Origin of the sequence: Aromatoleum toluolicum (assembly GCF_012911005.2) — a bacterium.
Taxonomy (GTDB): domain Bacteria; phylum Pseudomonadota; class Gammaproteobacteria; order Burkholderiales; family Rhodocyclaceae; genus Aromatoleum; species Aromatoleum toluolicum.
The window spans coordinates 55,886-113,556 of record NZ_WTVS01000004.1; the positions used below are offsets into that span (position 1 = coordinate 55,886).

The window sequence follows — 57,671 nt, forward strand, 5'->3', positions numbered from 1 at the left end:
CTCCTGCCCGGTCAGATGGCAGCTTGCGCAATTGTCGCGCAGCACGGGCACGATATCGCGTTCGAAGCTCACCGCGTCCGCGGCGACGGCGACCGCCGGCAAGGCGACAGCCAGCAGCGCGACGACGGACTTCATGCCTTGCCCCCGCCCGCCACGGCGTGCAGCGCGGCGAGGTAGCCGAAAGTGAGCGCCGGGCCGATGGTCGCACCGGCCCCGAAGTACGCCGCCCGCGTCGGGGCGCTGATGCAGTTGCCCGCACCGTAGAGGCCGGGGATCGGCTTGCCGCGCGCATCGAGGACCTGCGCGTGCTCGTTCACCATCGGGCCGCTGCAGGTATCGAGCGCCCCCGGGCCGAGGATCACCGCGTAGTACGGTCCGGTGTCGGCGATCGGGTGCATCGTCAGGTTGGGCATCGGGTTGCGCGGTTGCGCAGTGCCGGCACGCAGCGGCGAGGACATCTCGTGCCAGTCCACGTCGTAGGCCGTCCGCCCGCGATCGAAGTCGAGGTCGCGCCCGGCGCGCGCGAAGCCGTTGAAGCGGCCCACGGTGTCCCTGAGGGTCGCGGCGAAATCCGGTGCGAGGCGCACGCCCCCGGTGTGCGCGGCGATCTTCGCGAGGCGGGTCTGGATCGCCTCGGCGAGCTCCTCGAAGCCCGCCCCCTGGATCACGAAGCGCGAGTTGCGGCGGTCGGCGGGGATCGGGAAGGCACCGCCGAAGGCGTCCATCGAGCGCTCGTCGAAGACCATGAACTGCACGTAGGCGGGAAATTCCTTGCCCACGGCCTCCCAAATGAAGTGCGAAGGGGTGCGATCCTGGTAGTTGAGCTTCTCGTTGACGACGCGCTTGCCGAGGCGGTTCACGACCACCATCGAATCGCCCGGGATTTGGAACGCACACATCGCCAGCGCGCGGTTCGCGATCGCCTCCTCCAGCACGACCTGGGTGCGGAAGGCGTTCGAGAGCACGCCCATACGGGCACCGGCCTCTTCGGCGATGGCGATGAAGTCGCCGGTCGAGCCCAGCGTCGCACAGGAACCGTAGAGCCCGGGCTGGTAGCGCTTGATCAAGTCTACGCCGTGGGCGTAGCCGCCGGTGCCGAAGACGACGCCGCGGCGGGCGCGGATGCGGACGGTGCGATCCCCGTGCAAGGCCTCGACGCCGACGACGCGGTCGCCATCCTTGATCACACGCGTCACCGCGTGCTCGACGAGCACCGGCGCGCCCTTGCCGCGCAGCCAGTCGATCATCCCGTTGGCGAGCGTGCGGCCGCCCTGCAGCGGCAGGCCGCCCGTCGATTCGAGGGCGCGCCCGCGCGGCACCTTGTTCTCGGGGAGGTGATCGGCGTAGTCGGTCGCGATGCGGTCGATGTTCGGCAGCTTGAATTCCTGGAAGCGCACCGCGCCGACCTTCTCCAGATGCTCGACCGCCGGCGAGGCGTTGTCGTAGTAGGCCTCGAGGCGGCGGTAGTCCTCCGGCGGCAGGCCCAGGGTCGGGCTGTCGGGCACATAGTCGCGCGGAGATGAATAACGCGCCATGTAGCGCAGGCAGTCGGCCTTCTCGTCCTGGATACCACGCTGACGGAGGAAGACGTTGTTCGGGATCCACGCGACCCCACCCGATTTGCTCGTCGTGCCGCCGGTCAGCGGCAGCTTCTCGACGACGATCACGCGCGCGCCGCGGCTCACTGCGGTCACGGCGGCCGAGCAGGCCGCGGCGCCGGAACCGATGCACACGACGTCGGCCTCATGGTCCCACTTGAGCTTCGCCGGCGCGGCCTCGGCGCGGGCCGTCACGCCCAGCGTCGCGAGCCCGCCGAGCGCGGCGCCGCCGCGGATGAGGGCCTCGCGCCGCCCCATCGATTTTGGTTCGGAACTGCCCATTCTCGTCTCCTTCCATCCTTCTTATGCGCAAAGGGAAGACCGGCCCGCGGTCCGCAGGGTGCGGGAGTCGATCGACACAAGCGGGGATGCCGGCCCCGCGTTGCGGGGTCCGGCAGCGGGCACCGGCTCAGACTTCGGCCAGCGCCTCCTCCGGCAGGGTGGCCTCGTCCGGCTTGACGGTGCCGCGGCGGGTTTCACCCTGCAGCAGGAAGTGCGACAGCGCGGGGATCAGGATCAGCGCGCCGAGCATGTTCCACAGGAACATGAAGGTCAGCAGGATTCCCATGTCGGCCTGGAACTTGATCGGCGACCAGGCCCAGGTCACCACACCGGCGGCGAGCGTCACGCCGACCAGCGCAACGACCTTGCCAGTGAAGGCTACCGCGCGCTGGTACGCCTGGCCGAGCGAGAAGCCCAGCCGCTGCTGCGCGAGCTGCACAGAGAGGAGATACAGCGCGTAGTCCACCCCGATGCCGACGCCCAAGGCCACCACCGGCAGCGTCGCGACCTTCACGCCGATACCGAGCTTGACCATCAACGCCTCGGCCAGTACGGAGGTCAGGATCAGCGGCAGCACCGCCACGACCACCGCGCGCCAGCTGCGGAACGCGATCGCGCACAGTACGATGACCGATGCATAGACGTAGATCAGCATCGTGCGGTTGGCCTCCGCGACGACGATGTTGGTCGCCGCGTCGATGCCGGAGCTGCCGGCCGCAAGCAGGAACTTGCGGTCGCCGTTGTTGTGCTTCTCGGCGAATGCGCTCGCGACCTTGACCACTTCGTCCAGGGTTTCGGCCTTGTGGTCGGTCAGGTAGGCGAGCACCGGACTCAGCGAGCACATCGTGTTGAGGAACTCCGAGTTCCACGAGATCGCGTTGTTGATCTGTCCATCGACGATCGACTGGTTGTCCGGAATGGTCAGCCACTTCGGATTGCCTTCCGTCGATCCGCCGATGTAGGCGCGCATCGTGTCGGCGAGCGAACTCGCGCGCTGCACGCCCGGCACCTGTTCGAGCGTCGCGCTCAGCCGGTCGATCTCGGTGATGGTCTGCCAGTCGCGGCAACCCTCGGGCGCGGTCTTCACCATCACCGCGAACACATCGCTGGAGATCTGGTAGTTGCCGGTGATGAACGCGTTGTCGCGGTTATAGCGCGAATCCGGGCGCAGCTCGGGGGCGCCGGCATCGAGATCGCCGACCTTCAGGTCGAGCGCGACGACATAACCGCCGACCGCCATCGCGATGCTCACCACGATGGCTGCGGTCGCCCAGCGGCGCTCGGTGAAGTGGTCCAGAAGCAGCCACACCTTGCCCAGGCCGCGTCCTTTCACTTCTTCCGTCTCCTCGGCGAGGCTGCGCTTGGCTGCGGCAGGGCTGACCCCGACATACGACAACAGCACCGGCAACAGGATCAGGTTGGTAAAGATCAGCACGCCGACACCGAGGCTTGCAGTCATCGCGAGCTCGCGGATGACGGGGATGTCGATGATCATCAGCACCGCGAAACCGACCACGTCGGCGAGCAGCGCCGTCACCCCGGCGATGAACAACCGGCGGAAGGTGTAGCGGGCGGCCACCCATTTATGCGTGCCGCGGCCCACGTCCTGCATGATGCCGTTCATCTTCTGCGCGCCGTGACTCACGCCGATCGCGAAGACGAGGAAGGGCACGAGGATCGAGAACGGGTCCAGCCCTTGCCCGAGGACCACGAGGCTGCCCAATTGCCAGACCACGGCCACCAGCGAGCACGCCAGCACCAGTACCGTGCTGCGCACGCAGCGCGTGAAGAGGTAGATGATGAAGGCCGCCACTGCCGCCGCGAGCAGGAAGAAGGTCATGACCTTCTGGAGGCCGTCGATGAGGTCGCCCGCCATCTTCGCGAAGCCGATGATGTACATGCGCACCGGCGCCCCTTCGCCGGAATTCGTCGCGTACTTAGAGCGGATGTTCTCGAGTGCCGTCGACAGCTTATTGTAGTCGAGCGAATTGCCGGCGCCGTCAGTCGGCATAAGGGGCACGACGATCATGCTCGAGTGCAGGTCGTTGGAAACGAGGCTGCCGGTGACGCCGGCACGCCCGACGTTGATCCGCAGATCCTCGATGGACTTGGCGCTGCCGTTGTAGTCCGTGGGCAGCACCGGCCCGCCCTTGAAGCCTTCCTCGGTGACCTCGATCCAGCGCACCACCGGCGTGAAGATCGACTTCATCCATGCGCGGTCGACACCGGGCAGGACCAGGATCTCGTCGTTTATTTTCGCGAAGGTCGCGAGAAACGCGGGATCGAAGATGTCGCCGTTGGGGTTCTCGATGACCACGCGCACCGAATCGCCCAGGCCGCGCAACTCGCCGCGGTTCTCGATGTAGTTCTGAATGTAGGGATGGCTCTGCGGAAGCATCTTGTCGAAGCTCGCATTGACCACCAGTCCGCGCATCTGGAAGCCGAAGAATGCGGTCAGCAGCACGCACACCGCGACCAGCACCAGCCGGTTGTTGAAGATCAGGCGCTCGACGATGTTGCCCGACCGGTCGTCGAAATCCTTGGGGTCCGATATCACCTGCAGTACGTGCCGCTCGTTCATGTCTCCTCGCTCCCGGTGCTGTGCCATTGCCTGGCTCGCCTGGTTCTGATTGTCTGTGACCGGTGTCTAGCGCACCGTCTCGCTCCGCATGCCCTCGGCACCGGCCAGGATCAACTGGCCGGCAGGCCCGGGGAACACCCCGTAGTAGGACATCGGCGTCTTCGGCTTGAGCGGCGTGAAGGAACGCCCGTGGTCCCGACTGATTTCCATGCCGCCCGCCTGAGTCACGAGCACCACCGCCCCGTCGGGCAGAAGCGCACCGTTGGTGACCCCGGCAAGCGACGACATCGCTGTCCGCTGCCACGCGGCGCCCGCATCGGTACTGCGATAGACGCTGCCGCGCATGCCGTACGCAAGCACGGTCGTCGACGAGATTGGCAGGAGGCCGAAGAGCGTGCCGCTGTATCCGGTCGGCGCGCGCACGAAGCGTCCGCTCGCGGCGTCGAGCCGCCAGACCATGCCCTGCTCGCCGGCAAGATAGACGTTGCCGCCGCGACCGGCGATCGCATTGAAGTGCAGGCCGTCGGGGTTGTCGGTCCGATCCATCCATGGCACCCATGTGCTCCCGCCGTCTTCGGTGCGGAAGATGCGGTTGAAGGTGCCCACCACGTAGCCGACGCGCTCGTTCTCGAAGTACAACCCGAGGAAGGGCTGCGTTCCGCCGCCGTCGACGAACGAGCGCTCCTCGGCGAGCAGGCGCTCGATCGCCGGCCCTTCCGCGAGCCTCCGCTCGAATGTCTCGACGGCTACTTGCGCCGCCTGTCGGCCGTCGAACTGCTTCACCCACTTGGCGCCACCATCGGTGGTGTGCAACACGACCCCGCCGTGCCCCACCGCCCAGCCCAGTTTGTCCGTCGCGAACGTCACAGCGACCAGGTCGGTGCTGACCGGGACGCTTGCCTGGGTCCAGGTGCGCCCCTCGTCGTCGGAATACACCACCAGCCCGCGGTAGCCCACGGCCACCATTCGCTGACCGGCGCCGGTCACCGCGAGCAGCGTGGAGCGCGCGGCGAGGCGGTTTCGCATCGCCGGCTCGTCGAGCGGATGCACGAAGGCCTTTGCCCACCCCGGCGTCGCAGCCGCGGCTGCCGCCCCCAGGACCTGCAGGATGAAAGTGCGACGGTTACCCATGAAACGCAATCTCCAATTTCGCACAACAAGGTGATGGTGAAGCCGTGGGCAAGCCACGGCCCCACCAGTCCCACCGGATCCGGTTTACCTCACGCCAGAGCCGGCCAGCGCCTCCGGCGAGTAGAAGTGCTCGGGGTGCGGTGCCACGACCTCCCAGCCCTTCGGATCGGTCGAGTACATCTGGTTCGTGTAGTAGCCGTTCGACAGGTCATACACCACGAACGGGTCCGTGCCATGCCCTTGGCCTTCGGCCTCGTAGAACGTGACCGGAATCGAATGCACCGTCCGGTACAGTTGCCCCGCCGCGTCGTAGCTGTCCGCCAGACCGACGCCCGGCAGATCCTCGTCCCAGTAGAAGGTACGCTTCGGGTACATGTGACGCTGGCCCGGCTTGACGGTCGCCTCGACCACCCAGACGCGGTGCAACTCCCAGCGCACGCAGTCCGGATTGAGATGGAGCTTCTTGTTGATCGTTTCCGGCGGGCACTGCTTGAGGTCGCGTGCCTTGTAAGCGTTGTACGGGATGTACATCTCCTTCTTCCCGACCAGCTTGAAGTCGAAGCGATCGAGCGCACCGTAGAACACCGCCGAGTCGTCGACCACCGCTGCCGTACCGCCGGTCGGGCTGGGGGTGTCGTAGGCGACGTCGGGCGACAGTTTCACGCGCCGCTGGCCCGGCAGATACGACCACGCCTGCCGACCGATGCTCACCATGTCGACGTTGTCGTGGATGACGAGCTTCTCGCCCGCCTTGCGCGCCGGGTTCCAGTAGTCGATGCGGATCTTCTCGTACGGATCCTTCGCGGCGATGACCCCCGTCTTCTTCGGATCGAAGATCGGGTAATAGGACGTGAAGTCGTACAGACCCGCGATCGTGACGTTGCCTTGCGGATCGACCAGGAAGCTCACCAGCCCCTTCACATCCGTCACGTGGTTGTCGTACTTGAGCAGCCGGTTCCACATCACCTCGTTGCCGGTCTTCGGAATCGGGAACGGCGTGCCAGCGTAGCAACCGTCGATCTTCAGCTCGTTGTCCGTCGTCTTGCAGGCGGTGGCGTTCTTGACCGCGTTGTCCAGGAAGAACTTCGGATAGTTCGCGGTGCGGTGGGTCGGATAGACGTCGATGCGGTAGCTAGGATACTTCTTCAGCATCGCCTTGACGCCCTCGCCCAGCTTGTCCGCGTACTTGTCCACGTTCTTGCCGTCGATCGAGAGCACCGGCTTCTCGTTCGCGAACGGATCCGGCCGCGCGCCGGGGACCTTCGGATCGTAGTTCGCGGCCTTCACGGGGCCGGTCCACTCGGGAATCGTGCCTTCCTTGTTGCCAGCCTTCTCGGCGCCCCACGGCAGCAGCGTGGTACCGAGCTTCTTCGCCTCTTCGGCGGTCACGGCGGCAATAGCGCCGCCAGCGTAGGCGGCGACGATCAGGGCCGCGAGGGTAATCTTGGTGCGGTGGATCATTTCCTATATCTCCTGTCGATTCTCAGAAGGTCGTCTTGAAGGTCACGGACAACCAGCCGCGGTCATGCAGGGGCGCCATGCCGCCGCTGGCCGTACCCATCACGACCGGGCTGATGCCGGGCACGAAGGCGAGCGGGTTGGGGCCCTTGTTGTAGTCACCGAAGTAGTCAGTGTAGGCAATGTCGAGCTTGTACTTGGCCTGATAGTCGAAGCCCAGACCGATGCTCCAGCTGCCATTGCCCTCGTTGCCGCCCGCCGGTACAGGCGAGTTGCCTTTGATGCCGGTATCGAAGTGGATCGGCATCGTGAGGTCGGTTTGCGGCAGGACGGCGAACCAGGTCGGCGTGAAGGTCACGCCGAAGCCCCACGCGTCACGCGTCGAGCACCCGTCGTCCCTGCCGCCGCGACCGCCGAACGAGTCGGCACACGCGTGACCGACGCCGGCATAGAAGGCCTTTGTCTTGCTGTCGAGGCTGGCGAGCCGACTGTAGGTAACTTCCCCCAGAAGGGTCGCGGAATCGAACAGCGCGGTCTTGCCGATGTACGCGATCGCATTCGCCAGCGCATGCCAGGTGTCGCCGCGTGCGATTTCGGGCGAACCGAAGGCAGTGTTCAGCGCGGTGTCCTTGCGATGCACGATTTCCGCACCGATTGCCGTACCGCCGACCAGCGTGGACATGCTCAGACCGATCAGCTTGACGTCTTCGGCGTAGGCATTGTGCAGCTCGCCGAAGGTTCCCCCGGTGCTCAGCACCGCCGGAATCTTGTCGTCGAACCTGCGGTAATAGACGCCGAACGTCCCCAGCTCGGTTGCCAGCTTGGCATTGACGCCCCAGCTGCCGGTGTCATCCGGAATCTCGTGCGGCCCGGACTTCAGGTTGCCGTGGTACGGAATGCCGAGGAAGTTGGTGCCGCGCTGGAAGAGCGGATCGAAGGTGTTGAAGTAGGTGCTGCCTTCGGCCAGGCGATAGGGCTTCCACTCGAGGAAGTACTGACCGGCGATCGACAGCTTGTCCGTTACCTGCGCCGCGAACGAAAGCTGATTGAGCGGCAGGAATAGCTCCTTCGCCTCGGAACCCGGCGTCGCGAGGGCCTTGCGAAAATCGACCGGCCCCTGCGAATACGAAACGCCATGGATCGGCGAGAACAGCGATTCGCCCCAATACACCGTGTGCCGACCGGCCTTCATGTCGATCGGCCGCCCGCCCACTTCCAGGCGCCCGAACACGAAGGCATCGAGAATCTCGCCCGAGCTGGTGTACGGGCGCGCCACGGAGTCGGTCAGGCGATTGCGCGGAAAGGCGGTACCCAGACCTGCACGCTGATAGGCCGGATTGCCGTCGACATCGCGATCGTAGGCGGCGTCGTACCAGGCCGCACCTGAAATGCGGAAGCCATGGTTCTTGTTGTAGATGAAGTCGAATTCGGACAGCAGGTCGACACGATTGGTGACCATCTCTCCCTGATCGAACCGGTGCTCGCCCCCCTGCATGCCCCACGAGTCGCCGAGCTTGCGATCACGCTCGTCAATCCGCCAACCCGCGTTGTACTTGACGGTGTTGTCCCAGCGAACGTTGAGATTTTCGTTTCCGGTCGGAATTTCGAACGCATGTGCAGCGCCACTGCACAGGGCCGCGGCGGCTACCCCTTGCGCGATCCGCCGCGGAATAATCCGGTATTTGCGATTTCGCTTCACTTTCAACTCCTCCTTTGAGCTGCGCTTCATTCTTTATCAACCAACAACTCTTGAAGTCTCTTGCCGGCTTTGCGTCGCGAACCGAGGATGCAGGTGTCGCGCGGACCAGTCCAACCGGCCGGTCGATGCCTTGCGAAGACTTACCCGCCTTCTTGGGGATTCCGCACCACCCAGGTGGACTGACACTTATCGATACTTGAGTGACCGCGTTCGAAAGTAGAATATCGACCGACCGGTCGGGTGTCAAGAATATCTTTCGAACTATTTTCGATGTACCTGAAACCCTTGCGGGACGGGGTGTTTCAGGGAAAAAAGAAGCGTGGCGGGTGCGCACCCGAAGGCCCGCACCCGACCATATGGGGGCCAAAACGACGGCCCCAGGGCGACGTCCGATCCGCCGCGGCGAACCCGAGGCCCCTTAGTCCGGCACCTTCATGACCAGGCGGCCGTTGTTGCCACCGCTGAAGAGCTGATTGAAGACGTCCGGCGTATTTTCGAAGTCCTCGCGTACATCGAGCCGCGCGTTCAGCTTGCCTTCCTTAAGCCACGCGGCGATCTCGCGGTAGGCCGCTTCGCTCGCGGGTGTGCCGAAATAATCGCCCACCAGGAAGCCTTCGATGCGGGCCGTATTCACGACCAGGTTCCACAGATTCCTTGGCCCCGGCACGGGTTCGCTGTTGTTGTACTGCGACACCATCCCACTGACGGCGATCCGCGCCCCCTTGGCCAGGTTGTCGATCGCCGCCTCGAGGATGTCGCCGCCGACGTTGTCGAAAAACACGTCGAGCCCGTTCGGAAACTCGCGCGCGATGGCCGCGCTCAGATTGTCAGTCGCACGGTAGTCGATGCACGCGTCGCAGCCGTAATCGCGCACGACGGTGGCACACTTCTCCGCCCCGCCGGCGATGCCGACCACCTTCGCCGCCCCCTTCAGCCGCGCCATCTGCGCGACCAGCGAGCCGACGCTGCCTGCCGCACCGCTCACCAGCACCTTGTCCCCGACCTTCATCCCGGCGATGTCGAACAGGCCGCGGTGGGCCGTCCCGCCACTCGTGCCCATCGCGTGCAGGTACATGGGCAACTCGAAGCCGGTCGAGACGTCCATCGGCGCGAGCACACCGAGCGAGCCCGTGCGCACCGGGGAGATCTGCTCCGGCCCGACGATCATGTACTTCGCCCACTGCCCGACGCCCGCCACAACCGTGCCGGTTTCGATCTGCGGATTGCGCGACTCGACCACCTTGCCGATCGTGACGCCCATCACCGGCCCGTCCAGCGGCAGGGGCTCCAGGTAGCCGCCGCTCGCCGACATCCAGCCGCGTGTGGCCGGATCCATGGCCATGTACAACACCTTCACGAGACATTCCCCGGCCTCAACGGGACGAAGCTCGGACCTGCGGAACTCGAAATCGGAGCGCTTGACCCGCCCCTCCGGACGCTCTTGCAGAATCCACTGATAGTTGGTGATACCCGCCATGCTGTCGTCTCCTCTGTTATATGAATTCTGCTCGGGCACCTTGTTCCTCCCCCTTCAAGGGGAGGGAGCGACCGCGCAGCAGTCAACTTGCCATCACCTTATTGCTTGCCGCATTACTTGGCACCGGCCTGACTGCGTTCCCACCCCTGCGGGTGCTTGCTCGTAAAGGCCGAGCTCACCGCCACGCGCTTGAATCGCCACCCGTCCGGGGTCCGGACGAACTCGTCGGTGTAGATGCCGCCAAACCAGATTGGCTCCTTCTCGGCGTTCTCGCAGGGGCAGAGCATGTGCCACTGCCCGGTCGCGAAATCGCCCTCGATCTTGATCAGCGGGTTGGTGACGCCGTGAAACCCGAACGGAAACGGATTCGAGTTGAAGAATTCGCGAATCGCCTCGCGCCCGTCGAGCCGGAACGAGGGCACGGCTTCCCACGCCCCATCCGGCACGAACAGCTCAGCCATCCGATCGCCGTCCTGCGTCAAGCCATCCCACCCGCAATCGACCGCATTGCAGTAATGGGCCTTGAGTTCGTTGATTTCCCTGACATCTTCCAGCTGCTGCAACCGCTCCTCGACACTTCTCGTCACAGTGCGCTCCCGATTGGCTTCAAGTCCTGCAATGGAAGGCGTCCGATCGGCGCATCGCCCCGACCGGAGCCGATGCCGTCATGCCGCCAGGAAGGCGCCGTCGACCGTCAGCACGCAGCCCGACACGTAGGAGGCCGCATCGCTCGCGAGCCACAGCACCGCGTTCGCCAGCTCCTGCGGCGTACCGATGCGGTGCAAGGGCACGGAATTGACAATGCTCATCGTGGCGTCCGCCGCGCGCAGCATCGGCGTGTCGATCGGACCGGGCGCGACCCCGATCACGCGAATGCCGTACTGCCCGTATTCGTGCGCAGCCGAACGCGTCAGCGACACCACCGCCGCCTTGCTCGCGGAGTAGATCGACGCACCGGCATAGATCGGCCGCAGGCCCTGCACCGACGCAATGTTGATGATCACCCCCGCGCCCTGCCCGACCATCGCCTGCAAGCCGTACTTCAGGCCGTACAGCGTCCCCTTCAAATTCACGCCGAGAACCGCGTCGATGGCCTCGTCCGGCAATTCCGCGAGCGGCATCAGCGGGCCGTTGATCCCGGCGTTATTGACGAGGACGTCGAGCCGGCCGAAACGCGAAGTCGCGACCCCGACGAGCTCCTGCACGTCCTGCGGCTTCGACACGTCGCACTGGTGATACACGATAGCCGCGTTGTTGAACGGCTCCGGCTCGACCGCGCGATCCCCGACCACGACCCGGGCGCCCTGCGCCGCGAATCCGACCGCCATCGCACGCCCCATCCCGGAATTGCCGCCGGTAACCACCACCACCTTGTCCTTCAGATCATCCAATTGCATCGCACCCTCCTTATTCAGCCTTCGCGCCGTCCGCGATCCAGCGACGGATGACGTCGATCTGTTCCTCGCCCAACTGCATGTCGCCGAAGGGCATCCTTTCCCCGCTGCCGCCGGCTTCGGCGTGCGTGCCGACGAGCTTGCGATACAGGTAACTCTCGTCCGGCTTGCCGGGGTCGACCCGCAGCAGCGGGCTCTGGGTTGAAGCCACCCCCACCAGATTCGCGTACCCGCCTTTCGGATGCAGCGCCAGCCCCGCCGGCCCGTTGCCGGGCAGGTGACACATCACGCAGCTGGTCTTGAAGATCGGCACGACGTCGCGCGCGAACTGGACGTCCCCGGCCTGCGCCATCCCGGCGAGCGCGCTACCGCACAACACGCCGACCATCACTTGGCGACGCATCGGCTACAGTTCCTTGACCGGTTCCGCCGCCGCATTCGTGCCGGCGATGTAACCGAAGGCCATCGCCGGTCCGATCGTGCCGCCGGCGCCGAAATAGGCTTCCCGCGACGGACTTGCGATGCAGTTACCGGCCCCGAAGAGCCCCGGAATCGGTTTGCCGCTGGAATGGACGACCCGCGCACGGGCGTCGACCACCGGTCCGCCATTGGTGTCGAGCGCCCCGGCTCCGACGATCAGCGCGTAATACGGACCTTTCGCCTGCAGCGGATGCATGGCCGGATTGGGCAGCCCCGTCTTCACCGGCCAGCGCGTGTTCGCGTTCGCCGGCTGGAAGAACAGCGCCCACGCGCGATCGTATTCGGCCTTGCCACGATGGAAGTCCGGATCGACGCCGCGCTTGGCGTAACCGTTGAAACGCTCAAAGGTCTGCTTCAGGTTGGTCGCGAAATCCGGCGCCAGCTTCGCCGTGCCGATATGCGCGCGGATGCGCTCGAGCCGCGCGCCGATGTTAGTCGCAAGTTCGTCGAGGGTGCCGCCATGGATCACGTAGCTCGCGCCGGTCGGCGTGGCCGGCAGCGGATGGGCACCCGCGTAGAGCTCGGCCGTGCGCTGGTCGTAGATGATGAACAGCAGCTGGTTCGGGAACTCGCCGTTGTTCGGGTCGAAGGTCAGGTGCGCCTCGGTGCGGTCGTTGTAGTTGCGCTTCTCGTTGACGACCCGCACGCCGTACTTGTTGACCATGAACATCGAATCGCCCGGCGGCATATCGACGCAACGCGCGAGCGAACGGTTCTCCATGCACTCCTCGATGAGCGCCTGGCTGCGCCACGCCGAGCCGAGGTTACCCAGACGCGCCCCGGCGGCACCCGCGACGGTGATGAAGTCGCCGGTCGCATAGGGCGTCGCGCAGGAGCCGTACAGGAAGGTACGCTGATAGAGGCGCACGTAATCGAGGTCGTGCGCGTAACCGCCGGTGCCGAAGACGACGCCCTTGCGCGCGCGGATCTGCACCACGCCATCTTCGGTCTCGACTTCGACGCCGACCACTTCCTGGCGGGCGTTCAGGATCAGCTTCTGCACCCGGTGATCGGTCAGGATCTCGACGCCCTGCTTCTTCAGGTAGGCTTCGAGCTGCTCGATGTAATCGGTGCCACCGCCGTTGCTGCCGTCCGCCTTCAGCACGCCCAGCGACCGCCCCTGCGCGGTCTTGTCCTCGGGAAGATGGTCCTGGTAATCCGGCGCCGGACGGTTGAGCTGCCACATGTTGAACTGCGCGATACGCAACGCACCGCGGCTGCGCATGAGGTCGACCGCCTTGTAGCCGTTGTCGTAGAACGCTTCCAGCAACGCGTAGGCATCCTGGTCGAGACCCAGCGTGGGGCTGTCCGGACGGTAGCGCTCGGGATACGAGATCCGGCACAGGTAACGGAGGCAGTCCTCCTTGCGGTCGTCGATGCCGTGTTCGCGCAGGGCGTAATGATTCGGGATCCAGAATACGCCGCCGGACTTGCGCGTCGTCCCGCCGGTGATCGGCCCCTTCTCCAGGACCAGCACCTGGCTGCCCGCGTTTGCGGCAGTCACCGCTGCGGTGAGCGCGGCGGCGCCGCTGCCCACGCACACCACGTCGACCTCGCGTGCCCATTTCACACCCGACGCCGCGGACGCCTGGCCGACGCCCAGCCCGAGCATGGCCGCAGCGCCGACACTGCGTCCGGCATTGGTCAGCAGACGCCGCCTGGACGGATCGTGGCCCAACTCCTTCATTGTCATCACTCCTCCTGTTCTTGTAGAGTCCCGACATTGACGAGCCCTGCGCGGCCTGCGGGACTTCCTGCGTTACCGGTGCAAATCTGCGCGCTCATGGGACCGCGCAGAGTGGGGCAACGGTACCGACCGTCCGGTCGGTTGTCAATGAAGTTTTCCCGCATTTCTTCGACCAGCGAATTCCTCCGGACAAAAAAAATCACGCACGCCCGACCAGTCGGTCGACTTTTAGTGATAAGCTGAGTCGAACCAGCCGCCCTCATGCCGGCTGCGATTGACGCACCAAATTTTTTGCGCTGGAGTCGAGCCCATGAACGTCCCGCGAGATCACCTTCCGCGTCCATTCGGCGTCACGCCGGCGCCTGCCGAGTACCATTCGGGGGAAGGCGGCCGGCGCACGATTCCGGAATGTCAGGTCGTGCGCGAGGATGTGCTGACCATCGAGGTGGAGGGCATCGGCGCCTATTCGTTGATGTGGACGCCGACCGACGCCCCCCCCGGCGACGTTGGTTACACGGCCCAGGACGGCGTACTCGCGGACGGCGACATCCCGGAGGCGCTCGCATTGGCCGCGGGCTTCGCCTTCACCGAGGGGATCATCGACACCCTGTCCGACATCGCGGCGATGTGGATCTGTCACGAGCGTCCGGACGTCGTTAACCTGCGCCTGGCGCATCCCGACGAGGCCAACGTGCGTCGTCGCAATGTCGTCGTGAACAGCTCCTGCGGGGTATGCGGCGGGCGCGAACAGCTCTTCAACGGCGTGACCTGCACGGTTCCGCCCATCGGCAGCCTGAGGCTGCGGATAGCCGATCTCGCGACCATCCGCACCGGGATGCAGGACCGCCAGCGCGTCTTCGGCGCCACCGGCGGGACGCACGGCGCGACCCTCTTCGGGCCCGACCTGCAACTGCTCGCGGTGGCCGAGGATCTGGGCCGGCACAACGCGCTCGACAAGGTGATCGGCCGCCACCTCCTCAGCGGGCAGAGTTTCGCCGGCTGCGGGGCCTTCATCTCGAGCCGTGTGAGCTACGAGATGGCCGCGAAGGCGGTGCGCGCGGGACTCGAGGTGCTGGCCGCGATCTCCGCGCCCTCATCCCTCGCAATCGACCTGGCGCAGCGCCACGGCCTCACGCTGTGCGGCTTTGTCCGTGACGACCGCGCGATGGTCTACGCGCATCCGCAACGCATCATCGACTGAAGCGCGCGGGCCTCCGGCTGCCGCCGGAGGTCCGCACCGCTCCTGCGGTGGCTCAGGCAGGCATCGCCGCCGCCGCGCGCCGTCCGGCGCAACGCCCGAAGAACGACCCCGGCCCGAGACTCAGCCCGCTCGCGTAGCCCTCGCCGTTCTGCGGAATGCTCGACACACACGCCCCCGCCGCGTACAGCCCCGCAACGGTCCGGCCCAGTGGCGTCAGCACCTCGCCGTCGGCGTTCGTCTTGAGGCCGCCGAGCGTGATGAAGAGATAGGTCGATTTGTTGAACGACACATCGAACGCCGCATACGGGCCGACGTTGAGCGGCTTGACCCACTCGGGATGCTTGTAGAACAGCGGGTCCACGCCGGTCTCCGCATGGCGGTTGTACTCCGCGAGCGTGCGCTGCAGCGACCCTTCCGGCAACTTCAGCCCCGCCTCCATCTCCTCCACCGTCTCCCAACCGTCCACCAGCGTGTGGTGCGAATAGTCCGTGAGTTCCGGATAGGCGAAGATCTCCGCATCGAGGATCAGGTAGGCCTTGTACTCGGGCTGCTCGATGATGTGCGCGGCGGTGCGGCCGTGATACGAATCCTCGGCCACGAAACGCTCGCCGTGCGAATTCACGAGAATGCCCTTGATCAGTTGCGCGGGCGGATAGAACGACGCCGTCGCGATCACCCCGTCCATCGCCTGCGTCGCCCCGCCCGCCGACACGCCGAGCTTGATCCCTGCGCCGTCGTTGTACGGGATGCCCAGCGGTTCGGAGTTGCCCGTCACCTGCGGCACGTACTCTTCCAGCATGTCGCAGTTGAGGTTGAAACCGCCGGTAGACAGGATCACGCCGCGCCGCGCGCGCAGATGGATCTCCTCGCCCGAACGCTTCACGCGCACGCCGACGATGCGGCCGTCCGCATCCATCACGAGGCCCGTGACCTGGCTGTCGTAGGCTGCGCGAATCCCTTCCGCGGCGCAGCGTGCAAGCAGCGCCTCCATCGCCTGCGAACCGGCATCGTCGCCGGCCCGTGCGACCTTGTGGCCGCGTGGTGCGGGCTTCGCGATGTCGCGGAACGGCCACACCTTCTCGCTGCCGGTGCTCATCAGGCATTCCGTGGTATTCAGGAACACCGACTTGCCCGGATAGTAGCTACGCTCGAACTGCACACCTTGCGCTTCCAGCCAGTCGAAATGCTCCACGCAGCCATCGCAGAAGCGCCGCACCAGCCCCGCGTCCGGCGCCCGGGTGCTCGCCATCAGGAACTTGTACATCTCGTCGGGCGTATCCTCGTAGCCGGCAGCCTTCTGCACGGGCGTTCCGCCGCCGAGGTAGAAGATGCCTGACGACATCGCGCTCGCACCGCCACCGCCGCTCGCGCGCTCCACGACCAGCACGTCCGCGCCGGCGCGCTTCGCCTCCAGCGCCGCGCACGCACCGGCGATGCCGTAGCCGACCACGATCACGTCGGCCTTGTCTTCCCAGTGCAGCACGTTCGCCGACTCGATCACTTCGGGGATTGCCTTCATCCATGCCTCCATCGCTGTTGTCGGGCAACGAGCGGCAACCAGCGGCCGAATGCCGCCCTCGGGCGCCCCCGACGCTCCGGCTGCCGCCGGGTCACCCGTATCGAAAGACTGGAGCGGACGCCGGACGGCGTCCGCCTATTTACCCGGCGCTGACCGCTCAGTGCTGCCCCGCCGTGCTGCAGGTGGGCGCCGCGGGCGGCGTGAAGGAACGCATTGGCCAGTCCGGCATCACCGGCTCGTAGGCACCGGCCAGCACCACCGCGTTGCGGTAGGCGAAGTCTCCATACAGCCGGCACAGCGCAACCGCGAGCATCAGCACCGTCACGGCACCGCCGGAAAAAGCCGACAGCACCGCCATCACCACCAGGGGCACGACGATGCCGCATACGCAAGCGCCCACGAGGAAGCTCGTCTTCAGGTCGCCCGAAAACATCCGCTCGAAGGACGCGCGTACCCCGACGCTGCGCTCCGCGCGCAAGAGGTGCAGCACCGACACCAGCGCACTGGCGACGAGCGCCACCATCGCCGCCGGCTGCAGCCACGGCGCGGCCGCAGCGCCCGCGAGGAGCGGCATCACCGCCCACGCGAGAACCAGCGCCGTCGCCAGCGAGTGCGCGACGAACGCGAGCGGGACGAAGGGCCCGCGCCACAGGCGGATCGCCCGCATCGAGCGCAGCAGCATGCCCGCGTAGGCCATCACCGGCACCGCGACGACAAGCGCCGCGAGCGCCAGCGGCCCCTGCAATGCGATCATGCCGAGGTAACCCGCCGCGACCGAGAGGATCGCGAGCCCGGCGAAGACGCCGATGAACAGCGTGCCACGGCTCACCCACGACGTGCCCACCCGTGTCACCGCCCGCCATGCGCGCTGCGGATTGCCGAGGTGGCCGAGAAGCGCGACGACCGCGCCGATCACGAACAGGATGCCCGGCCCCGCGAGCAGCCACTGCCCGGTGAAGAAAGCGATCGCGAACAGCGCCGCGCCGACCCCCTCGCCCATGAAACTCAAGGTTTCCTGGGGGCCCAGATGATGATTGAAGCGAACGCCGGTCTGGTACTTAAGGCTCATGACATCGATTCCCTTGGATCAGGTGATTGGCGCTGGACGCATCAGGCCTTGAGGTAATGCACGCTCGGCTTGGTGCCGGCATCCGGCAGCAGCGTGAAGGACTCGTTCTCGCGCAGCAGCTTGCTCGGCGCACTGTCCGGATCGGCCAGGTCGCCGAAAATCCGGGCTTCGGCCGGGCAGGTTTCAACACACGCCGGCTGCAGGCCCTGGTCGACGCGATCCATGCAGAAGTCGCACTTGATGACCGTGCCTGAGTCCCAGCGGTTGTACTTCGCCTTCTCATAAAGGGTGAGCTCACCATTGAAGTAGCCGGTTTCCAGGATGCCCGGCTTCACGTAATGGCGGTGCTCGTATGGGCAGGACGTCGCACAGCTGCGACAACCGATGCAAAGGTCGCTCTTGACGGCGACGATGCCATCCTCGCGCTTGTAGCTCGCGCCCGTGGGACACACCGGCACGCACGGCGGATCTTCGCAGTGGTTGCACAACACCGGCAGGAACTCCCGTCGGGCATTCGGAAACACGCCCACTTCCCGTTCATGCACGCGCGCAAAGTAGATGTCCGGCGGCGTGCCGTTGGTGGCTTTGCAGGCGGCCGTGCACGCATGGCAACCCACACACACCTTCAAGTCAATGACCATACCCAGTCGAGCCATCAGTACCAACCTCCTGCAATCCGTGGGGAAATAATTTTCTCGATCTCGTTTGTCGTCGTCGCCACTCGGCGGGCGTCAGCCCATGCGCGTGACCCGCAGTTTCGGACTGGCCTCGAACGCGCCGTCCATGATGTCGAGATTCTTCATGTCGTAATCGAGCAGCTCGCCGAAGTGCGGCCCGGTGTTCTTGCGCCGCGGCGGCAGGGCCTTTGCCCAGCTCCCGCCGTGGTGATCCATTCCGACGCATTCCGGATGGATGCACTCGCTGAGCAGCAGGACGCCCTCCACCCGGCGCCCGCGCAGGTTCTCCGCCACCACGCGGTCGCCTTCGCGCAGGCCCTGCGACTCGGCGTAACTGCGGTTGAGGATGATCTTGCCGACGTAGGGGTGGTACTGCGCCAGCTCGGCGAGCCACGGGTTGAAGTTCGAGAAGGTGCTGGTGAGGAAGGGCCACTTGAAGCTCACCGCGAACAGCTCGTAGCCGTTCTGGCCGCGCCCGTGTCCCGGCGCCGGGTACCAGTCGACCAGCGGCTTGTAGCGCGACACGTCCCAGTCCATGCCGATCGAGTCGGTCGTCGCCTTCACGCGCGCGCCGGCCTCAAGGAAGTACTCGTAATACACCGGGATGCGGCTCTTGTAGAACGGACGCGGATACTTCTCCTGCACGGTTTTCGCCCAGCGGATGCGCCCTTCCTTGGCGACGTCCTCGAGCGAGAGCTTGCCGGCGGTCATCGACCGTATCCAGCGCTCCATTAGTCCCTTGTTGTCATACTTCTTGCCGGCTTCCAGCGCCCATTCGCCCTTCAGTTCGAGGAACTGGTTGACCGTCTGGTTGAAGGCCGGCAGGAAGCCCGCCTTCTCCGCGATGTCGATCCAGATGTCGACGTTGTGCTTGTAGTCGGTCGGCACGACCGGCTGGCGCAGGTTGATGCAGTACTCATTGGTCGCCGTCGAGCCCATCGTGTCGGGGATGTTGTTCGCCCCCATGTCGAGGCGTTCGAGCTGCGTCTGCGTCGGGAAGATGATGTCGGCGAACTCGGCGGTCTCGTCGATGTTCGGCACGATCGACAGCTGGAAGCCGAATTTCCGGTGGAAGTCCCCCTGCTGCTTGGGGTTGCCCTCGTTGAGGATGTCGTTCGACACCACCTGCACATACACCATCGGGTTGTGCGGCACCTTGTCGTTGAACGTCTTCGGCTCCAGCACGCTGACCTTGCTCACCAGGCCGCTGTTGTACGAACCCACCGCCGCCAGCGAGTCCGCCGACATGTTGTACGGCTTGGGCACGTCCTTCATCGGGAAGGGCGCCGGGAAGGAGTCGCCGTAGGTCGCGATCTTGCCCGCGGCGACGAGGCCGTCGCGCTCGCGCATGCCCGAGCCGGCGCCCATCCAGGTGCTGTTCTCGGCAAACTCGGGGTGGTGCGCATACACGGTGTCGGCGAGCAGCCCGCCGGGCACGTCCACCGCGCCGACGATCGTATTCAGCATCGCGATCGCCAAGCCCTGCTCGAAACCCTGCGAGTGCTGGCTGATGCCCTTGTACCAGTGCGCGCACGCCGGGCGCAGCGGCAGCGTGTGGCCGTCCATCTCGATCGTCGAACCGACCGAGGCCGCGGTCGCGAACTCGCGCGCCAGCCGGCGGATCGTGTGCGCCGGCACGGTCGTGATCTCTGCGGCGCTCTCGGGCGTGAACTTGGTCAGGTGCTTCCTGAGAAGCTGGAAGGACGGCGTGCACGGCTCGCCGTCGACCACGAAGCTGCCCTCCAGCGCCGGCACGGCAAGCGACGGATCGTCGTACACCTTGGCCTTCTGGTCCGCGGTATCCCACAGCTGCGGCTTGCCCGTCGCCGGATCGCGCGCGTAATGCCCGTCGACGTCGCGGATCAGGTAGGATCCGTTGCTCAGGTTGCGCACGAACTCGACGTCGTACATGCCGAGCTCGTTGACCATCACGTTGATCATCGCCATCACCAGCGCGCCGTCGGTGCCGGGCCGGATCGGCACCCACTCGTCGGCGATGGACGCCGCGTTCGAGCACCACGGATCGATGACCACCAGCTTCATGCCGCGGCGGCGCGCGCGCGACATTTCGAGGGTCGCGGTCACCGCCGCCCAGTTCGACATCGCCCCCTTGTTCGAGCCGAACAGCATGAGGTGATTGCAGAAGTGGAAGTCGGGGCCGACGTGGAAACCGCCATGCACCTGCTGCAGCACCGGGTGCACGTTGTTGCCGCAGAACGCGCGACCACCCGAGGTGTGATTGAAGCTGCCGAAGGAGATCAGCAGCGAGGGCAGGAACCACGGCAGCGTCGTGAAATCGGAAGTCGCGAACACCAGCCCGCCGGGGTCGACTTCCCGGCAGTGCTTGACCTTCTCCGCAGTGATCGCGACGGCTTCGTCGTAGCTGATCTCGACCCAGCCCGGATCCACCCCGATGCCCTTCTCGGGGTTCGTGCGCTTGAGCGGCTTGGTCACGCGCCGCTTGCTGTAGGCCATCATCAGCTGCGCCTGGCCCTTCGCGCATAGCTTGCCTTGGCTGAAGGGATCCTCGGGGTCGCCGCGCACGGCGACGACTATGCCATCGACCCGACGTGCGAGCATGCCGCAAGTGCCTGCCGGGCAACCGTAGCAGGTGGTCTTGAGCTCGACATCCTCCCACGTACCGCTTTTCACCGACGCTGTCACTCTCTGTCCCTCCAACCGTATCGTTATCCCTGCCGGGGACGGTCGCACTCGCGCCGCCCCGTGCGCATCACTTCGCGGTCACGTCGCGATTACTTCGAATACGCCTTGATGCTCGCGTAGTCGCGGCCCTCGTACTTCCGGCACTCAAGCTTGGCAACCGTCCGACAATGCACCTCGTCCGGCCCGTCGGTCAATCGCACGATCCGGGTATTCGCGTACATCTCGGCCAGCCCGAAATCCTGCGAAACACCGCCGCCGCCGTGCGCCTGGATCGCCATGTCGATGATGCGCTGCGCAACCTGTGGGGCGACGACCTTGATCATCGCGATCTCGCCGCGCGCGGCCTTGTTGCCGACCGTGTCCATCATGTAGGCAGCCTTCATGCACAGCAGTCGCACCATCTCGATGTCGATGCGCGCGTTGGCGATGCGCTCCTCCCACACCGAATGCTCGTTGATCTTCTTGCCGAAGGCCTCGCGCGACATCAGGCGAATGCACATCTTCTCCAGCGCGACCTCGGCGGAGGCGATGTTGCGCATGCAGTGATGGATGCGCCCCGGCCCGAGGCGCCCCTGCGCGATCTCGAAGCCGCGACCCTCGCCGAGGATTAGGTTCTCCACCGGCACGCGGACGTTTTCGAGGATCACCTCGAAGTGCCCGTGCGGCGCATGGTCGAAGCCGAACACGTTGAGGTGGCGCACCACGGTGACCCCCGGCGCGTCGCTCGGCACCAGGATCATCGACTGCTGGCGATAGGTCTCGGCGTTCGGATCGGTCTTGCCCATCACGATGAAGAACGCGCAGTGGGGATGGCCCGCGCCCGACGACCACCACTTGTGACCGTTGATCACGTACTCGTCGCCTTCGCGGCGGATCTCGGTGCGGATGTTGCGCGCGTCGGACGATGCCACCTTGGGCTCGGTCATCAGGAAGGCCGAGCGCGTCTCGCCGTTCATCAGCGGCACCATGAAGCGCTTCTTCTGGTCCTTCGTGCCATAACGGTGCAGCACCTCGAAGTTGCCGGTGTCCGGCGCCATGCAGTTGAACACCTCGGAACCGAAGGAGACGCGCCCCATCAGCTCCGCGATCGGGGCGTACTCGACGTTGGTCAGGCCGATGCTCGTGAAGAACTCGTCGTCGTGATCCGACGGCGGCATGAAGATGTTCCACAGGCCTTCAGCGCGCGCCCTGGACTTGAGCTCCTCGAAGATCGGCGGCGTCTCCTTCCAGCGGTCGATGCTTGCTGCCTGCTGGTGATACAGCGGAATGGCCGGATAGATGTGCTCGTCCATGAAAGTCCGGACCCGCTCCATCCACTCAATTGATTTCTTCGATTGCTCAAAATTCATTTCTGGCGACCTCTGTGAATTGATGACGCAGCTCCGGCCCGGCGTGGGCGGCGAAACCGCCTTGCGAATACGCGCGCTGACATGACCCAGCGTACCCGACCGACCGGTCGGGTGTCAATATATCGATTCACATCCGGTCGCATTGGTCACCCCTCCCGCTCACCGTCATCAACCCCGGCGACTGGAGACGATTCCGAGTCGACCATTGGCTTGCACCACTTGCAGCGCCCCGAGCAGGTGAATTTCAGGCGCGTGGGGATCAGCGGACAGGTCAGCGACTGCGGGTCGTGAGTCCGAGCGCGGCCGTCCTCACCTTCCGTCGGCCCGACCCCCTGCGGGCGCCACGATTCAGGACGCTCCACCGCCATGCCACCCACCTGCACCAGCGTCAACCATCGCTTTCACTTACCCATCCTCGCTTATTGCGTAACCCGCGATTCGCGGGAAAGGCGAGTGCCCCGCCAGCCGATTTGTTTGCATGCAAGATACACGACCGCCCAGTCGGTCGTCTATAATCCATGCACACCTGTGCGGCCGGGATCACGAACACGAACGACGGCCTGCCCCCGGCCCTATACGAGGAACGGAACCCGATGGATTTCGACTATTCCGAGAAGACGGAGATGGTCCTGGACGTGCTGCGCCACTTCATGGCCCGGCGCGTCCTGCCGGCCAATCTGAAGTGGCACCAGTGCGCCGCACGCGGCGAATACCCGCTCGCGATCGTCGAACCGCTCAAGGCCATAGCGCGCGACGAAGGTTTGTGGAACCTGTTCCTGCCCGGCCTGCGCGAACATGAGCCCGGCACCCGGCTCGACAATGTCGAATACGCCCCGCTCGCCGAAGCGATGGGCCGTATCCCGTGGTCCGCCGAGGTGTTCAACTGCAGCGCGCCCGACACCGGCAACATGGAACTGCTGCACCTGCACGCCGACGACGCGCAATACGAACGCTGGCTACGGCCGCTGCTCGACGGCCGCATCCGCTCGTGCTTCGCGATGACCGAGCCGGACGTCGCCTCCTCGGACGCGACCAACATCCGCACCACGATCCGCCGCGACGGCGACGATTACGTCATCAACGGCCGCAAGTGGTTCGTCACGGGAGCAGCCCATCCCCGCTGCACTTTCGCGATCGTGATGGGCCAGACGAGCGATGGCACGGACGAGCAGACGCATTGCCGGCATTCGATGGTGATCGTGCCGATGGACACGCCGGGCGTCGAGATCGTGCGCAACATCCCCGTGATGCACCACCTGTCGCCCGAAGGGCACTGCGAGATCGTGTTCCGCGAGGTCCGCGTGCCGGCGGAGAACCTCCTCGGCGAAGAAGGCAACGGCTTCGCCCTCGCGCAGGCGCGCCTCGGCCCGGGGCGCGTGCATCACTGCATGCGCACCATCGGCCAGTGCGAACTCGCGCTCGAAATGATGTGCGAACGCGCCCTCGAGCGGCGCACCTTCGGAAAATATCTGAGCGACTTCGCCAACATCCAGGAATGGATCGCCCACTCGCGCGTCGAGATCGACCAGGCGCGCCTGCTCGTCCTGCGTGCCGCATGGCTGATGGACCAGCGCGGCAACCAGGCCGCGCGCGTCGATGTCTCGGCCATCAAGCTCGTCGCCGCGCAGCTGCAGACCCGCATTCTCGATCGCGCCATGCAGGTGTTCGGCGCGATGGGCCTCACGCCGGATACGCCACTGTCGCTGTTCTGGACCTGGGGCCGGGCCATGCGCTTCTTCGACGGCCCGGACGAAGTCCACCTGCGCGTGGTGGCCCGCAGCGAGCTGGACAAGGCAAAGGCCAGCCGCGGCGCGACGGCTGCCTACTATTTGCTCGAATAGGGCATCCGTTACCTCCACCTCAAGCTCATACGACTCCAGCATGGAAAAACTTGGCCCTGGAAGCGACGCCGACACACTGCAAGTGTTGGCCATGATTCCCCGCGACACTTTCTCCGTCGTCGTCGATGCCGGCAGCGGTATCGGCCGCCAGACGCTCGCCCTCGCCCGCCGCTTGCAGACGAAGGTGCATGCGGTCGACAGCGCAGTGAAGCATCTCGACAGTCTTATGCACTATTCCGTAGATCTAGGCGTCGAGCATCTGGTGCAGACGCATTGCATGGACATGGCGCACATTCCTGCGATTTTTCGTGCCGTCGATCTCCTGTGGTCCGAATGCGCCGCCTACCACATCGGCTTTCCCAATGCGCTGACCACTTGGCACCAGGCCATCCGCCCGGGCGGATACGCCGTCGTGAGCGAGTTGTCATGGTTGCGCGACACAGTGCCCGAACATGTGCGCACCTATTTCCGCAGCGGCTATCCCGACATGCGCACCGTCGACGAGAACCTGTCGATCGCGCGCAGCGCGGGCTACGACGTGATTGCCACGCACGTGCTCTCAAGAGCCGCCTGGGTCGATGGATACTACGACAAGCTTGAGCCCATCGCGCAATCCCTCCTGCATCACCCCGAAAAGGCGGTGCGGGCTATCGCCGCTCAGACGCTGGAGGGGATCCGGGTCTTCGATTCGGCCGACGACAACTACGGTTACGTCTTCTACGTGCTGCGGAAACCGGAGGGCGACGCAGCGCTGGACGCTTGAACCGGGCCCCGCACGCTTTCCCCTTGCGCGGCGGGGGGCCTCACCGTGATTCCAGCCAGCGCTCGCGCAATTCGGCGAGCGCACGTTCGTCCAGGCCGGCGCGCGCCTTCAGGTAACCCTCCATCGAGCCGTAGCGCTCGCGCACGGCATCCAGCGCGGCGTTCAGGTATTCCGGGCGGGCGTCCAGGATCGCGTCGACCATGTCGTCCGTCACGTCCCGCTCGGTAACGCGCCGGATGATCCTTGCGGTGGCGGCGCGCCGCTCCTCGTCGGCAATCTGGCGAATGCGCGCCGATAGGAGGTAATCCGCCATCACGACCTCATCGGCGACGCCCAGCGCACGCAGGATCACCGCGACGGTGAAGCCGGTGCGGTCCTTGCCGACCACGCAATGCACGAGCACCGGCACCTCGTCCTCGCGGAAGAGCCCGAATAGCGTCGCGAGATGCGGAGCGAGCGCCTCGGGAAACTGGCGGTACATCTGCTTCATCATCTCCACCGCGCCCTCGGCGCCGTGGCGCCGGCGCAGCGGTTCGACCAGCTCGGGGTTGGACCGCACATCGCCAACAAGCTCGATGGGAATCTGCCGCATGCCATGCTCGGGCAGGCGGTTCGGGAAACGGTTGCGCTCCGAGGCAGTGCGCAGGTCGCACACGGTCTTCACGCCCAGCGATGCAAGCACGCCCCAGTCCGCCGGCTTCAGGCGATCCAGTTGATCGGAGCGCAGCACCACATGACCCGCGATGCGGCGTCCATCCGCGGTTGGCAGGCCTGCGAGACTGCGAAAATTGGACGTGCCACTCAGTTCCCAATGCAATGTCACCCCCCTCTCTTTCCGCTTTGCGATGCGCGCGACCGCGGTGGCGCTCACAGTGTCGACGCACATCGGATTTTACCAAGGGCGGGCACTGCGCCACCACTCCTGAGGGTGACGGACCTGCGGTTGTAGCTGGGCGGGGGTAGCGTACGGAGGAGCATCAAGCAGGGGCTTTCCAAGACCATCGCTCAGGCTAATGGCGAAAAGGTGTATGAGGTGCCCCACGTTTCTTGGCCTTCCAAGCGGTCGTCCTTACGCTGCCGCCGAATCAGCGCTGAAGCCTGAGCCGTTTTGGAGAACGGTTTCGATTGATGCCGCCCGCTCCCTAAAATTTCGCGCGCCGGACTCGCCAAGCGTCCGATAGAGCATCCCGGTGATCAGGGGCGGCGATCGCGATGAGGCGCGCGGCTCGCTCGCCCAGACCTGCGCCACGAAGGTCGGCCACGCCGTATTCTGTCACGACGAAATCGGCCACGTGCCGTGCCGCGCCGACGAGTGACGACGCATCGAGTTGCGGGACGATGCGCGACACGGCGCCGCGCGAGGCGGTCGAAAGTAGCGCGAATACCGCCCGTCCTCCTTCGGAAAGTTTTGCCCCCTGCGCGAAGGCTGGCATACCGCCGGCGCCGGCCACCAATTGTCCGCCGAGGGTCTCGCAATTGACCTGCCCAAGGAGATCCACTTCGATTGCCGCATTGATCGCAACGAAGTTGTCGATTGCTGCGATTCGCCGGATGTCGTGTGTTTCCGAGACCGGCGCAAAGCGGAAACGCTCGTCTTCGGCCGCGCGGCGATAGAAATCCTCTCCGCCCAAGGCAATTCCGACTGAAAGGCTTCCCGGCCCGTCGATAACACCCTGAGCCAGCAACGGCAGCACGGCTTCGGTCGCCATCCCCGCGTGCAGCGCGAGGCGACGGTGCGACGCGAGCGATTCGAGCACGGCCGTGACCATGCGGCCGATGCCAAGCTGCAGCGTGTCGCCGTCGCGCACGATGCCGGCGACGTGGGCAGCGAGTTGCTGAAGCGGCGCGCTGGCGGCTTCGGGCGCGAGCATGACGAGCGGAGCATCGACCTCGACGATTACGTCGCACTCGTCCAGATTCAATGAAACTCCACTCCGCGTGCGCGGCATGCGCGGGTTGATGTGCGCGACCTTGCGGCGCGCCCTCCCCCATACCGCCGATACGAAATCGTGGCAGATGCCGAGGCTCAGCCGTCCCTCTGCATCGGGCTCGCTCACCTGTGCGATCGCGACATCGACGTCGAGTGTCGCCAGGTCGCGCCACGCGCCGAGGTAATCGATCGGCAGCAGCTCGACCCGCCCGTTCAGAAAATCCGGCCGGAAGCCGGGCATCATGAAGTAGGCGCGTTGGCGCGCTTCCGGGTGCAGGCCGACGTAGGCGATGTCGTTGATGCCCGGGAAGAGCACGCCGACGAAGCGCACGCCGGCAGCGGCATCCGGGTTCGACTTGAGCGCCTCTGCGAACGCCAGCGACTCGCCCGATGTGCCGGACACGAAAACCGTCATGCCGGGGCGCAGGCCTTCGACAACTTCCGCCATCGACAGGCGCTGATGGCGCGTTGCGGCGGAGCCGATGGTCATGCGCCGAGGCGACCGATGATGGAGATCGCGCAGACGTTCTGGTGCGGATGCCCGCCCAGGTTCTGCGTCAAGCCGATGTCGGCCTTCGCCAACTGTCGTTCGCCCGCGCGGCCGAGGATCTGCTGATACACCTCGTAGACCATGCGCAGGCCCGACGCGCCGATCGGGTGTCCGAAGCACTTCAAGCCGCCGTCCACCTGGCAGGGGATCTTGCCGTTGCGGTCGTAGCGGCCCTCGAGGATGTCGAAGGGCGCGCGGCCCGGGTCGCTCAGGCCGAGGTTTTCCATCAGCACCAGCTCGGTGATCGAAAAGCAGTCGTGCACTTCGATCAGGTCGAGCGCTTCGCGCGGATCGGCGATGCCGGCCTCGCGGTAAGCTTTCGCCGCCGCGACTTCGGCGGTGCGGACCGAGGCGCCATCCCAATTACTGAACTGCGCCTCCTCGCCGTTCGACACCGCGAGCTGCAGCGACTTGACGGTCACGATGTCGCGCTTGCCCAGCTCGCGGGCGATCTCCGGCGTGGTGACGATCGCGCAGGCCGCCCCATCGCTTACGCCGCTGCAATCGTACAAGCCCAGCGGCTCCGCCACGGTGGGCGCCTTGAGCACGTCGTCGATCGTGATCTTGTTGCGCAAGTGCGCCTTGGGATTGAGCACCGCGTTGTCGTGGCTCTTAACCGACACGTGCGCCATCGCCTGCTTGAGGTCGTCGTAGGACACGCCGTACTTCGCCTGGTAGGCCGAAGCCAATTGTGCGAAGGCGCCGGGCGCGGAAGCGTTCGGCAGCCACAAGTCGGCGACTACACCACGGGTGCGCACCGGCAGCCCACCGTAGCCGGTGTCCTTGAGCTTTTCGACGCCGAGTGCGAGCGCGATGTCATAGGCGCCGGAGGCCACCGCATAGACGGCGCCGCGCAGCGCCTCGGTGCCCGTCGCGCACGCGTTCTCGACGCGCGTCACGGCGATGTAGGGCAGCCGCAGCCCCTGGGCAAGCGGGCCGGCCGTCTTGCCGACGTTGTTCTCTTCGAGGCACACGCCGAGCCACGCCGCCTCGATCTTGTTCCTTTCGATGCCGGCGTCCCTCAGCGCCTCGGAGAAGGCCTCCAGCATCAGGTCCTCGGCGTTGTCCGACCAGCGCTCGCCGAAACGCGAGCAGCCCATTCCGACGATCGCAACGCGATCACGAATTCCATTTGCCATTCTTATTCTCCCGCCTTGAGTTGCGGCTTCGCTTTCCAGAAATAGCGCCGGAATCCGCGCATCGGATCGACTTCCTTGATCCGGAACACCATGTCGAGGGGTACGCCGACCGCGAGATCGGCCGGATCGCAATCGGCGAACTCCATCAGCACGCGTGCGGCATTGGCGAACTCGACGTGACCGAACATGAACGGCGGACACGGCTTGTATGACAGCCAGTCGCAGGTGAAGCTGCGGATCTTCGCCGGCTCGTCGGCCAGGCGGTAAGGCTGCTGCGTGTCGACCGCGCCGCAATCCGGATTCACGCAGATCCGGCTGGCCGGGAACTGCACCGTACCGCACTCGCCGCAGCGCCCGCCGCTGAAGCCGTGGACCGTTTCCTCGGCGCGCCACGCCGCCGACAGCGCCGTCTTGTTGTCCATCTCGGCGCGCATGCCCCATTCGAGCTCGATCTGGCCGGTGAAGGACAGGTACTTGAGATAGTTCGTCTCGACCTGGCCTTCGTCGAGCCACGCGGGCTCGGTATCTGACCCGGTGGCCCTGTCCGTCGTCTCGAGCACCAGCGCATCGCAGCCGCTGCCAAACTGCACGACGAGGATAGTCTGTCCTGGCCCGGCTTTGGCAAGGGTGCGCGCCAGCATCAACAGCGGATGCGCGGCCCCGGTATCGCCGCAACGGTCGAAAAGCGGATCGACGATGGTCTCCGGCCGCACGCCGACCTTTTTCGCGACCATTGGCCCGACCTTGCGCAGCTTCTCCGGCATCACAAAGTGGTCGATGCGGTTTGCGTCGACGCCGGCCGCCTGCAGCGCCTGCTTCACGACCGGCGGCACGAGCTTCGACAAGCCCTCGTCCCGCACCCAGCGCTCTTCCCAGCCGTAATCCCCGTCACGGCCCGACTCGCGGAAATGGTCGACGAAGTCGGCAGTCAGGCTGGCCGAGCCGAGCAGACGCGCGATCGGCTCGCCCTCCCCCACCAGCAGCGCCGCGGCGCCGTCGCCCACCATCAGTTCGGCGGTGCTCGCCGGACGCGGAATGCGCCGTTCGGAGGCGATCAGCAGTTGCTGTCCACCGGAACCCTGCAGCGCACGGATCAGCGCACTGCCGCCCGCACGCAGGCTCCCGCCACAATCGCTGGCCGCGAGCGCCTTCGGCAATGACAGTGCGGACGCGACGACGGCGGCATTGAGCCGATCGGCGAACGGAAGCGTCGTCGACGCGAGCGTCAACATCTCCGGCGCGGGTGCCTGGGCGGCGGCGAGTGCCCGCCGTCCGGCCTCCACGGCCATGGTGATGGCGTCTTCGTCCCAGTTCGCCATGCTGCGCACGCCCTGGGCGAGGCCGCGCAAGCCCGGTGCCATCCAGCGGTGGCCCGCCGCGACCGACTTGCGGTCCAGACGAAGCCGCGGCAGGTAGGCGCCGACTGCAAGAATGCCGCGATCGGTCGCGGCGCCGTTATTCGCGCCGTTGTTCGTATTCATTATGAAATGCCTCTAGCCCGCCGAGGGCAGACCACGGATGACAGGGGAACCCGCCGAAATGTCGCGGGTGCAAACGTGCTCCAGATAGGCGCTCGGCCAGCACATCTCGACATGGCCAACGCCCGGCTTGCCGTCGATCGTCACGCTCATAGACCCTTCGTTCAGCATGACCTGCGGACTCACCACGAACGGGTAGAGCGCGAAGGTGCGCCCCTCGACCCGTGTGCTGCGCCCGAGCTCGTCGCGCACGTCGGCGAGCACCGCGGTATGCGCAAGCCGCGCGTCGTGCTCGAAGCTCATGTCGACGCCGTTGACCTCCGCCATCTCGCCGTCGCGCAGGACGTAGCCGCGCAACACCTTCCGACCGAGCGCCTCGACCTCCCAGAAGTGCACCACCAGATCCGGTCCGGACTGCGCTTCTAGCCACTTCCAATGCTGCGAGAAATACCAGTCACGGGTACCCCAGGAATGATCGCGGTGTCCCATCGTATCGAAGGGAATTTCGCGGCCATCGAGAACAACGAGATCTACCTCTTCTCCCAGTCACGTCCGATCCGCACCGCCCACACCGCGGACGGCTGGACGCCGGAGTCGGTCATCGAGCGTGAGTTCCCGATGTTCGAGAACGACTTCTATCCGCTGCACCGCTCCGGCGACGTCTTTACCTGGGACCCGGTCTAGCCGCCAGGTTTTGCTCCTCTCTCCGACTTGATCCCTCTCTCCTCCTCGGATCGGAGATTCGGCCCGCGCGAGCGGGCCTTTTTTCGATCCCGTCCCCCGTCCGGAGCGCGGCACCACCGCATGGTGCCACCGGGGTGCCCAATCAAGGCGGAGGTTCTGCAACACCACGACCGGATGGCCGGCGGCAAGCCCTTCCACGCCCATTCGTCCGGTCTCAACCGCCGCAGGTCGTGTCGGTTCGTCGATCCGAGCGAAAGTCTTTCGATTCTGGCCTACATTGTATTTATATGGGATCGGGACGCCGTCCGCACGAATCGATCGTCGTGCTCGATGTATTTTTTGGGGTCCGGTACTTGCAAACGTCGCCCACGGGGCGCGGTCATGCGGGACGTTCATGGAACATGGCGACGTCGAGCGCAAGTATTCCGTTCAGCTAAACGCTGAACTGGTTGCCTTGCTCTACAGGAACGCGCCGCAGGCGTATGCCATCACGCTCGTCAATGGCGCGATCCTGGCATTCGTTCAGGGCTCTCATGTCGCCTTTTCCGCCTTGCTCGCCTGGTATGGGGCGCTGGTGTCGGTGACGGCACTGCGCACCTGGCTGGTGCGGCGATATGTCCGCGCCCGCACTGCTCCTGACGCAGCGCACCGATGGAATTCCGCTTACGTGACCGGAACCGCCCTCGCCGGCTCCGTCTGGGGGGCGACGGCTTTTGTCATGATCCCGAGCACATCGACCGCCCACGAGGTATTCGTCGCCTTCGTCCTCGCCGGGATGTCCGCCGGCAGCATTACCGTCCTGGCATTCAGGATGGAGGCCTGCCTGGCGTTCCTGCTCCCGACGCTGCTGCCCCTGGCGTTTCGCTACCTCATGCTCGGTACGACACTGCACACGGTCATGGGCGTCATGACCTCGATCTTCCTCATCGGAATGCTGATTACGGCGTTGAGTTTCAATCGCTCGGTTCGGACGTCGTTGATCCTGCGCTTCGACAAACGCGAGCTGGAAGAGGAGAACAGGCGGCGCGACCGTGCCGAGCAAGCCCTGCTATTGGAGAAGGATCGGCTGCTGACGGTCCTGAGCTCCATCGGTGAGGGCGTCGCGCTGATCGACGCCGACGGCCGCATCGAGTACCTGAATTCTGTCGCCGAAGGAATCTGCGGCTGCTCTTCCGACAGCGCGCGAGGCCGTCCCGCAAGCGAGGTGTTCGAGAGCTTCGACCGCGAGTTGCACGAACGGACCAGCACCGCCATGGAAGACACGCTGAACAGGGCTTGCCACATCACGAAACAGACGGTCATGGTGCTCAACGGCGGAGACAGGCGCGTCATCGAAGAGCTGGCAACGCCTCTGTACGACCGCCACCGGAAGGTCGTGGGCGCCGTGTCGATCCTGCGCGACGTGACCGAGGCGCTGCAAAGGGAGGAAGAGCTGACGCACGCGGCGGATCACGACGCGCTGACCGGATTGCCCAACCGCAGTTTGCTGCACAACCGGCTGCAACAGGCCATTGTCCGCGCGCAACGCAAGCACGAGACCTTTGCGCTGCTGTTCCTGGATCTGGATCGTTTCAAGGAGGTCAATGACACGATGGGGCATGCCGCGGGCGACGCCCTGCTCGTCGAAGCGGCCCGGCGCCTGACCCACGCCGTGCGGGAAGAAGACACGGTCGCGCGACTGGGCGGCGACGAATTCGTCGTGCTCCTCGAAGGACCGACCCTGGAACGCCACGCCCAGGCGATCGCCGACAAGATCTGCCAGATCGTGGGCGAACCGTATGAGCTGGGCACACATTCCGCGACCGTCTCCGTCAGCATCGGCGCCAGCTTCTTCCCCAAGGACGGACGTGACCCGGATGCCCTGCTGTGTCACGCGGACGCCGACATGTACCGGGCGAAAAGAGGATAGGAGTCGCCCTGACTCGCGAAACGGTGATGCTTGCGTCCATCTGGTGTCCCCATCCAGTTCCAATTGCTGCGAAACCAGCCTCGCAGCGTCCGCGGGAATCCCCTTTCATTGATGTTTTGTCGGGAGTCCCTGCGGAGGATCTTGATGAAGACCGTACGGAGATGCACCTGACTAAAGTTGGGTACAGGACCAACTGCATCCAGCCGCCAAGCTCCGCGAGCTGATCGCAGCGGCGGAACTGGTGGGCTTCGGCCATGCCCGACGCACGGACCCTGACTCTCATCGTGAGCAATGCGAAGTCACGCGAATCTCACCTTGTGAGGCTGAAGGCGGCAGCTCTATGGCATAAAAAAACCGCCAAAACCGGCGGTTTTCTTGGGTATTACTGGGGCGACATACCGGGATCGAACCGGTGACAACTGGAGCCACAACTCGGTCGTCACTTTTAAGTGACTGTTTTTATTGATCGTCAACACCACGCGCCCGTTGCAGATGCATGGTGCCAGCAGGATGGTGCTTCATGAAGTCACGCAAATCTCACGCACGCTGATTCCCGTTCGGCATCTCGCCAGAGCGGCCGCAGACACGGCGAAAGAAGTCCTCGAATCACGATGAGCGCACTCTCGCTTGCACGTGCAGCCGCAGCTGCGCTGTGGCTAGCCGCTGCCCCTTAAGCGGGCGGCACCGAGCCCCCTGTCGCACTTCACATTATCCCCCTCGTGAAGGAGCACGTTGTAGGGGGAAAATCGAGAAGGAAAATGCTGGCAAAGCTCAATCGATGAACTGTCACGTGCACGCAGAGAACTGAGCAGTGCCCCATCGGGTCCCCCGACGACCTGCAGTAAAAAAATGGAAAGGTGCCGCGCGTGAAGGAAAGGGAGAGGAGGAGAGTAAACCGTCAAGCGCCAAGTTGGCACCTTTCCGAAAGGAAAAGGATGGCTACATCCCTTGGTAGATCGGCCCTTCGCCGCCCTGCGGCACGACCCAGTTGATGTTCTGCGTCGGGTCCTTGATGTCGCAGGTCTTGCAGTGCACACAGTTCTGCGCGTTGATCTGCAGGCGCGGGTTCGAGCCCGATTCGTCGCGGGCGATCTCGTACACACCGGCCGGGCAATAGCGCTGCTCCGGGGCGTCGTACTTCGCGAGGTTCACCGCGATCGGCACCGACGTATCCTTGAGCTGCAGGTGGCAGGGCTGGTCTTCCTCGTGGTTGGTGTTCGACAGGAACACCGAGGAGAGTCGATCGAAGGTCAGCACGCCGTCGGGCTTGGGGTAGTCGATCTTCGGGCATTCCGAGGCGAGCTTGAGCTTGTCGTGGTCAGCGCTGTTGTGCAGCGTCCACGGTGCCTTGCCCTTGAGCACCTTCTGGTCGATGCCGAACAGCAGCGAGCCCATCCACAGGCCCTTCTTCATGTAGGGCTTGAAGTTGCGCGTCTTGTGCAGTTCCTCGTACAGCCAGCTCGAACGGAAGGCTTCCGGGAAGGCGGCGAGTTCGTCGCGCTGACGTTCAGCGGCCACCGCGCCGAAAGCCGCTTCCGCCGCGAGCATGCCGCTCTTGATCGCTGCGTGACTGCCCTTGATGCGCGCGGCGTTGAGGAAGCCCGCGTCGTCGCCGATCAGCGCACCGCCCGGGAACACCAGCTTGGGCTGGCTCTGCAACCCGCCCGCGGCGATCGCGCGCGCGCCGTAGGCGAGGCGCTTGCCGCCTTCGAGATACTTGCGGATCTCCGGATGCGTCTTGTAGCGCTGGAATTCCTCGAACGGGGACAGGTGCGGATTGGTGTAGTTGAGGCCCACCACGTAGCCGATCGCCACGAGCTTGTCCTCGAGGTGATAGACGAAGCCGCCGCCGTAGGTGTCCGAGGGCAGGGGCCAGCCGGTGGTGTGCACGACCACGCCCGGCTCATGACGCTCGGCGGGCACTTCCCACAGTTCCTTCAGGCCGATGCCGTAGGTCTGCGGATCGACTCCGTTCCTGAGGTTGAACTGCGCTTCGAGCTGCTTGCCCAGGTGCCCGCGGCAGCCTTCGGCAAACAGCGTGTATTTCGCGTGCAGCTCCATGCCCGGCTGGTAGGCGGGGCCCTGCTCGCCTTCGCGCGTGACGCCCATGTCGCCGGTCGCCACACCCTTCACGGCGCCCGTCTCGTCGAACAGGATCTCGGCCCCCGCAAAACCCGGATAGACCTCGACGCCCAGTGCTTCGGCCTGCTCGCCGAGCCACTTGGCGACGTTGCCCAGGCGCACGATGTAGTTGCCGTGGTTCAGGAAACAGTCCGGCAGCAGGCCGGTGGGCACCTTGCGGCCGCGCGTTTCGTTGAGGAAGATCACGCGATCTTCGGTGACAGCGGTCGTGACCGGCGCGCCCTGTTCCTTCCAGTCGGGGATCAGCTCGTTCAGCGCCCGCGGGTCCATCACCGCGCCCGAGAGAATGTGCGCGCCGATCTCGGCGGCCTTCTCGATCAGGCAGACGGAGATGTCGCTGCCTTTCTCGGCCGCCAGTTGCTTCAACCTGATCGCCGCGGCCAGCCCCGCAGGCCCGCCGCCGACGATCAGGACGTCGAATTCCATCGATTCGCGCATGAGTAACCATCTCCACTGAATGCGGGTACCGGATCCGGGACACCGAATTGTTGTTATATCGTTTCAATTCAAAAAGAACCGGCTCGGAAAATTCACGATTCACCGAGCCGGGTGAAGCCCCGGCGACATCCGGAGAGAGGGAGCACTGAGATCGCCGAAGATCGAGGAGAGGGATCAAATGGCTGCGGGCTAGGCGAGCGCGGAGGTCAATTCCGGAGCCACCTCGAACAGATCACCCACCAGCCCGTAGTCGGCCACCTGGAAGATTGGTGCTTCCGGATCCTTGTTGATCGCGACGATCACTTTGGAGTCCTTCATGCCGGCGAGGTGCTGGATCGCGCCCGAGATGCCGACCGCGATGTAGAGCTGCGGGGCGACGATCTTGCCGGTCTGGCCGACCTGATAGTCGTTCGGCACGTAGCCCGCATCGACCGCGGCACGCGAAGCGCCGAGGGCCGCGCCGAGGGCGTCGGCGAGCGGTTCGAGCAGCTTGTGGTAGTTCTCGCCACTGCCCAGACCGCGGCCGCCCGAGACGATGATCTTCGCGGCGCCGAGTTCGGGGCGCGCGCTCTTGGTGAGCTCGCGGCCCTTCAGCGTCGTTAGGCCCAGGTCGAGGCCGGCAGCGAGGGGCTCGATGCTCGCCGCGCCGCCCTCATTTGCCAACATTGCCGCCGCTTCGAAGGCGGTGGTGCGCACGGTCAGCACTTTCACGGCGTCGGAGGACTTCACCGTCGCCATGGCGTTGCCGGCGTAGATCGGGCGCACGAAGGTGTCGGCCGATTCGATACCGGTGACGTCGGAGATCTGTGCGACGTCCAGCAGCGCCGCGACGCGCGGCGCGACGTTCTTTCCGTTGGCGGTGCTTGGCGCGAGGATGTGGCTGTAGCCGGCCACCTCATTGGCAACGAGGGCAACGACGAGTGCGGCGACGTTCTCGGCGGTGTGCGATTCGTAGTGCGCGGCATCGGACACGCGGACCTTCGCGACGCCGGCGATCTTCGCGGCCTCACTCGCGGCGGCGGCGCAGTTGGCGCCGGCGACCAGCACGTGGATCTCACCACTGAGTTTCGCGGCGGCGGCAACGGTGTTGAGCGTCGCCGCCTTGATCGTTTGATTGTCGTGTTCTGCAAGTACCAGGATCGCCATGATCAGATCACCTTCGCTTCGTTCTTGAGCTTGTCGACGAGTTGCGCGACATCTGCCACGCGCACGCCGGCACTGCGCTTCGGGGGCTCGGCGACTTTCAGCGTCGCCAGACGCGGAGCGATGTCGACGCCCAGATCCGCGGGCTTCACGGTGTCGAGCGGCTTCTTCTTCGCCTTCATGATGTTCGGCAGCGTCGCGTAGCGCGGCTCGTTCAGACGCAGGTCGGTGGTAACGACCGCCGGCAGCTTGATCTCGAGGGTTTCGAGACCGCCGTCGATCTCGCGCATCACCGTCGCCACACCGTCACCGAGGGTGACCTTCGAGGCGAAGGTGGCCTGCGGCCAGCCCATCAGCGCGGCCAGCATCTGGCCGGTCTGGTTCGAGTCGTCGTCGATCGCCTGCTTGCCGCCGATCACGACCGTCGGCTGCTCCTTGTCGCACAGCGCCTTAAGCAGCTTCGCCACCGCCAACGGCTGCAGCTCGACATCCGTCTCGACCAGGATGCCGCGGTCGGCACCGATCGCCATCGCCGCGCGCAGCGTCTCCTGGCAGGCCGTGACGCCGCAGGAAACCGCCACCACCTCGGTGGCGATGCCGGCTTCCCTCAGCCGCACCGCCTCTTCCACTGCAATCTCGTCGAAGGGGTTCATCGACATCTTCACGTTCGCGATATCAACACCCGTGCCGTCCGCTTTGACTCGCACCTTGACGTTGTAATCGACTACGCGTTTGACGGGTACCAGGATCTTCATTGCTTCACTCCACGATTTCGACCGGCCGGGTTCATCCATGCGATTGCCTGGTTCCCCTAGGAATCCACGACATCACCTATCGTCACAACCAACCGGTCTGAAGACGCAAGGTTCAGAGAAGCGGTTGTTGGTATGCATCCATACGATACCCTACACAACTGTTTGCACGCAAGAGGGAAGTCGCAGAATGGGCGCACATGGAATTGCAGAGCGGAATCCACACATTCGCGTCGGAGTCCGCCTGAGCACTACTGTGGAACTGACGTCAGTGTCAGCGCGCTGCAGCCTGGGTTGCCCGCGTCGTGTCAAGCCGGCTCGGCCGCATCCTGATTCTCGCCGTCCGACGCATCGAGGTACTGCATCAGGTTGTGCTTCATCGCGCCGAGGGTCGCCGCCGTGATGGTCAGACTCTCTTCGCTCAGCCCGGAAAGGATCTGCGCATTGAGTTCGTGGCTCACGGCACGCATGGTCTCGATCAGCTCATTGCTTTTCGGGCTCAGGAAGATTCGCTTGATACGACGGTCACTCGGATCCGATTCGCGCCTTACCAGCCCGCTCTTTTCGAGTCGGTCGATCAGTCCACCAATCGCGACCTTGCCGAGATCGAGTTCCTCGGCAAGTTGTGATTGCGCCATGCCCTCCCCGCGCGACAGGTAGGCGAGCACCCACCACTGAGAGCGGGTGACATTGAGCGGCTTGAGGCAGCGGTCGAAAGCACTGCGCCGCAGCCGCGAAACGTCATGAATCAGGAATCCTAGGCGCAGTTCCCAGTCGGTGTCGGCAGGTGGCATCGTCGTCGGGCTCGCCACTTTCGTGGCGAGCATCCTTACAGTAAGCATGCGAACAGTTTACTCCCGATCTACACCGGCTCCCACGTGAATACGTCCGCGGAACGGTCGAGGGGATAAAAGTCGGCCTTGAACATCGGCAGCGCCGTTTCGAGGACGGCTTCCGGTGTCCATCCTTCGCCGCAATGCGCAGTGCGAATTGGGCGAGGTTGACTGAAAAGATAGATTTCGTTGTTGCGAACGCCGAACACCTGGCCGGTCACCTCATGCGCCGCATCGGCGCACAACGCGACGACGAAGGGTGCAACCTTTTCCGGCACCAGCTTCTTGAGTCCTTCGACACGCTTCTGCTGCTCGGGCGTTTCGCTCGGAATCGAATCAATCATGCGCGTCCAGGCGAAGGGTGCGATCGCGTTCGAGCGCACGCCGAATTTCTGCATGTCGAGCGCGATCGACTTCGACAGACCGACGACGCCAAGCTTTGCCGCGCTGTAGTTCGCTTGGCCGAAGTTGCCGACCAGCCCCGAGGTCGATGTCATGTGCACGTAGACACCGCCGTTCTGCTCCTTGAAGACTGGCGCCGCAGCCCGGCTGACGTTGAAGCTGCCCTTGAGGTGTACGGCGACGACGTCGTCGAACTCCTGCTCGGTCATGCGATGGAAGATCGTGTCGCGCAGGATGCCTGCATTGTTGACGACAATGTCCAGCCGCCCGAACGCGCCGACCGCCTCTGCAACCATTGCCTGCGCCGCGTCCCAGTCGGCGACCGATCCGCCATTGACGATCGCTCGTCCGCCGAGTGCTTCGATCTCCGCCACGACTTCCTGTGCCGGCTGCCCGCCGTCGCTTTTCCCGTCGAGGGTCGCGCCGAGGTCGTTGACGACGACGCACGCACCTGCGCGTGCGAGTTCCAGCGCGATGCCGCGACCGACCCCACGACCGGCACCAGTTACCAGTGCCACTTTGCCTTCCAATAGTTTGCTCATGAATTTGCTCCTTGGGGTTTGTCACGCATGAATGTTCGATGGCCCGCAGCCGCTTCGCGGCGTCGCGCAAAATCGACGAACCAGTCCAGTGCATCGGGATTGGCGCAGGCATCCTTGTTCACCACTTCGGCGAGCGGCTTGCCGAGCAGCAGTTTCTTCACCGGTAGCTCCTGCTTTTTGCCAGTCAGGGTGCGGGGAATCTCGGCGACCTGGACGATCTCGTCGGGCAGGAAGCGCGGCGAGACGCCGTCGCGGATGCGTCGGCGCAGCTCTGCGACCAAAGCATCGTCTAGCTCGAGCCCGGGCTGCAGGACGACGAACAGCGACATGAAGCTGGCGCGCCCGAGGTACTCGATGTCGACGACGAGGCTGTCGAACACTTCGGGTGCGGCCTCGACAGCGCTGTACAGCTCGCTGGTACCCATCCGGTGACCGTGACGGTTCAGCGTTGCATCGCTGCGCCCGTAGATCACCGCACCGCCGTCGGGCGTGATGCGCAGCCAGTCGCCATGCCGCCAGACACCCGGGAACATGTCGAAATAACTGTCGAGATAGCGCCGATTGCCATCGTCGTTCCAGAACATCAGCGGCATCGACGGCATCGGCTGGACAACAACGAGTTCGCCGACCTCGTCAATCACCGGTTGTCCGGCCTCGTTCCACGCCTGCACGTCAACGCCGAGGCACACGCCCTGCATTTCGCCCGGCACCGTCGGCAACTCCGGTGTCCCCCCAAGGAAGGCGCTCGCGATATCGGTACCGCCGGAAATGACCCCCCACCAGAGGTCCTCGCACACCTGCTCGTAGCTCCATCGATACGCCTCGGGTGGAAGTGGCGATCCGGTCGAGCCCAGCCCCTTCAGCCTCGACGTATCGATCACCTTGCGTGGCTCGACCCCCACCTTCATACAGCCGGTGTAATAGGCCGCGCCTGCACCGAGGAAGGTCGCGCCGACGTCTTCGACGAAGTGCCACAAGGTGTCCGCGGCAGGAAAAGACGGATGGCCGTCGTAGAGGCAGATCGTCGTGCCAAGCAGCAGCGCCGAGATCTGCAAGTTCCACATGACCCAGCCCGAACTGCTGTACCAATGAAAACGGTCGCCGGTCTCGGCACTCGGGCCGAGGTCCAGATGGAAAGCGTGCAGCTTGAGCATCTCGAGCATCACGCCGCCGTGCCCATGAACAATCGGTTTCGGCAGCCCCGTCGTGCCGCTGCTATAGACGATCCACAGTGGGTGGTCGAAACGCACCCATTCAGGTGACCGCGCGCCGGCAAAACCCACGCAGTCCTGCCACAGCGAGATCTGTCCACGCCACTCGCCGAGATCAGGCAGTTCAGCCGGCATGCCGCTCGCCTCCTCCAGATACGGCACAAGGACCAGCGTCTCGACGCTCGGCAGCGTCGGTAACAGCGATGCGATCAGCTCGCGACGATCGGCGAGCTTGCCGCCATAGACCGTACCGTCGCATGCGATCAGCACCTTCGGTTCGATCTGCTTGAAACGGTCGCGCACGGTCGCGATACCCATGTCCGGCGCGCACTGGCTCCAAATTGCACCGAGTGAAGCGCAACCGAGGAATGCGATCACCGCTTCGGGAATGTTCGGCAGATAGGCCGCAACCCGGTCGCCACGTCGCACTCCCATTCCGTGCAATGCCGCAGCAACCGCGGCGACGCGCCGCGCAAGCTCCACCCAACCGATCTCGCGGCTGCGATCTTCGCCCTGCAAGCGCTCATTGCGGAAGACGATCGCCGGGACTTTGGCACGGTCGCCCGCCTCCACATGGCGTAACAAGTGCTGCACGTAATTGACCTGCGCACCTGTAAACCACTGGGCGCCGGGCATCTTCCGGTCCTGAAGCGCCACCGTATACGGGGTCGGCGATTCGACTTCAAAGTATTCCCACATACCACTCCAGAACGCCGGCAAATCCCGAACCGACCATGCGCGCAATGCGTTGTAATCGGGAAGGCTCACCGCGTATCGCGCTCCCACCCATTCACGCAGCTTTACTGTATTTGCCACCGCAGTCTCCTCTCGTTCAAGGTCCGTGCCGCCTGTGCTCCCCACCACCAGGTCGACGTTCTGAAACGTCGAAAGAGGGGCTTGCCTCCAGTTATTGCACTAGTGTATTGTGTGCTACATGACGGTAAGACGCAATACTTCTTACCTGTACCGTTCGGGCACGAGAGTCGAAAGCGATCTCCCCTGATCGCGCTCGTTTTTTCAGGGAAACAACCAACACCGGTCTCCATATGAACAACTCTCAAGACATTCATGGCGTGCTGTCCACGAGCCGCTACCTGCCACGCCTGAGACTCGAACGCAGCGCCATCTTTGCCGAGCACCGGTGGATGGCTCAGGGATTGAAGTCCGTCGCAAAGGGCCGCCGCACGATTGCGAACTGGGACGAAGACAGCGTGACGATGGCCGTCGAGGCCGCTCGCGCATTGCTCGCCGACTTACCCGACATCAAGCCGGTCGAATTGACGCTCGCCTCGACAACGCTGCCGTTCGTCGAACGCATCAATGCCGGGATCGTCGCCTCGGCACTCGGCCTCGGGAACGAACTGGCGGTCCGTGACGTGGCATCGAGCGCGCGCGCCGCCTTCACCGAGTTCGTCAGCGCGCTGCGTCACGCAGTGCCCGGGCACCGCGTCGTACTTGCCGCAGAGCGCCGCGTCGCCCGCCCGGCGAGCACGCAGGAAATGATCTTCGGCGACGGCGCCGCGGGTGTGCTGATCGGTTCCGGTCCGGCGATCGCGACCTTCGTCGCAAGCCATAGTGTGCAGGCGGACTTCGTCGATCACTTTCGCGAGAGCGGCTCGAACTACGACTATGGTTGGGAAGAACGCTGGGTGCGCGACGAGGGCTACATGAAGATCGCCACCGGGGCGATCGCAAGCTGCCTCGCGGCGGCCGGCATCGCCGCGAGCGACATCGCCCATTTCGCCATGCCGGCACCGCTATCCCGCGTCAATGACGCGGTCGCGAAACGCGCAGGCATCCGTCCCGAGACCGTCGTCCCAACTGATTTCGAGTCAATTGGCGATCTCGGCGGCGCGCAGCCGCTCGCGATGCTGGATTCGGCCTTGCGCGCCGCGGCGCCGGGCGCACTGATCCTGGTCGTCGCGTTCGGCAGCGGCTGCGACGCGTTGCTGCTTCGGCGCACCGAACAGCCAATCGCCAAACGGGTAACCGACGATGGCAAGTCCGAAGCAAGCTATATGAAGTACTTGTCCTTCACTGGCCAAGTCACGCTCGAATGGGGCATGCGCTCGGAGATCGACAACAAGACCGCACTCACCGCCGCGTGGCGCGAGTGCACGAAGATCAGTCATTTCGAGGGCGGATGCTGCTCGAGTTGCGGAACGGTCCAGTTCCCGCGCTCGCGCTTGTGCGTAAACCCGGAATGTCGTGCACAGGACACGCAGGAGGCTAAGAGTCTGGCCAACCTGCCGGCGCGAGTGCTGTCGCATACGAGTGACTGGCTCGCCTATTCCCCCTGCCCGCCTTTCCAGTTCGGTCACATCGATTTCGAAGGCGGCGGCAGAGTGTTGATGGAATTCGCAGACACCGACCCGGATGAGCTGCAGGTGGGCCTGCCGCTGCGAATGGTGTTCCGCATCAAGGATTTCGATTCGAAACGAGGCTTCCGGCGCTATTTCTGGAAAGCCACGCCGGCTCGCGGACAGTAAGGAGACAGCCAGATGGCTAGAGGTATTCGCGACAAGGTCGCAATTCTCGGAATGGGTTGCTCGCGCTTTGGCGAGCGCTGGGACTGCGGTCCGGAAGACTTGATGATCGAAGCGTTCAATGAGGCGATCGCCGACGCAGGCATCGCCGCGTCGCAGATCGAAGCCGCGTGGTTCGGCGTGTGCCTCGAGGAAAACAACGTCGGCAAGACGGCGGTACCGCTGGCGCAAGCGCTACGCCTGCCGCGCATTGCCGCGACGCGCGTCGAGAACGCCTGTGCGACCGGCACCGAGGCACTGCGGGGCGCCGCGTACGCGGTCGCCTCTGGCGCCTACGACATCGTGCTCGCGCTCGGGGTCGAGAAGCTCAAGGATACCGGCTACGGCGGGCTGCCGGTGCGCACCCGCGGGGTCAATAACGACCTGTGGTTGCCGAATGCCACCGCTCCGGGCGCATTCGCGCAGCTCGCATCAGCCTATGCAGCGAAACACCACGTCGACATGGCCGACCTCAAACGCGCGATGGCGCACGTCTCGGTCAAGAGTCACGCCAATGGGGCGCTTAATCCGAAAGCGCACCTGCGCAACCGCATCACCGAGGAGGATGTGCTGAAGGCGATGATGATTGCCGAGCCGCTGGGGCTGTACGACTGCTGCGGCGTCAGCGACGGCGCGGCGTGCGCGATCGTCACCACGCCGGAGATCGCGCGGCGGCTGCGCCCGGACATCGAAACCGTGACCATCAAGGCACTCGAAGTATCTGTCAGCAATGGCGAGGAAGCCGGCTTCAGCAATTGGGACGGCGCACATATCGCGACGGCGCGCACCGCCGCCGCACGCGCTTATGCGAGTGCGCGCGTCGATAATCCTCGTACGCAGATCCAGATGGCGGAAGTGCATGACTGTTTTTCGATCACCGAAGCCGTGCTGATGGAGGACCTCGGCTTCAGCGAGAGCGGGCGAGTGATCTACGACGTGCTCGACGGCGTGTTCGACCGCGACGGCGCACTACCGGTGCAACCCGACGGCGGCCTGAAGTGCTTTGGGCACCCGATCGGCGCTTCCGGACTCCGCATGATTTACGAGATCTACCAGCAGATCCACGGTCGCGCCGGCGAACGGCAACTGCCGCGCGTCGATCTCGGCCTGACGCAGAATCTCGGTGGTCACCCCCACCAGAACGTCTGCGCGATTTCCATCGTCGGGCGACTCGGCGCCTGACAGCACTTATGCAGCACCATCAACAACCATAGCGACTCAAGGAGACATCGAATGCGAGGACTCAAGGGCAAGACCGCCATCGTCACCGGGGCGGGCAGCGGGATCGGACGCGCGATCGCGCTTCGGCTCGCCGAAGAAGGCGTGACAGTCGGCGTGTTCGACATCCGCGCCGAAGGCGCAGCGGAAACCGTCGCCGCGATTGAGAGCGCCGGTGGCAAGGGCCGCGCCGTCACCTGCGACATCACCGATTACGCGGGTGTCGTCGCGGCAGTGCAGTCCTTCGAGGCTGCGACCGGCACCGGCACCGACATCCTGGTGAACAACGCCGGCTGGGATACGCCCATGCCTTTCCTGAAGACCGACGAGGCATTCTGGAAGAAGGTCGTCGGCATCAACTGGTTCGGTCCCCTGCACATGACACACGCCGTCGCCCAAGGCATGGCAAACCGCAAGTGCGGCCGCATCATCAACATCGCGTCCGATGCGGGCCGTGTCGGATCGACCGGCGAGGTTGTCTACTCCGGCTGCAAGGGTGCCACGATCGCATTCAGCAAGGCCTTGGCACGTGAACTCGCGCGCAGCAATGTGCTGATCAACAACGTCTGTCCCGGCCCGACCGATACGCCCGCGATGGACGCCTTCGTCGGCACCGGCGAGCAGGGCCAGAAGATCCGCGACGGGATGGTCCGCAGCGTTCCGGTCGGCCGCATCGGCGTGCCGGACGACTACCCCGGGATGGTGGCCTTCCTCGCAAGCGATGACGCCTCATTCATCACCGGACAGACCATCAGTATCTCTGGCGGCCTGACGATGCATGGCTGAGCGCCCGACACCGAAATCCTTTCAGCACACCACTCCACACAGGACTACCGACATGAGCAACGAGTACAAGGACATTCTCTACGAAGTGGGCGAGAACGCCGTCCGCATCACCATCAACCGTCCGGAAGTCTTCAATGCCTTCCGCACGCAGACCGTCGAAGAACTGATCCACGCCTTCCGCCGCGCGGACGAGGAAAAGTCGGTCAATACGGTTATCTTCGGTGGCGCCGGCGACAAGGCCTTCTGCACCGGCGGCGACCAGAAGGTACATCTGTCCGAAGACGGCCTGTATGGCCCGCGCGGCATGGTCGGCCTGCCGATCGAGGAACTGCAGTCGGCCATTCGCGACTGCCGCAAGGTCGTGATTGCCCGCGTGCAGGGCTTTGCCATCGGTGGCGGCAACGTGTTCGCAACGATCTGCGATCTGACCATCGCGTCGGAAAAGGCGCAGTTCGGCCAAGTCGGGCCGAAGGTCGGCTCGGTGGACCCCGGCTTCGGTACCGCCTACCTCTCGCGCATGGTCGGCGAAAAGAAGGCCCGCGAGATCTGGTTCCGCTGCCAGCGTTACAAGGCCCAAGAGGCGCTGGAAATGGGGCTGGTCAACAAGGTCGTGCCGCACGAAGAACTGGACGCGGAATGCGAAGCCTGGGCGGCCGACATCAACCAGATGAGCCCGACTGCGATCGCGATCGCCAAACGCTCGTTCAACGCCGACAGCGAGAACATCCGCGGCATCAGCTTCATGGGCGTAGCCGCCGTCAAAGGCTATTACCAGAGCGAGGAGTCGAAGGAAGGGGTGCGTGCGTTCAACGAGAAGCGCAAGCCGGACTTCAAGAAATTCGCCGGCTGATACCGCCCACCAACCCCACCCGACGGAGCAGGATGTGAGCGAATTGATCCGCACTGAACTGGCGAGCGACGGCGTGCTGACCGCCTTCATCGACATGCCGGACCGCAGCATGAACGTGTTCTCGGCCGACTTGATGGATGCGCTCGAGGCGCTGATCGACCGCGTCGAGGATACGCCCGCGATCGGCAGCGTCGTCGTTACCTCCGGCAAGCCGGCGTTTCTTGCCGGCGCCGATCTGGACATGATCCGCGGCTTCACGGATCGCGCCCGGACCGACACGGAAGAGCAGATGTTCACGCTGTGCGGCCGCCTCGGTCGCCTGTTCGTGCGGATTGAAGCTTCGCCCAAACCGTGGGTGGCAGCGGTCAACGGGACGGCGCTCGGCGGCGGACTGGAACTCGCCCTCGCCTGCCGCGCACGCCTCGTCAGCGACGATCCGCGCAGCCTGATCGGGCTGCCGGAGGTGCGCTGGGGTCTGCTGCCCGGCGCGGGCGGCACGCAGCGCCTGCCCCGGACCGTCGGTTTCAAGGCCGGCATGTCGTTGCTGCTGAGCGGCCGTCCGCTGAGTCCGGCCGATGCGACCACCGCAGGCATTTTCGCCCGCGCCGTGCCGGCAGCCGACCTGATCGCGGAAGCCTCGGCGCTGGCACGCGGTCTGCAAGGCCAGCCCTACGACGTGCTCACGAAATTTCCGTATCACAACCAAGCCGGCATCCCGGAACACACTCCAGATGCGGTCCGCGCAGTCGGGCGGGAGCATGGCGTCACCGATGCCGACTTCGAGAACTACCCTGCCTACGGCGCGATCATCAACAGCGTGCTGCTCGGCGCCGGCAAGCCGCTTGCCGAAGCCAGCGCGATCGAGATGCGCCAGTTCCTGCGCCTGATGTTCGACCCAGTGGCCGGCAACATGGTGCGGACGCTGTTTCTCAGCCGCCAGCGGGCCGACCGCGATCTTGCCCCCCCGAAGGATCTGCGCATCGAAGGCATCAACTTCGGTGAATTGACCGACTCCCTCTGGCGTGACGCGCTGGCGAAATCGCGCCTCCTACTGACACCCGACGTTGCATTGCCCACGAACACGATCGAGCTCCTCGATACGCGTGGCCGCCGGCGGCAAATCGCGGTCCGCAGCCTCGCCGACACTGCAATGACCGAAACTTTCACGACACCGACCGCGGTGCTGTCTCCGCTTGGCCCCTACGGTCGGGTACTCGAACTGATCAGGGCCGATGAAGAGGCCGCCGAGATGCTTGCCTGCCTCGCAGTTCACCTCGGCGCCCTGCCCTATCGCACGAATGGAGCAGGCAGCATACTCGCGCGGCTGGCCTATGCCGCCCCCCAGGCCCCGGCACTGCTCGACGCGCAGGCGCTCGCAGCCCTGCAACTCGCGGCAGAGGGTCTCGTCCCCGACGTCGAGGTGCTGGACGTCGCAGCCTGCGCCGCAGGGGTAACGCCCGCATACAGCGGCGGACCGCTCACGCACCTGTGGCAGCACCGCGAGCGGCTCGAAACAACGGTTCCGCCGGCACTCGCGCGCGCATGGGTCGAACTCGAAGATCGACTGAGGAGTATCAACGCATGATCGACTCCCGGCACATCGGGTTCGCGACGCAGCCGTCGACGGTCGCCGTCGATCCTTGGCGCGTCCAACTATTCTGCCAGGCGATCGGCGAGCCCGATCCGATCTACCGCGACGAAAGTGCGGCCCGCGACGCCGGCCATCCAGCCTGCTTGGTACCACCCACCTTCCTGCGCGCGATCGAGGCCGATCACTGCAGCGCCGCGGAAATCCTCAAGATCCTCGGTATTCCGGTCGCCTCCGTGCTGCATGCCGAGCAGAGCTTCGAGTATCACGCGCCGGTGCATGTCGGCGACCGGATCGAGGTCACGCGAACGCTAATCGACAGCTATGACAAGCGCGACGGCGCGCTCACCTTCATCGTTCTGGATTCGCACTTCCGACGCGAAGGCGACACCGTGTGCGAGAGCCGCCAGATCATCGTGGTCCGCAACCCGAAGGAATGACCAGCATGAACACCCCCCGCCCCCAGCGCATCGAACTCGAATGCGGACCGGTGAGCGCGCTGGACTTGGCGCTATACGCCGCAGCGTCCGGCGACCACAACCCGCTGCACCTTGATGCCGACGTCGCAAAAGCCGCCGGCTTCGAGCGGCCAGTGGTTCACGGCATGCTGACGATGGCCTTCTGCGGGCGCCTGCTGACAAGCCACTTCGGTGTCGCGGCCCTGCGCTCGCTGTCGGTCCGTTTCCTCGGCGCCGCGACCCGCGGAGATCGCGTCGTGCTGAGAGGAACCTTAACCAGCGTCGACAAGGAAGGAGTGGCTATCTACGAACTGGCGGGCCACAACGACGCCGGCCAAGAACTCGTCGCCGGCTCGGCGCGAGTCTCCGCCCCTGCGCACAAGACCGCACCATGAAACGCCTGTCGGATGCGCTGCGCCCGGGTGCCCGGGTTTTCGTCCCCGCGTTGACCGGGGAGTCGCCGCTGCTGCTCGCCGAACTTGCCGACGACCCGGAGCGCGCACGCGATGTGCACTTCATCGGCGTGCAGTTTCCGGGGATCGGCAAGGCCGACTACCTTACCCTTCACCCGACCGTGCGGCAGACCGCGTTCTTCATGTCGCCATCCATACGACGCGGAATGAGCGAGCGGCGTGCCGATCTGCTCGGCCTCGACTATCCGGGTATCGTCCGTTACCTCGACGGAATGGAGCCGGTCGACCTTGCATACGTGCAGCTAAGCCCGCCCGACGCGCAGGGCTTTTGCACTCCTGGTCTGTGCAGCGACTTTGTGCCCATTGTGTGGAAAAGGGCAAAGCGCCGCGTTGCGCACATCAATCCTGCGCTACCACGCACCCGCGGCACCTTCACAGTGCACGTTTCCGAATTGCATGACACGATCGAAGCCGAAAGTGCTCTACTTGCTTTCGCAGAAGCTACGGCCTCCGATATCGAGGACCGCATCGGTCGGCATGTCGCGTCGCTGATCCAGGACCATGACACGCTGCAATTCGGCATCGGTTCGGTGCCGACCGCGCTCGCATCCGCACTGACGGGTCATCGGCGGCTCAAGCTTCACACCGGCATGGTTTCGGAGGCCGTCCGCCGGCTCTGGGAGGCCGGCGCACTCGACCGCGACTCGCGGATCACAACCGGCGTCGCGCTCGGCTCCCCGGACTTCTATCGATTCGTCGCCGAGAACCAGCGGATCTGGTTCACCGACGCCGGCCGTACTCACGATGTCGGTGCAATCGGCGCAATCCCCCGCTTCGTCGCCATTAACTCGGCAATCGAAGTGGACCTCTTCGGCCAAGTCAATTCCGAACGTGCGACGGGCAGCATCCAGGCCGGTGCCGGCGGCCTGCCCGCTTTCGCACAGGGCGCGCTGCGCTCTCGCGGCGGACGATCGCTAATCTGCATGGCGGCAACAGCGAAACGCGGTACGGTGTCGCGTATCGTGCCCGCACTCAACGATCAGGGGCTATGCACCCTGCCCCGTCACCTCGCCGACGTCGTCGTCACCGAGCACGGCATCGCTGAACTGCGCGGGCTGTCGCTTGACGCGCGCGCCCAGGCGCTGATCGCGATCGCGGCGCCCGAGCACCGCGATGCGCTGGCGAGCGCGTGGAACGGCATGCTGCGCGCATTCTGAGTCGTAGCCCCGTCAATCGGCGTCGCTGAGCGAACGCAAATCCACGCGCCAAGCTAATTGACCATCTGAAAGACGATAGTCACGAGTTCGACGTAACTCTTGCACAGCAAGAAGGTAAGGCCACCAGCAAACAGGGCGGCCGGTGCCGCGAACCAACCGATAATCGGCCAGAACAGAAACGCTCCGCCCACGGCGCACAACACCGCCAGAACCACCGCAGCTGCAGTGCCATAGCGCAGAATCAGCCTGATCGCAAAAAAGCTATCCAGCATGGTAATCCCCCAATCCGCAATGAATTCAAACACCGGCCCGGGAGTCGCGCAGCACAGGCGCTGCACGACTCCCGCATCAATTCAGCTTGAGCTCGATGCGACGCTACTGGCTCACCTCTTCTTTCGAGAACAGGCTCCGGCCGATGATCACTTTCATGATCTCGATCGAACCCCCTGCGATTTTCACGATCCGCGCATCGGCATAGGCACGTGAAATCGGGTATTCCCACATGTATCCCCATCCGCCGAAGAGTTGCAGACATTCGTCCACGACCTTGCAGTGCATGTTCGACAGCCACATCTTCGCCATCGCTGCGTCGACGGCATCGAGTTCCCCCTTCATGAACAGTTCGATGCAACGGTCAGTGAAGACACGGCCCAAAACCGCCTCTGTCTTGAGTTCAGCGAGCTTGAACTGAGTGTTCTGGAAGTCGGCAATGGTCTTGCCAAATGCTTTCCGATCCGCTGTGTACTCGACCGTATAGCCGATGACCTCCTCGGCCACGGCGGCCGACCGGATTGCCTGCGCCAGACGCTCCTGCGCAAGCTTGGTCATCATCAAGGCGAAACCCTGCCCCTCCTCCCCGAGCATGCTGCTCGCGGGGACGCGAAGATCATCGAAGAACAGTTCTGAAGTGTCCTGAGCCTTCATCCCCAGCTTGTCGAGGTTCTTGCCCCGCTTGAACCCCGGCAAACTGGTATCGACCAGGAACAGCGTGACGCCCTTGGCCCCGGCATCACTGCTGGTCTTCGTTGCGAGTACCAGCACATCGCACATCTGGCCATTGGAGATGAAAACCTTCTGCCCGTTGATGACGAAGTCGTCACCGTCACGCACGGCACGCGTGCGGATGTTCTTGAGGTCCGATCCCGCGTGAGGCTCGGTCATCCCCAACGCACCGATTGCCTCTCCCTTCACCATTTTGGGCAACCAGAAACGTTTCTGCTCCTCGCTACCGAACGATTTGACATAAGTGGCGACCAGATCGCAATGGATCAGGAAGCCCGGGCCGGTGAAGCCACTCTTTGCCATCTCCTCGAAGACCACGACATCGAACAGATAGTCGAGCCCAAGCCCGCCGTACTCTTCCGGAATCGTGCAGCAGAGCAACCCCGCCTCGCCAGCCTTGAGCCATAGCTCGCGGGGCACGATGCCATCCTGCTCCCATTGATAGTGGTACGGCGCGATCTCCCGTTCGATAAACTTTCGAACGGTTTGACGAAACATTTCGTGCTCTTCGTTGAATAACGTACGCGCAATCATGTCAGACCCCAAGTTGACTCACAAGCAGTACGCTACACTACTATATAGTAAATATCAATACTATTATTGAGACGATTTGGGCTGGGCTTGCTCGGACGCAGCGCCTACCACCGTACAACAGGGTGTCGTGCGAATGGGATCAGGAATTGGACACGCTCACGCTCGTTCACGGAAGACCGCGATCTCGCGTGGGACGACATGAGATCAGCGACCCCGCTCGCCAGTCGAGCCTCTCTGCCAAACGGCATTGTCAAATTTGTTCGGACTTTGGCCGCTCTGGTACGTTTGCTTACGTCAGCCGAACGCGCCGCCGGTGTGTTTCGCGACGGCAGTGACAAAGCCAACTGTCCGCGACGCTAGCGATACACGAGCACCGGAAATTTCGAATGCGTCAGGACCTTCTGCGTCTGTGAACCGAGCACGACGCTCTTGATGCCGCGATGCCCATGCGAGGCCATGACAATCAGATCACAACCGCGGTCTTCTGCGGCTGCGATGATCGCCTCGTATGGGTCATCCGAGATGGCGGACAACACTTCGCTGTTGATGCCAGCACTATTTGCCACTACCTGCGCTCGCGTCAGAATGCTGCGCGCCGCTTCATCCGCTGCCTTCTCAAATATTTCCGGATCGGTGGAGCGCAGCAAGGCTGCATCGCCGTAGACTGAAGCCTCCGCATCAGCCCGCACGAAGAAGAAGGTGATGTGCGCATTGATCTCCCGCGCAAAAGCGACGGCCTTTTCGACCGCTTGCTGCGATAGTTCTGACCCATCGGTGGGAACTAGCAGATGACCAAACACGAATCATTCTCCTCAACAAGAAAGTTGACTTGCAGGCCCCGCCCGTCCCGGGCACGCGAACCACATTGCTGTCGGCCAGAATCGGTGACGGGCGTGGCGGCGATCGACGATCAGGCCGCAGAGATCCCGCCATTGACGCTGATCACCTGGCCGGTGATGCGCGCCCCCTGCGGACTTGCCAGGAACACGATCAGACTTGCGAGATCATCCGGCTGCACAACGCCGAGATGTGCCTGCGCTGCGGCGCGCTCGAAGATCTTCCAGCTGAAGGGGTCGGCACGGATGCGATCGTAGGTGAGCGTGCCTTCGATCAGGGATGGCGTGATAGCGTTCACGCGAATCCCCGTTCGCTTCGCCTCCATCGCGAGCCCCCTGGAGAACATGTTGATTCCGGCCATTGCGGCGCCAATGACGGACTCGCCGGGCGTAGCCACCTTGCCGGCGTCGGACGAGATGCTGACGATGACCCCGCCCCTTTTCTCGCGCATCCCCGGCATGACCGCCCGGCTCATGACCAGCGGCCCCATCAACTGCTGCGTCACGATCGAAGGAATGTCTTCGATCGGCGTTTCATGGAAAAGCATCGGGCCAAATGGACCCACCGTAGCATTGACCAGGACATCGACGCTTCCCAACTGCGCGGTCGCCTCGGCAACCGCCCTGACCGCCTCATCCCCCCGATTCGCGTCGGCCTGGATAAACACGACGCGCACCCCCGGGTACCGCTCTGCGAGCGCGCAACGGGCATTTTCGCCGCGATCGGCGTTGCGTCCGACCAGCCCAATCCCTCTCACGCCAGCTGCGGCAAACTGCTCGGCCGTGGCGAGCCCGACACCGGACGTTCCCCCGGCGATCAGGACACCGCACTCATTCAGCGCCGGAACCCAGATATTCTGTGTACTAGTCATGACGATACCTTTGAAAATGTCTTGTAATTCACGCCGCGCGGGCGCTTCTCTCTGAAAGTCTCATCTGCCGGCGCTTCAATTACTACGCAAGTATATGGTATTGTTGCGTATCTATTAGGTCAACCCCCATTTACCGAAGCAACGAATAGTCCGTTACGCCGTGGGGCCAAATCAGCATGTCTTATAGTGCTTTTCGCACTGCGTCGACGGCGGATAATATTGATGTAGAATGATATGGATACGAATAGGTAGACACATCCATGGATACGGACGTCACAAACAAAGCGGGGACAATGTCCGCTCGCGGCAAAGCCGGCAAACGTAGCAAGGGCCCGACGGCGGACAGCATGGGCGAAAGCGTTCGCCGGGATATCAGGCTCGGCTTCCTGATTCACGACGTATCACGAATGCGCCGCAAGGCTTTCGATCAGATCATGAAACCCTTGGGGGTCACCCGGGCTCAGTGGTGGGTTCTCGCCCATCTGACGAGACAGGACGGGATGATGCAGACGCAGCTGGCCGACATTCTGGACGTAGGCAAGGCCAGCCTGGGCACCCTGATCGAGCGCCTGGAAACGAGCGGCTGGGTGGAGCGGCGTGCAGATCCGACTGACAAACGGGCAAAACGGATCTACCTCTCGCGTAACGTCCAGCCGCTGCTCGAGAAAATGATTGCGTCCGAGCACACGTTCAACGAGCAACTGCTGCAAGGCCTGACGGCCGAGGACAGGACGAATCTGGTTCGCCTTCTGTCCACCCTCAAGCAGTCGCTCGCGCAGATGGACCTTGGCGAGGCCTCGAGTGACGAGGAGTGAGGGCCTGAAGGACGCTGACCAGCTTCATTGCGGCCTCGCGACCTCGCATGCGGACAGCGCCGCCTAGGTGGCTCTTTCCGCACGTTTTCAGCATCCCGCAGCAAGGACTTTCAATATGGCTAGCCCCCCCGTCAGGACGCGCTCCCGACTGGCACCCGACGAACGGATTTCGGAGATCATGGCCGTAACGCGCCAACTGCTCTCGGAAAAGGGCTATCAGAACGTCGTCACATCCGAAGTCGCCGAACGCTGCGGGATTTCCGAGGGAACGATCTATAAGTACTTCGACAGCAAGCGCGAGCTGCTCGCCCGCGTCGCGGAGGAGTGGTTCGAGGAGATTCTCGGCGCCGACGAGAACCCGCCGCCGGGCGCCGGAATACGCACGCGCCTTCGCCAGCTTGTCTGGAAGGGCCTGTCCATCATCCGGCAGGAACCGTCTCTAAGCCGGTTTGTGCTCATGGAACTTCGTTCTGACCCGACCTACCGCACGATGCGCATCTACGAGTTGAATCGGCGCTTCACCGCGAGGATTGGCGACCTGCTGCAGGAAGCGGTTTCCACAGGGGTCTTTCGCGCGGACGTGTCGGTGCGTTTGCTGCGCGACATGATCTTCGGATGCATCGAACATCGGACTTGGGCGTACCTCCGCGGAGAAGGCGACTTCTCGGTCGACGAAGCCGCCGACGGCATCACCAATGTGATCTATCGCGGTATGCTGATGCCGGGTGTGCAAGACGAGGGCGCGTCACCGCAGTCGAAGACGAAGCGTTGAATCCTTGTCAGGCAGTCCGCTGCCCGGCACAGCTTATGGCGGAAGACCCGTGATGAGCCTTCCGTCGATCAGTCCTGGTAGACGTATTTGGCGACCAGCAGTCGCTGGATCTGGTTTGTTCCTTCCCAGATCTGCGTGACCTTGGCGTCGCGCATCATGCGTTCGACCGGGTAATCCTTCATGTAACCGTATCCGCCATGAAGCTGGATGGCATCAGTTGTCACCGACATGGCCGTATCGGTGCAGAAGGTCTTCGCCATCGACGCAAAGCACCGCGCCCGATCGTCATTCGCGCCCGCAATGTCCACCGCGCGGTACAGGATCGACCGTGCGGCCTCCACCGCGATGGCCATGTCGGCAACCATTCCTCGCACCATCTGGAAACGCGAAACCTTGCTCTTGAACTGGGTTCGTTCGGACGTGTAACGCACCGCTTCGTCCAGCGCCCCCTGTGCCAGCCCGAGCGCCTGCGCCGACACCAGCGGGCGCGTGTAGGTGAGCGTCTGCATCATGTACTCGTAGCCCTTGCCGGGGTCGCCGACGACGCGATCGTCCGGAATCAGGCAATCCTCGAGAAGGATGTCGGCGGTCGGACTGCCGCGCATGCCCATCTTTCGCTCGTGCCTGCCGATCGAGAATCCGGGGTCGTCACGATGCACCATGAAAACGCCGAATTGCTTTTCCGATATGCGCGCGAGAACTGCATACCAGTCGGACCACCCGACATTGGAAATGAAGCGCTTCTGCCCGTTGAGCAGCCATCCGTCACTAACGCGCTCGGCACGCGTCTTCAATCCCGGCAGGTCCGAGCCGCCCCCCGGCTCGGTCAGGCAAAAACTCGCTCCACACTGACCCGCGGCGACAGAAGGCACGATTTTCCGCTTCAAGGCGTCGCTGCCAAACCAGACCAGCGGGGTCAGCGCCGCCCACGGAATAAAGAGCACCAGGGCAGACGAGGCGCAAACGCGTGCGATCTCTTCGATTGCAATGACTTGCGAGAGCAAGTCGCCACTTCCACCGCCAAGCGCTTCCGGAAACGGCAGCCCGTTCAGCTCGAGCGCCTTGTAGGCGTCGATCGAAGCCACGGGAAAGCGGGCCTCATCATCCACCACGGCAGCGTGAGGCTTGATCGCCTCCTCCGCCAGTCGCCGAACCTGTTCGCGGAATTCTTCGTGAATGCTGGTCATTGTCATATCCTGTCAAAGATGCCTACCGTTGTAATCAAGCGGACAAGTCCTTACGCCTTGTTCAGCTTGATGACGCCGGACTCTCCCAACTTGCTGATCTGGTCTGGCGACAAGCCCCAGTCCGCCAGCGCCGGTTCCGTGTCCGCCCCCATGCGCGGCGGCGGACGGCGCAGTTCGGAACATGTGCGGCTGAATCGCGGTGCCGGCGCCGGATTGAGCACGCCGCCCACCTCCACGAATGCCTTGCGCGCGACGTTATGCGGATGTGTCACACACTCGTCCATCGTGAGGACGGGGGCGAAACAGGTGTCGGTGCCTTCGAGAAGCGAGCACCACTCGTCGCGAGTCCGAGTCTTGAATATCTCGGCGAAGCGCGCATGCATGTGCTCCCAGCTCGCGCGGTCGTTCTGCTCCGGCAGGTCGGCCGCATATCGGCCCTCTTCATCCGGCAGGTCGTCCGAATTCAATCCGACGTGTTCGAGGAGCGCTTCGTAGAACCTCGCCTCGACAGCCGCGATCGACACGTGATGCCCATCCTTTGTCTCATAGACATTGTAGAAAGGCGCTCCGCCGTCGATGATGTTGCTCCCGCGCTCGCCGGGCCACGCGCCCATCTGCTTCAGCGCATACTGCATCGTCATTAGGCTGGAAACCCCGTCAACGATCGCGGCGTCGACCACCTGCCCCGCACCCGAGGTACGCGCTTCGATCACCGCGGCGAGGAGCCCCATCGCAAGGTAAAGCGCCCCGCCACCGAAATCGCCGACGAGGTTCAGCGGAATCGTCGGCGGTGCACCCTTCTGGCCGATGGCATCGAGTGCGCCGGTGAGCGCAATGAAGTTGAGATCGTGGCCCGCAGCGCGGTTCAGCGGCCCGTCCTGGCCCCATCCCGTCATGCGTCCGAAGACCAGTCGCGGATTGCCACGCAGGCAATCCTCCGGCCCGAGCCCGAGCTTCTCCATCACACCGGGCCGGAAGCCCTCAATCAGCATGTCGGCGCCCGAGATCAATTGCCGGACGGTGGCGAGACCTTGCGCGGATTTCAGGTCGATGGCGACCGAACGTTTGTTCCGGTTCAGAAGATCGAGCTTCGATGGAAAGTCGATGCCTCTGTCAGTCTCGACAAGGCGGTCGATTCGCAGGACGTCGGCGCCCATGTCCGCCAGCAACATGCCGCAAAAAGGTCCCGGCCCGATTCCGGCCATTTCAATAACGCGTATTCCGTGTAGCGGTCCCATGGCAATCGCTCGCTTCGATAAGTATCCTCGCCGGCCAATCGACCGGCGAGCGGTTGTGAATATGGCCGGCCTGTTCAGCCCTTGAAGGTGACCGGGGTTTCCTTCTTGCCGCAGGCGGGCGTGCAGCGCTGCGGATCGGCAAGCAGTTGTTCGAGCTTCGCCTCGACCGCATCGTCGTCGTCGCGCTTGACCTTGCTTGCGCTGCGCAGATCGTCCAGCGCGAACAACGCCGCGCCCAGCGCGCCCGCAATCTGCGCCCCGGTCGGGATGATGAGACGCGTTTCCAACGCCTTTTCAAGGAAATGCACGGCTGCGATGTTCTGTGCGACGCCCCCCGTCATCACGATGGGGTCGTGTTTGCCGACGCGCCCGACCAGGCCGACGGTGCGACTTGCAATCGACTGATGGACGCCTGCGAGGATGACCTGCTTCGGCCGACCTTCGGCAAGCAGCGAAATCACTTCGGTTTCGGCAAAGGTCGCACACATGCTCGTAATGGCAACCGTGTCCTCCGCCTTGAGCGCCTCGGCGCCCATATCCTCAAGCTCGACATTGACGGCGCGCGCGAGCACTTCGAGAAATTTCCCGGTGCCGGCTGCACAGCGATCGTTCATCGCGAAACGTGCGACCAGACCGCTACGGTCAAGCGCGATCACCTTGCTGTCCTGCCCGCCGATGTCGATCACCAGCCGCGCCTCGGGAACAAGCGCTCGCGCGCCGCGCGCATGGCAGGTGATCTCGGTGATGGTTCGGTCGGCGATGTCGAGCATGCGGCGACCGTAACCGGTGCTGACGACCCTGACGACGGCGGACAGGTCGATGCCCGCCTGCTCGAACGCTCCCCGCAGAGCGGCCCTCACACCCTCATCGCTCACTGCCCCCTTTTGGGAGACGCAAGAGGCGACGGTGTTTCCATCCTCGTCGAGGATGACTACCTTGGCCGTCGTGGAGCCAAAGTCGATACCTAGCACATGGGACTTCATGATCTTTTCCTCTGCAGGGGCATCCGGATCAGCGCATCCGGGCGCGGCTGGCGTCGATCGCCTCCAGCATCGCTTCGACGCGGCTGCTGACCACCTCGTCCTTGTAGAAGGTCTCGTCCACCATGTCGCCCTCGAACATCGCGACCGGCAGGCCGAGGCGCTTGCCGACGGCGTCGGCGATCATGTACTGCGGGTAAGAGAAGGCCCGGCAGGTTCGCGCGCCGTGCAGGATCAGGCCATCGATCTCGTAGTACTCGCAGTGCTCGATGATCTTCTCGATCACTTGCGGTGCAGAGATGCTGATGGGGCAGGTAATGTAGTTCTGCGCCATGCCGTCGAGCGGGTCGCGCAAGT

Annotated in this window: 50 protein-coding genes (2 of these 50 running past the window's edge); 15 read left to right on the forward strand and 35 right to left on the reverse strand. The window is 64.3% G+C overall.

The window, feature by feature from the left end; genetic code table 11:
- The 11 genes from GPA27_RS03095 to GPA27_RS03145 all read right to left on the reverse strand — a co-directional run.
- A protein-coding gene (locus GPA27_RS03095) for a hypothetical protein (RefSeq protein ID WP_169137735.1) crosses the window boundary here: on the reverse strand, positions 1–135 show its 5' portion. Its footprint begins 249 nt before the window's first position; 135 of the gene's 384 nt are visible here — the first part of the coding sequence; its start codon is at positions 133–135; the stop codon falls past the left edge of the window.
- Positions 132–1,880 (reverse strand): FAD-dependent oxidoreductase, encoded by a 1,749-nt coding sequence (locus GPA27_RS03100; RefSeq protein ID WP_169137737.1) that lies wholly within the window; start codon positions 1,878–1,880, stop codon positions 132–134. Before GPA27_RS03100 ends, GPA27_RS03095 begins: the two co-directional genes overlap by 4 nt.
- Positions 1,881–2,007: 127 nt before the next feature.
- Complete coding sequence (locus GPA27_RS03105; protein WP_169137739.1) at positions 2,008–4,461, reverse strand: efflux RND transporter permease subunit; 2,454 nt, start codon at positions 4,459–4,461, stop codon at positions 2,008–2,010.
- A 66-nt stretch (positions 4,462–4,527) separates the two neighbouring features.
- On the reverse strand, positions 4,528–5,592 hold the full coding sequence (locus tag GPA27_RS03110; RefSeq protein WP_169137741.1) for a WD40/YVTN/BNR-like repeat-containing protein: 1,065 nt from the start codon (positions 5,590–5,592) through the stop codon (positions 4,528–4,530).
- Positions 5,593–5,676: 84 nt separating this feature from the next.
- A complete protein-coding gene (locus tag GPA27_RS03115; protein WP_169137743.1) occupies positions 5,677–7,053 on the reverse strand; it encodes a DUF1329 domain-containing protein in 1,377 nt (458 codons plus the stop codon).
- A 22-nt stretch (positions 7,054–7,075) separates the two neighbouring features.
- Positions 7,076–8,749, reverse strand: coding sequence for a DUF1302 domain-containing protein (locus GPA27_RS03120; RefSeq protein WP_256222756.1), 1,674 nt, complete (start codon positions 8,747–8,749; stop codon positions 7,076–7,078).
- 418 nt (positions 8,750–9,167) lie between these two features.
- Entirely contained in the window at positions 9,168–10,226 is a 1,059-nt protein-coding gene (locus GPA27_RS03125) for an NADP-dependent oxidoreductase (RefSeq protein WP_169137747.1), read from the reverse strand.
- Positions 10,227–10,339: 113 nt separating this feature from the next.
- Positions 10,340–10,789, reverse strand: coding sequence for a nuclear transport factor 2 family protein (locus GPA27_RS03130; protein ID WP_169137749.1), 450 nt, complete (start codon positions 10,787–10,789; stop codon positions 10,340–10,342).
- A 102-nt stretch (positions 10,790–10,891) separates the two neighbouring features.
- Positions 10,892–11,623 carry an SDR family NAD(P)-dependent oxidoreductase gene (locus GPA27_RS03135; RefSeq protein WP_169137751.1) on the reverse strand — a complete coding sequence of 244 codons (732 nt, stop codon included), beginning with the start codon at positions 11,621–11,623 and terminating at the stop codon, positions 10,892–10,894.
- Between the two features lie 10 nt (positions 11,624–11,633).
- Positions 11,634–12,023, reverse strand: coding sequence for a hypothetical protein (locus GPA27_RS03140; protein WP_169137753.1), 390 nt, complete (start codon positions 12,021–12,023; stop codon positions 11,634–11,636).
- A 3-nt stretch (positions 12,024–12,026) separates the two neighbouring features.
- A complete protein-coding gene (locus GPA27_RS03145) occupies positions 12,027–13,793 on the reverse strand; it encodes an FAD-dependent oxidoreductase (protein ID WP_211164809.1) in 1,767 nt (588 codons plus the stop codon).
- A gap of 304 nt (positions 13,794–14,097) precedes the next feature.
- Between GPA27_RS03145 and fdhD the strand changes: the two genes are divergently transcribed.
- Complete coding sequence (fdhD, locus tag GPA27_RS03150) at positions 14,098–14,988, forward strand: formate dehydrogenase accessory sulfurtransferase FdhD (RefSeq protein WP_169137755.1); 891 nt, start codon at positions 14,098–14,100, stop codon at positions 14,986–14,988.
- 52 nt (positions 14,989–15,040) lie between these two features.
- Here fdhD and GPA27_RS03155 read toward each other — a convergent pair whose 3' ends face one another.
- The 5 genes from GPA27_RS03155 to GPA27_RS03175 all read right to left on the reverse strand — a co-directional run bounded on the left by GPA27_RS03155 (position 15,041) and on the right by GPA27_RS03175 (position 22,266).
- Positions 15,041–16,507 carry an FAD-binding protein gene (locus GPA27_RS03155; protein ID WP_169137757.1) on the reverse strand — a complete coding sequence of 489 codons (1,467 nt, stop codon included), beginning with the start codon at positions 16,505–16,507 and terminating at the stop codon, positions 15,041–15,043.
- A 157-nt stretch (positions 16,508–16,664) separates the two neighbouring features.
- Positions 16,665–17,576: a DmsC/YnfH family molybdoenzyme membrane anchor subunit gene (locus GPA27_RS03160; protein ID WP_169137759.1), complete on the reverse strand. Its 912-nt coding sequence runs from the start codon at positions 17,574–17,576 to the stop codon at positions 16,665–16,667.
- 41 nt (positions 17,577–17,617) lie between these two features.
- Positions 17,618–18,232: a 4Fe-4S dicluster domain-containing protein gene (locus GPA27_RS03165; RefSeq protein WP_246260918.1), complete on the reverse strand. Its 615-nt coding sequence runs from the start codon at positions 18,230–18,232 to the stop codon at positions 17,618–17,620.
- A gap of 75 nt (positions 18,233–18,307) precedes the next feature.
- Positions 18,308–20,905 carry a molybdopterin-dependent oxidoreductase gene (locus GPA27_RS03170; protein ID WP_169137761.1) on the reverse strand — a complete coding sequence of 866 codons (2,598 nt, stop codon included), beginning with the start codon at positions 20,903–20,905 and terminating at the stop codon, positions 18,308–18,310.
- A gap of 101 nt (positions 20,906–21,006) precedes the next feature.
- Positions 21,007–22,266, reverse strand: a complete 1,260-nt coding sequence (locus tag GPA27_RS03175) for an acyl-CoA dehydrogenase family protein (protein ID WP_169137763.1) — start codon at positions 22,264–22,266, stop codon at positions 21,007–21,009.
- Between the two features lie 593 nt (positions 22,267–22,859).
- On the opposite strand from GPA27_RS03175, the gene GPA27_RS03180 reads away from it, so the two are divergent.
- Together GPA27_RS03180 and GPA27_RS03185 are read left to right on the forward strand one after the other, a co-directional pair.
- Positions 22,860–24,107, forward strand: coding sequence for an acyl-CoA dehydrogenase family protein (locus GPA27_RS03180; RefSeq protein ID WP_169137765.1), 1,248 nt, complete (start codon positions 22,860–22,862; stop codon positions 24,105–24,107).
- A gap of 40 nt (positions 24,108–24,147) precedes the next feature.
- Complete coding sequence (locus GPA27_RS03185; RefSeq protein ID WP_169137767.1) at positions 24,148–24,870, forward strand: class I SAM-dependent methyltransferase; 723 nt, start codon at positions 24,148–24,150, stop codon at positions 24,868–24,870.
- 40 nt (positions 24,871–24,910) lie between these two features.
- On the opposite strand, the gene GPA27_RS03190 is transcribed toward GPA27_RS03185, so the two are convergent.
- The 5 genes from GPA27_RS03190 to GPA27_RS03210 all read right to left on the reverse strand — a co-directional run bounded on the left by GPA27_RS03190 (position 24,911) and on the right by GPA27_RS03210 (position 30,456).
- Positions 24,911–25,693, reverse strand: a complete 783-nt coding sequence (locus GPA27_RS03190; RefSeq protein WP_169137769.1) for a tyrosine-protein phosphatase — start codon at positions 25,691–25,693, stop codon at positions 24,911–24,913.
- 319 nt (positions 25,694–26,012) lie between these two features.
- Positions 26,013–27,290 (reverse strand): acetyl-CoA hydrolase/transferase family protein, encoded by a 1,278-nt coding sequence (locus GPA27_RS03195; protein ID WP_169137771.1) that lies wholly within the window; start codon positions 27,288–27,290, stop codon positions 26,013–26,015.
- Entirely contained in the window at positions 27,287–28,489 is a 1,203-nt protein-coding gene (locus GPA27_RS03200) for an acetyl-CoA acetyltransferase (RefSeq protein ID WP_169137773.1), read from the reverse strand. The genes GPA27_RS03195 and GPA27_RS03200 overlap by 4 nt, the downstream gene beginning before the upstream one ends.
- A 2-nt stretch (positions 28,490–28,491) precedes the next feature.
- Positions 28,492–29,970, reverse strand: a complete 1,479-nt coding sequence (locus tag GPA27_RS03205; protein ID WP_169137775.1) for a 3-oxoacyl-[acyl-carrier-protein] synthase III C-terminal domain-containing protein — start codon at positions 29,968–29,970, stop codon at positions 28,492–28,494.
- Positions 29,971–29,982: 12 nt separating this feature from the next.
- The gene (locus tag GPA27_RS03210; protein WP_211164810.1) at positions 29,983–30,456 is read right to left on the reverse strand and encodes a DUF7064 domain-containing protein; all 474 of its coding nucleotides are present in this window, start codon (positions 30,454–30,456) and stop codon (positions 29,983–29,985) included.
- On the opposite strand from GPA27_RS03210, the gene GPA27_RS03215 reads away from it, so the two are divergent.
- Both GPA27_RS03215 and GPA27_RS03220 read left to right on the forward strand, forming a co-directional pair.
- Positions 30,448–30,651: a hypothetical protein gene (locus GPA27_RS03215; protein ID WP_246260920.1), complete on the forward strand. Its 204-nt coding sequence runs from the start codon at positions 30,448–30,450 to the stop codon at positions 30,649–30,651. The genes GPA27_RS03210 and GPA27_RS03215 overlap by 9 nt on opposite strands.
- A gap of 394 nt (positions 30,652–31,045) precedes the next feature.
- Positions 31,046–32,560 (forward strand): GGDEF domain-containing protein, encoded by a 1,515-nt coding sequence (locus GPA27_RS03220; protein ID WP_169137777.1) that lies wholly within the window; start codon positions 31,046–31,048, stop codon positions 32,558–32,560.
- Between the two features lie 939 nt (positions 32,561–33,499).
- On the opposite strand, the gene GPA27_RS03225 is transcribed toward GPA27_RS03220, so the two are convergent.
- The 6 genes from GPA27_RS03225 to GPA27_RS03250 form a co-directional block, all read right to left on the reverse strand.
- Positions 33,500–35,140 (reverse strand): electron transfer flavoprotein-ubiquinone oxidoreductase, encoded by a 1,641-nt coding sequence (locus GPA27_RS03225; RefSeq protein ID WP_373322712.1) that lies wholly within the window; start codon positions 35,138–35,140, stop codon positions 33,500–33,502.
- Positions 35,141–35,329: 189 nt separating this feature from the next.
- A complete protein-coding gene (locus GPA27_RS03230; protein ID WP_169137779.1) occupies positions 35,330–36,286 on the reverse strand; it encodes an electron transfer flavoprotein subunit alpha/FixB family protein in 957 nt (318 codons plus the stop codon).
- 2 nt (positions 36,287–36,288) lie between these two features.
- Positions 36,289–37,038, reverse strand: coding sequence for an electron transfer flavoprotein subunit beta/FixA family protein (locus GPA27_RS03235; protein ID WP_169137781.1), 750 nt, complete (start codon positions 37,036–37,038; stop codon positions 36,289–36,291).
- A gap of 305 nt (positions 37,039–37,343) precedes the next feature.
- On the reverse strand, positions 37,344–37,829 hold the full coding sequence (locus tag GPA27_RS03240; protein ID WP_256222757.1) for a MarR family winged helix-turn-helix transcriptional regulator: 486 nt from the start codon (positions 37,827–37,829) through the stop codon (positions 37,344–37,346).
- Between the two features lie 68 nt (positions 37,830–37,897).
- A complete protein-coding gene (locus tag GPA27_RS03245) occupies positions 37,898–38,812 on the reverse strand; it encodes an SDR family NAD(P)-dependent oxidoreductase (protein WP_169137785.1) in 915 nt (304 codons plus the stop codon).
- Positions 38,809–40,887, reverse strand: coding sequence for an acetoacetate--CoA ligase (locus GPA27_RS03250; RefSeq protein WP_308446316.1), 2,079 nt, complete (start codon positions 40,885–40,887; stop codon positions 38,809–38,811). The genes GPA27_RS03245 and GPA27_RS03250 overlap by 4 nt, the downstream gene beginning before the upstream one ends.
- Positions 40,888–41,069: 182 nt before the next feature.
- On the opposite strand from GPA27_RS03250, the gene GPA27_RS03255 reads away from it, so the two are divergent.
- The 8 genes from GPA27_RS03255 to GPA27_RS03290 are packed head-to-tail and all read left to right on the forward strand — an operon-like array spanning position 41,070 to position 49,078.
- On the forward strand, positions 41,070–42,512 hold the full coding sequence (locus tag GPA27_RS03255; RefSeq protein ID WP_246260921.1) for a 3-oxoacyl-[acyl-carrier-protein] synthase III C-terminal domain-containing protein: 1,443 nt from the start codon (positions 41,070–41,072) through the stop codon (positions 42,510–42,512).
- 12 nt (positions 42,513–42,524) lie between these two features.
- Complete coding sequence (locus GPA27_RS03260) at positions 42,525–43,730, forward strand: acetyl-CoA acetyltransferase (protein WP_169137789.1); 1,206 nt, start codon at positions 42,525–42,527, stop codon at positions 43,728–43,730.
- Between the two features lie 51 nt (positions 43,731–43,781).
- A complete protein-coding gene (locus tag GPA27_RS03265; RefSeq protein ID WP_169137791.1) occupies positions 43,782–44,552 on the forward strand; it encodes a glucose 1-dehydrogenase in 771 nt (256 codons plus the stop codon).
- A 52-nt stretch (positions 44,553–44,604) separates the two neighbouring features.
- A complete protein-coding gene (locus GPA27_RS03270; RefSeq protein WP_169137793.1) occupies positions 44,605–45,402 on the forward strand; it encodes an enoyl-CoA hydratase-related protein in 798 nt (265 codons plus the stop codon).
- Positions 45,403–45,436: 34 nt separating this feature from the next.
- Positions 45,437–46,987, forward strand: a complete 1,551-nt coding sequence (locus tag GPA27_RS03275; protein WP_169137795.1) for an enoyl-CoA hydratase-related protein — start codon at positions 45,437–45,439, stop codon at positions 46,985–46,987.
- The gene (locus tag GPA27_RS03280; RefSeq protein WP_169137797.1) at positions 46,984–47,430 is read left to right on the forward strand and encodes an FAS1-like dehydratase domain-containing protein; all 447 of its coding nucleotides are present in this window, start codon (positions 46,984–46,986) and stop codon (positions 47,428–47,430) included. The genes GPA27_RS03275 and GPA27_RS03280 overlap by 4 nt, the downstream gene beginning before the upstream one ends.
- A gap of 5 nt (positions 47,431–47,435) precedes the next feature.
- Positions 47,436–47,843, forward strand: a complete 408-nt coding sequence (locus GPA27_RS03285) for a MaoC family dehydratase (protein ID WP_246260922.1) — start codon at positions 47,436–47,438, stop codon at positions 47,841–47,843.
- Positions 47,840–49,078 carry an acetyl-CoA hydrolase/transferase family protein gene (locus GPA27_RS03290; RefSeq protein WP_169137801.1) on the forward strand — a complete coding sequence of 413 codons (1,239 nt, stop codon included), beginning with the start codon at positions 47,840–47,842 and terminating at the stop codon, positions 49,076–49,078. The genes GPA27_RS03285 and GPA27_RS03290 overlap by 4 nt, the downstream gene beginning before the upstream one ends.
- A gap of 53 nt (positions 49,079–49,131) precedes the next feature.
- Here GPA27_RS03290 and GPA27_RS03295 read toward each other — a convergent pair whose 3' ends face one another.
- The 4 genes from GPA27_RS03295 to GPA27_RS03310 all read right to left on the reverse strand — a co-directional run bounded on the left by GPA27_RS03295 (position 49,132) and on the right by GPA27_RS03310 (position 52,322).
- On the reverse strand, positions 49,132–49,350 hold the full coding sequence (locus tag GPA27_RS03295) for a hypothetical protein (RefSeq protein ID WP_169137894.1): 219 nt from the start codon (positions 49,348–49,350) through the stop codon (positions 49,132–49,134).
- A 103-nt stretch (positions 49,351–49,453) separates the two neighbouring features.
- The gene (locus GPA27_RS03300) at positions 49,454–50,614 is read right to left on the reverse strand and encodes an acyl-CoA dehydrogenase family protein (protein WP_169137803.1); all 1,161 of its coding nucleotides are present in this window, start codon (positions 50,612–50,614) and stop codon (positions 49,454–49,456) included.
- A gap of 356 nt (positions 50,615–50,970) precedes the next feature.
- A complete protein-coding gene (locus GPA27_RS03305; protein ID WP_169137805.1) occupies positions 50,971–51,414 on the reverse strand; it encodes a universal stress protein in 444 nt (147 codons plus the stop codon).
- Between the two features lie 110 nt (positions 51,415–51,524).
- A complete protein-coding gene (locus GPA27_RS03310; protein WP_169137807.1) occupies positions 51,525–52,322 on the reverse strand; it encodes an SDR family NAD(P)-dependent oxidoreductase in 798 nt (265 codons plus the stop codon).
- Between the two features lie 260 nt (positions 52,323–52,582).
- On the opposite strand from GPA27_RS03310, the gene GPA27_RS03315 reads away from it, so the two are divergent.
- The gene (locus GPA27_RS03315; RefSeq protein WP_169137809.1) at positions 52,583–53,137 is read left to right on the forward strand and encodes a MarR family winged helix-turn-helix transcriptional regulator; all 555 of its coding nucleotides are present in this window, start codon (positions 52,583–52,585) and stop codon (positions 53,135–53,137) included.
- Positions 53,138–53,315: 178 nt separating this feature from the next.
- Positions 53,316–53,909 carry a TetR/AcrR family transcriptional regulator gene (locus GPA27_RS03320; RefSeq protein ID WP_246260923.1) on the forward strand — a complete coding sequence of 198 codons (594 nt, stop codon included), beginning with the start codon at positions 53,316–53,318 and terminating at the stop codon, positions 53,907–53,909.
- A 68-nt stretch (positions 53,910–53,977) separates the two neighbouring features.
- On the opposite strand, the gene GPA27_RS03325 is transcribed toward GPA27_RS03320, so the two are convergent.
- From GPA27_RS03325 to GPA27_RS03340, 4 genes are all read right to left on the reverse strand, one after another.
- On the reverse strand, positions 53,978–55,096 hold the full coding sequence (locus GPA27_RS03325; RefSeq protein WP_169137811.1) for an acyl-CoA dehydrogenase family protein: 1,119 nt from the start codon (positions 55,094–55,096) through the stop codon (positions 53,978–53,980).
- Between the two features lie 50 nt (positions 55,097–55,146).
- Positions 55,147–56,334 (reverse strand): CaiB/BaiF CoA transferase family protein, encoded by a 1,188-nt coding sequence (locus tag GPA27_RS03330; protein WP_169137813.1) that lies wholly within the window; start codon positions 56,332–56,334, stop codon positions 55,147–55,149.
- A gap of 74 nt (positions 56,335–56,408) precedes the next feature.
- Positions 56,409–57,317, reverse strand: coding sequence for an acyl-CoA dehydratase activase (locus GPA27_RS03335; protein WP_169137815.1), 909 nt, complete (start codon positions 57,315–57,317; stop codon positions 56,409–56,411).
- Between the two features lie 28 nt (positions 57,318–57,345).
- Positions 57,346–57,671, reverse strand: partial view of a 2-hydroxyacyl-CoA dehydratase subunit D gene (locus GPA27_RS03340; protein WP_169137817.1) — the 3' portion only. It continues 1,039 nt past the right edge of the window; only the last 326 of its 1,365 coding nucleotides appear in the window; the start codon falls outside the window, past its right edge; its stop codon occupies positions 57,346–57,348.

What these genes read in the sequence shown, in the direction of transcription:
- GPA27_RS03100 (WP_169137737.1), bottom strand. Translation starts at nt 1,880, where the DNA reads ATGGGCAGTTCCGAACCAAAATCGATGGGGCGGCGCGAGGCCCTCATC.
- GPA27_RS03105 (WP_169137739.1), bottom strand. Translation starts at nt 4,461, where the DNA reads ATGAACGAGCGGCACGTACTGCAGGTGATATCGGACCCCAAGGATTTC.
- GPA27_RS03110 (WP_169137741.1), bottom strand. Translation starts at nt 5,592, where the DNA reads ATGGGTAACCGTCGCACTTTCATCCTGCAGGTCCTGGGGGCGGCAGCC.
- GPA27_RS03115 (WP_169137743.1), bottom strand. Translation starts at nt 7,053, where the DNA reads ATGATCCACCGCACCAAGATTACCCTCGCGGCCCTGATCGTCGCCGCC.
- GPA27_RS03125 (WP_169137747.1), bottom strand. Translation starts at nt 10,226, where the DNA reads ATGGCGGGTATCACCAACTATCAGTGGATTCTGCAAGAGCGTCCGGAG.
- GPA27_RS03135 (WP_169137751.1), bottom strand. Translation starts at nt 11,623, where the DNA reads ATGCAATTGGATGATCTGAAGGACAAGGTGGTGGTGGTTACCGGCGGC.
- GPA27_RS03140 (WP_169137753.1), bottom strand. Translation starts at nt 12,023, where the DNA reads ATGCGTCGCCAAGTGATGGTCGGCGTGTTGTGCGGTAGCGCGCTCGCC.
- GPA27_RS03145 (WP_211164809.1), bottom strand. Translation starts at nt 13,793, where the DNA reads ATGACAATGAAGGAGTTGGGCCACGATCCGTCCAGGCGGCGTCTGCTG.
- fdhD (WP_169137755.1), top strand. Translation starts at nt 14,098, where the DNA reads ATGAACGTCCCGCGAGATCACCTTCCGCGTCCATTCGGCGTCACGCCG.
- GPA27_RS03155 (WP_169137757.1), bottom strand. Translation starts at nt 16,507, where the DNA reads ATGAAGGCAATCCCCGAAGTGATCGAGTCGGCGAACGTGCTGCACTGG.
- GPA27_RS03160 (WP_169137759.1), bottom strand. Translation starts at nt 17,576, where the DNA reads ATGAGCCTTAAGTACCAGACCGGCGTTCGCTTCAATCATCATCTGGGC.
- GPA27_RS03165 (WP_246260918.1), bottom strand. Translation starts at nt 18,232, where the DNA reads ATGGCTCGACTGGGTATGGTCATTGACTTGAAGGTGTGTGTGGGTTGC.
- GPA27_RS03175 (WP_169137763.1), bottom strand. Translation starts at nt 22,266, where the DNA reads ATGAATTTTGAGCAATCGAAGAAATCAATTGAGTGGATGGAGCGGGTC.
- GPA27_RS03180 (WP_169137765.1), top strand. Translation starts at nt 22,860, where the DNA reads ATGGATTTCGACTATTCCGAGAAGACGGAGATGGTCCTGGACGTGCTG.
- GPA27_RS03185 (WP_169137767.1), top strand. Translation starts at nt 24,148, where the DNA reads ATGGAAAAACTTGGCCCTGGAAGCGACGCCGACACACTGCAAGTGTTG.
- GPA27_RS03195 (WP_169137771.1), bottom strand. Translation starts at nt 27,290, where the DNA reads ATGACCATCGGCTCCGCCGCAACGCGCCATCAGCGCCTGTCGATGGCG.
- GPA27_RS03200 (WP_169137773.1), bottom strand. Translation starts at nt 28,489, where the DNA reads ATGGCAAATGGAATTCGTGATCGCGTTGCGATCGTCGGAATGGGCTGC.
- GPA27_RS03205 (WP_169137775.1), bottom strand. Translation starts at nt 29,970, where the DNA reads ATGAATACGAACAACGGCGCGAATAACGGCGCCGCGACCGATCGCGGC.
- GPA27_RS03210 (WP_211164810.1), bottom strand. Translation starts at nt 30,456, where the DNA reads ATGGGACACCGCGATCATTCCTGGGGTACCCGTGACTGGTATTTCTCG.
- GPA27_RS03220 (WP_169137777.1), top strand. Translation starts at nt 31,046, where the DNA reads ATGGAACATGGCGACGTCGAGCGCAAGTATTCCGTTCAGCTAAACGCT.
- GPA27_RS03225 (WP_373322712.1), bottom strand. Translation starts at nt 35,140, where the DNA reads ATGCGCGAATCGATGGAATTCGACGTCCTGATCGTCGGCGGCGGGCCT.
- GPA27_RS03230 (WP_169137779.1), bottom strand. Translation starts at nt 36,286, where the DNA reads ATGGCGATCCTGGTACTTGCAGAACACGACAATCAAACGATCAAGGCG.
- GPA27_RS03235 (WP_169137781.1), bottom strand. Translation starts at nt 37,038, where the DNA reads ATGAAGATCCTGGTACCCGTCAAACGCGTAGTCGATTACAACGTCAAG.
- GPA27_RS03240 (WP_256222757.1), bottom strand. Translation starts at nt 37,829, where the DNA reads ATGCCACCTGCCGACACCGACTGGGAACTGCGCCTAGGATTCCTGATT.
- GPA27_RS03245 (WP_169137785.1), bottom strand. Translation starts at nt 38,812, where the DNA reads ATGAGCAAACTATTGGAAGGCAAAGTGGCACTGGTAACTGGTGCCGGT.
- GPA27_RS03255 (WP_246260921.1), top strand. Translation starts at nt 41,070, where the DNA reads ATGAACAACTCTCAAGACATTCATGGCGTGCTGTCCACGAGCCGCTAC.
- GPA27_RS03260 (WP_169137789.1), top strand. Translation starts at nt 42,525, where the DNA reads ATGGCTAGAGGTATTCGCGACAAGGTCGCAATTCTCGGAATGGGTTGC.
- GPA27_RS03265 (WP_169137791.1), top strand. Translation starts at nt 43,782, where the DNA reads ATGCGAGGACTCAAGGGCAAGACCGCCATCGTCACCGGGGCGGGCAGC.
- GPA27_RS03270 (WP_169137793.1), top strand. Translation starts at nt 44,605, where the DNA reads ATGAGCAACGAGTACAAGGACATTCTCTACGAAGTGGGCGAGAACGCC.
- GPA27_RS03280 (WP_169137797.1), top strand. Translation starts at nt 46,984, where the DNA reads ATGATCGACTCCCGGCACATCGGGTTCGCGACGCAGCCGTCGACGGTC.
- GPA27_RS03285 (WP_246260922.1), top strand. Translation starts at nt 47,436, where the DNA reads ATGAACACCCCCCGCCCCCAGCGCATCGAACTCGAATGCGGACCGGTG.
- GPA27_RS03290 (WP_169137801.1), top strand. Translation starts at nt 47,840, where the DNA reads ATGAAACGCCTGTCGGATGCGCTGCGCCCGGGTGCCCGGGTTTTCGTC.
- GPA27_RS03295 (WP_169137894.1), bottom strand. Translation starts at nt 49,350, where the DNA reads ATGCTGGATAGCTTTTTTGCGATCAGGCTGATTCTGCGCTATGGCACT.
- GPA27_RS03300 (WP_169137803.1), bottom strand. Translation starts at nt 50,614, where the DNA reads ATGATTGCGCGTACGTTATTCAACGAAGAGCACGAAATGTTTCGTCAA.
- GPA27_RS03310 (WP_169137807.1), bottom strand. Translation starts at nt 52,322, where the DNA reads ATGACTAGTACACAGAATATCTGGGTTCCGGCGCTGAATGAGTGCGGT.
- GPA27_RS03315 (WP_169137809.1), top strand. Translation starts at nt 52,583, where the DNA reads ATGGATACGGACGTCACAAACAAAGCGGGGACAATGTCCGCTCGCGGC.
- GPA27_RS03320 (WP_246260923.1), top strand. Translation starts at nt 53,316, where the DNA reads ATGGCCGTAACGCGCCAACTGCTCTCGGAAAAGGGCTATCAGAACGTC.
- GPA27_RS03325 (WP_169137811.1), bottom strand. Translation starts at nt 55,096, where the DNA reads ATGACCAGCATTCACGAAGAATTCCGCGAACAGGTTCGGCGACTGGCG.
- GPA27_RS03330 (WP_169137813.1), bottom strand. Translation starts at nt 56,334, where the DNA reads ATGGGACCGCTACACGGAATACGCGTTATTGAAATGGCCGGAATCGGG.
- GPA27_RS03335 (WP_169137815.1), bottom strand. Translation starts at nt 57,317, where the DNA reads ATGAAGTCCCATGTGCTAGGTATCGACTTTGGCTCCACGACGGCCAAG.